The following is a 53105-nucleotide window of genomic DNA, read 5'->3' as shown; positions in this document are numbered from 1 at the left end:
CATCCGCCGAAAAAAAAAAAAAAAAATGAGCTCAAACAAATGCTGCAATCGAGGCTAGGAAGTCAGCCATGTATTAACATTTAGGAAATAATTTCAAAACTTGACAAAATCGATACAATATTCTTCTCCAAACTCCAAACTTTGATTATTCTCAAATTTGTGTAATTTTAATCATTACATATCATTACATTGAAATTTATACATATTGATACGATGAAACATATTATTTTATTACTATTATTTATTTTATCGCCTATCAATATCATTGCCCAAAAAGATAATTCTATTGAGTATGCCGATTTATTGATCAAAAAAGGCGTCGATGCGTTATATAAAAAAGATCACAGTCATTCTTTGGAAATTTTTGCGGAACTTAAAACATTGGCAGAAAAAAACAATTGGTATAATCAACAATTTATTGCCACCAACTGCATCGGGCTCAATTATTACGGAATGTCAGATTATAGCGAAGCACTGGACTATTATCTGGAAGCCTACACCATTGCGATGAAGCATCTCACAAAGGATAATGAAAAAACCGTTTTAAACAATATTGCACTCGTTTACTTTGAGCAGGGAAAATATAAAGAATCTGAAAAGCACCAAAAAAGAGCTTACGAGCTCGCTATAGATAATAAAGACAGTGTAGGAATTGCAATCTATGCCGATAATTTGGCTAATTTATACAACAAAACCAATCAGTTAGATAAAGCATTGGACTATATCAGAATTGCAAAACCGATAGCTTTAGCGACAAAAGAAAAACGAAGTGTGATAGATATTGCCATTAGCGAAGCACAAAATTATCTTCAGAGAAAAGATTTTGATAAAACATTAAGTATTCTACAACCCATAATCAATCAACTTAATACAAAAGATCAAAACGATAATAAAATTGCATCATTACTTGTTCTTTCCAAGGTATTTCAAGGTAAAGATGATTATCAAAAGGCACTTTCTTATGCCATTGAAGCCCAAAAAGCAAACGAAGATTATCCTAATAAGAAAAAAATTTACAATCAGTTTTCAGAATTATATTTTGAATCAAAAGATTATGAAAAAGCCTTTCTTTACAAAGATTCAATTATCATAGTTAAAGATTCACTGAATGCCATTAAAAACAAGGCAATGTATCAAAACAGCGAAATGAAGCTGAAACTTCAGGATTCTCAAAAGGAATTGGAAAGTGAAAAAAGATTGAAATTCTATATCGGAGCTTTCTGCATTTTAATTTTAGCATTATTGAGCTGGTTATTTAGAATTTTATACGTTAAAAATCGTCAGAAACGAACACTTGCCGAAAAGAACGAACAAATTATTGCGTTAGATCTTAAAAATAAGGAAAACGATAATCTTCTGCTGGAGCAACAAATAAAGGAAAAAGAAACCGAAGCCCTTTTGGAAAAGGAAAAATTAAAAAATGAACTCGAAAGCCGCAACCGAAAATTGGCAGCCAACGCCATTCATATCGCTCAGCGAAATGATAAAATTGAAGAGTATATATTAAAATTAAAAAGCGATCCTTTAGTTTTAAAAAATGATCAAATTTCTAAACAATTAGATCAGCTTAAAGAAATTTTAACCAAAGAAGACTCAACCGATGATTTTCTTACTCACTTTGAAAGAATCAACAGTAAATTCATCGAAAATCTAAAAGAAAAACATCCTGATCTTACCTTAAATGACATTCGCTTTATCTGCTACATTTATATGAATCTCTCCATAAAAGAAATTTCATCTATTTTTAATATCACTATTGAGGCTTGTAGAAAGAGAAAAGAACGAATTTCTAAACGAATGAACCTGTCGAACTCAAACGATCTATTCAACTACATATCAAATATTTAAATATAAATGTCACGTTTTTTCTGATTAAAGTCCTACTATTTACCGCTTGATTTTCTTCAAAATTTTTTATCAAAAAATATATTTGTGATGAACAAAAAAATTTAGATATGAAGAAATCAATATTAACTTTATTATTTCTGCTGTGTTTGCAGTTCTCATTCGCTCAAGTGAGCTTTGTGGGTAATCCGCAGTATGGGCAGATAAGAAATTTTGTTTACGACAAAAATATTCAAAACAAAGTATATGCTACCACGTATGTAGACAAACACATTTTGGTATCTACAGACAATGGTACAAGCTGGAATATTTTATACACCCTTCCCTATCCTGAATATGGCCCGAATATTAAGGAAATGAGACTCACCAACAACGGAACAGCCTTAAGTTTCATCGTATATTTCGGTCTTGGAAGTTCGCTGAATCAGGTTGCTGTTTTAGATTTAGAATCATTAAGTATCATCAAACAATTTTTCATGCCACCCAATGAAAATGTGCAGACAATTAAAAATTACACTTTATTCGACAATGGAACAATGAATATTGCAGCAATGCTTACCGGTGGAAATTATGACAAATATTTCTACACTACCAACGGAGGTTCTGCATGGTCGAAAGTATATGACGGCAGCAATTTCGAAGATGTTCAGTTGGCAGATGCGGCTATAGATCCTGTAAATTCTCAAACGCTTTATATCGCAAGAAATGGCGGTCCCGGAAATGTGGATGGCGGATTTTTAAAATCAACTGATGCAGGAGCCACTTGGACGGAATCTTTAAATGGTTTAATCCTCCAATCTTTAGCCGTTGATCCTGTAAATGAAGGAACTATTTATGCGGGTTCAGGAATTCTTTGGAGCTATCCGAATCAGCATCAGGCGGTTTATAAATCGATCGACGGCGGCGCAACTTGGGCAGAACAAACCGGAATTACCTGGACGACAACAGGAATGGGCATGAAAAACATTACGAAGATCAGTATAAATCCGTACAACCCGAATCACGTGATCGTAATGGCAGACCAGCGCGTGGCAGTTACAACCAATGGCGGAACAAGTTGGACAAGCACAGAATACAACGGGCTTGCAGATGGATCTTCTTATTTCTACGGAACGGATGCAGCTTTTAACCCAAACAATACCAATCAAATATTTTTAGGAGACAATCGCTACCCGAAACGTTCAAATGATGGAGGAAACACATTAACGATCCTTCAAACCCCCTTTTTTATAGGTATGGGAAGAATAAATGTGGTGAAAGACAATAATGTTGATAAGCTTATTTATGGAGTTCAATACGGATATACCGTGAAAAACCTTGAAACCAACCAGGAAACACCGATAAACATAATGCCATTAAGTGAAAGCCCAATAAGCGGAAAAATACCTTTAATGCTTGTAGATAAAAAACTTCCGGGAAGATCTTACAATTTCGATGCTTCTTTCATGGGAAATAATATTAAAGTTAGCAATGATTATGGGGGGACTTCAGAATCAATTTATTCTACTTTCGACAGCAATTTTACCACTGCGGAAACAGATCCTAATAATGCCAATATTGCTTGGTTGGCAACATTCGATGGGGTAAATGCTACTTTAATTAAATCAAATTTCACAAACATCAGCAGTCCTCAAAACGATATCATCACGCTACCTTATAATGAAGATTTTATTTATGGAATAAAAATTAATCAAAACAACTCCAACGAAATTTTGATTACTGTGGGAAATAAATTATTCAAAACCACCAATGGCGGAACTTCATGGACAGAAATTACAGCAGGATTACAAGATTTAACCCTACCGAATATTGCGCTAAACTTAGTTCAGAATCCATTAAATCTTAATCAATACACCATGGCGGCTTCCAACGGAATTTATACTTCAATGGATGCCGGAACAACCTGGACTAAAATTTACAGCGGAATGGTACATAAAGTAGAACATTCGGCCATAGAAAATGGGCAAATCATAGGAATAACCTCGTCTTATATGGATATTCTTCCAAAAGTAATTTACAGCAACAACAGTGGCGGTACATGGCAAGAAAAAAATGCTTCCACGTATTTTAACACCACAGTTTTGGACGGTGCAGCACGCTTCATAAATGCAAATACTGCGGAGGTTTATCTAACGACAAATTCATTAGGAATAATCAAAGATGTTATTAATTTTTCAACTTTAGGTACAGCAGAACCTGTCATTACAAAAGATGACATTACCGTATATCCCAATCCGACTACGGATGTGATTAACATTAAATCAGGGAAAAATAACTCTAAATTTAATGTAAGCATTTACAGCACAACGGGGCAATTGGTGGTAAGATCAGAAAATAATAAGGGAAGTATTAACATATCAGATCTTGCAAAGGGTGTTTATCTTGTGAAAATAGATCAGGAAAATGCACGTACAGTTGTTAAAAAAATTATTAAAAAGTAATTACTTTTCAGCATTTTTATTATCCTTTAAACTGTCTGTAACAGGGCAGTTTATTTAGACAATCATTGGTGTCTTTATGTATCATTTTAAAGCACTAACACCATAATATCTCTTTTAGAGAATATTTTTTTAATTCACAGTTTTCATATTAAAACCGCCTGCCCCAAGGCGGTTTTAGTTTTTTACTGAAGTAAATTTACATACACCAATCTGTATGTTCTAAACCTTCAAACTTCCTATATTCTGTGACATTTAAGTTCTCTTTAACATCTATTTACATTGAAATTAAGTATATTCGCCTTTTAATTATTTGAAGGAATGAAGAAGATCATCTCTACCCTATTTTTGTTCACAGCAACAGCTGTTTTTGCTCAGGAAGCGATTCATTTTGAGGAATTACCTTTTAAAGAACTGATTGCAAAAGCAAAAAAAGAAAACAAAATCGTGTTTATGGATGCTTATGCATCTTGGTGCGGGCCTTGTAAAATGATGGAGAGAAACGTTTTCACCCAAAAATCTGTCGGAGATTATTACAATGCCAATTTTGTAAATGCAAGATTCGACATGGAAAAAGGTGAAGGTAGAGAAATCGCAGCAAAATACGGAGTTCGTTCTTATCCAACCTATCTTTTCTTGAATGGTGATGGAGAGCTGGTTTCGCAGAATTACGGCTATATGGAAGAAAGTCCGTTTTTGGCCATGGCGCAGGATGTAAATTCTCCAAATAATAAAAAAGGTTCATTAAAAGAGCGTTTTGCAAAAGGTGAAAAAGATCCGGAATTTTTGATCAATATCATGAAACTGAATTCAACTTCGGATTATGATTTTGCTAAAAGTGCTTCCGAAAGATATTTTGAAAATAAAAAGAAAACAGAAGAATTATCAAAAGATGACATCGGATTTTTATTGTTTTTCTTAAAATCTGCTGAAGATAAAAATTATAAAACCTTTGTTGAAAAAAAGGCAGATATTATTAAACATCTTCCTGAAGAAACATACAATCAGTTTGATGCTCAGATTAAATTATCAAAAATTGTTGAGCAGTCGATCGATAATAAAACCCAAAGAGTAAACGAAGAGTTTTTCATGAAAAATGCTGAACCTTTGGTCGGGAAACATGATGCTGAGGTAAGACTTAATCAAACTAAATTAAGTTATTACGAGCAAAATGCCAACTATCCTGAATATGAAAAAGCAGCATTGGATTATTATAAAAACTCCGATTCTTTTGATACCAACGAATTATTAAAAACCGCATGGGTATTTTCTGACAACATAAAAAATGTAGCTTCCTTAAAAAAGGCTGCAGAATGGGCAGAAAAATCCGTTATGAGAGGTGAAACATCTGAAAATACATATATACTGGCAAAACTCTATTTTTTAACAGGTAATAAAGACATGGCGAAAACATACGCTGAAATGTCTAAAACTCTTGCAGTACAAGCCAATAAAGATTCGCATTTGGCTGAAGAGTTATTGAAACAAATAAAATAATCTATTAAAAAACACAGGGTTTGAGGTACAAATTTTTAGCAGCTTTCTTAACGGTATCTGCGTTAGGAACAATGAATGCTCAGGAAGCTGAGCAATCGGAAACGGGTGTATATGTAAAAGGAAATGCTTTACTGGCTCCCATTGGAATTGTAAACGTTGGTGTAGAACATCAGGTAAGCAAAAACATCACCGTGCAAGGTGATATTTTCATTTCTCCGTGGAAATCTTTTGCAGGAAAACATGCTCAGGCTTATTTATTAGGCTTCGACGGAAGATATTATTTCAGCAAAGCATTTGATAAATTTTATGTTGGAGCTAATATCACCGGAGGAGCTTTCAATATCCAAAAATGGAGCTACTGGAATGATAGTTATTTTGTTCATAAAAATGGCGAGGTAACTCCATATGTACAATCAGACCTTTACCAAAGAGGTTATACTTTTATTCTTGGTGTTGTAGGTGGTTATCAGTTTAAATGGAAAGAGAGATGGAATATCGACATCTATGCCGGTATTGGATCTATGCAAAGTTTTTACAAAGGATATGATAAAGTAAGTGGAGATCGTTACGACAATCTGGAAGACAGAATGGGACGTGAATGGGATCGTAGTGGCGAATTTTTGCCTTATCGCGGAGGCATTATGATCTCTTATAAATTAAGATAGAATGAAATTATTCGGAAGAAACCATATCATCATAAGCCTGATTACATTCGGGATTTTATTTTTAATGAATTATCTCGGAAATGATCAGCCTGATAAATTAGAAAGAGCCTTAATGACAGCTGGAGCAGGTGTGATTGGACTATCAATCGGACTTTTTATTTTGAATAAAGGAAAGAATGATAAAAATCCGCCTCAGAATTTTGATTGATATTTATATAAGTGAATAGTCAATTGTGAATTCGCTTACGCTCGTGAATTTTAAAAATTGACTTGCAAAGCAAAATTGACAATTGACCATTCACTTTTCTCTATTTTTCGTACACAATATATTTACTTCTGATTTTTTCAAATTTGTCTAAATCAGATTTCCAGGAAGATTTAATTTCCTGAAAAGATTTTCTGGCAACGATTTGTTTTCTCAACTCATCACTTCCCGCCAAGGTATCAAAAAATAAATTTTTTAAGAAAAAATCCTGCTGCGGATTTTTATAGTTTTTATAGGCTTTAATTACCCACTCCAGATTCAATTCTCTCAAATCTTTTTTATAATCAGAAAGATTTTCACCATAACATAATTTACCATTTAAAAATGGATCTTTGGCTCCAAAATTAGGCTTCGGAGTAAATTGATAAGGTAAATTTACCGTCCAAGGCGAACCGTAAATCTGGAAAGGCAAATCCGTTCCTCTTCCAACAGAAACCTGCGTTCCTTCAAAAAAACATAAACTTGGATATAGATTGATCGATTTATCATTCGGTAAATTCGGCGAAGGTTTATCTAAAATAGCATAACGCTGATTTTTGTGATAATTTTTCATCGGAATTAAAGTGTATTTTGTCTGAACTTTATTTTTCAGCCACTTTTCTCCGTTCACCATTTTTCCGTATTCTCCAATTGTCAATCCGTACACAACAGGAACTTCGTGCATTCCGACAAAGCTTGTCCATTTTTTCTTTAAAACAGGTCCGTCAATATAGCCGTCATGCGGGTTTGGTCTGTCTAAAACCATCACTTCAACATTATTTTCAGCTCCTGCTTCCATCAAATACGTTAATGTCGAAATATAAGTATAAAAGCGAACTCCAACATCCTGAATATCAAAAACTACAATATCAATTCCTTTCAACTGTTCAGGTTTTGGTTTTTTATTTGATCCGTAAAGAGAAACAATAGGAATTCCCGTTTTCACATCTACTCCATTCTTCACTTTTTCACCAGCATCAGCATCACCACGGAAACCATGTTCAGGCGCAAAGATAGATTTGATTTTAATCCCGTTTTTCACCAGAAAATCCACCACGTGGGTTCTGTCGCTCATTAATCCAGTTTGATTGGTGACAACACCGATTGTTTTCCCTTTAAGCAAAGGCAAATACACCTCAGGTTGATCGGCTCCCGTTTTAAATCCGGCTTTATCTTGAGTCTGAGAATAATATTGATTGAATACTCCTAAAAAAATTAGGCAAATAAGAAGTAAATTTTTAATTTTGAAATCTAAATTCATAAGCTTGAAATTTCCTTTATATTTCTCTAGAAAAATAGCGTTTTCCAAAGATAACAAAAATAACCTTTCGAGGGTGATCATCTTCATTGGCCGACTTTCAGTGGCTTTGGGAATCATTGTTTCTCTAATTACGGTGGCCACAGGTTTCGGTTCCAAGAAGGCCATTAAAGAGAGACTGGCAGATTTCAGTGGGCATATTACAGTACGCTCTACCCGATCAAATTCGTCTTACAATACCTCGGTTCTTGATAATCAGGGATTGAATATTCCTAAAATTAAAGAGCTTTCTGATGTTGAAAGCGTTCAGAAATATGCGACCGTTACAGGAATTATGCGTAATGAACATAACTTTTCAGGAATTATTTTTAAAGGAATAGGAAAAGATTTCGACAGCTTACGATTTAAAAAATTTCTAGTTTCAGGAAATACGCCTGTTGTTTCTGAAAAAGGATATAACAACGGCGTTACGATTTCTCAGAAAATAGCGAATGATCTACATTTAAAAGTAAAAGACAGCATTGTCACAGTTTTTTCAAAAGCTGATCAGAAGCCTATTTACAGAAAATTTGAAGTGTTAGGAATTTATAAAACCGACATTAAAATGATCGATGAGCAATTCGTGATTGGCGATATTAATCATGTAAGAAAAATCCAGGATATGAAGCCTGATGAGGTGGGCGGAATTGATATTTTTCTTAAAAATGTAAATGATATCGATAAAGATTTTCCTGATATCGAAAAACTGATCGGTTATAAGAATTATGCTGAAAAGGCAACTGAAAAGTTTCCTCAAATCACCGACTGGATCAGTATTTTTGATACGAATATCGCGTTGATTATCATTATTATGCTAATTGTTGTGGTCATCAATATTATCATGGTACTTTTGATTCTGATTATTGAAAGAACGAATTCTATTGGTTTATTAAAAACATTGGGCGCCAGCAATTCTCAGATCAGAGCAACTTTTATCAATTATACGCTTATCATTATGGTTCCCGGACTTTTATACGGAAATGCGATTGGTCTTGGATTAATCCTTATTCAGAAGTTTTTTGGTGTTATTAAATTAAATCCAGAAAACTATTACGTAAGTACGGTTCCTGTAGATTTAAATCCTGTTGCGATTATTTCGATCTCTGCTGGAATTTTGATCATTTCCGGACTGGCTTTGATTATTCCGAGCTATCTGATCAGTAAAATTTCTCCGGTGAAAGCGATTAAATATAATTAAAAGTCAATGGTGAGTGGTGAATTTGCTTCGCTTGTGAATTTTTTACCAAACAATATTTTCTTGTCATTATATTTTCATGAGATTACTTCATTCTCGATTCGGAATGACAAATTCTTATTTAGTAACCCAAATTCCTAGCCCCGATTGCAGTGAAAATCCCGCAATGGAGCGGCGGAGCGAAGCGGAGCCGCGCAATGAGGAATTGCAACGAAAAGCGGGAAATTGCTTCTAAAAAACTTAATTCTCAATTATGAATTTGTTAATTATTTTGTCTTTTTTCTGATACAACCTTAACATATCTTAACCGAATTTATCAGAACCCAATTGAGCTAACTCATTTGAAAACTGTATCTTTGTGAGGCTTATAAAACATTTATGAAATACGCAAAAAATATTCTTGAAACGATAGGAAATACACCATTGGTACAACTTAATAAAGTGTTGGGAGAGGATTTCCCGGCATTGGTTTTAGCAAAAGTGGAAACGTTTAATCCCGGAAATTCTGTGAAAGACAGAATGGCTCTGAAAATGATTGAAGATGCCGAAAAAGACGGAAGATTGAAGCCCGGTGGAACGATCATCGAGGGAACTTCCGGAAATACGGGAATGGGATTGGCGCTTGCTGCCATCATTAAAGGTTACAAATGTATTTTCGTAACCAATTCTAAACAATCAAAAGAAAAATGTGATATCCTTCGTGCCGTTGGAGCTGAGGTAATCGTTTGTCCGACAGACGTTAAACCTACAGATCCTCGTTCTTATTATTCTGTATCCAAAAGATTAGCGAGAGAAACGGAAAACGGATGGTACGTCAATCAATACGATAATTTGTCGAACAGAGCGGCTCATTATGAATCTACCGCTCCTGAAATCTGGGAACAAACGGAAGGAAAGCTTACGCATTTCGTTGTTGGAGCCGGAACGGGAGGTACTATTACAGGTTGCGGAACATTCTTCAAAGAGAAAAATGCTGATATTAAAGTAATCGGTGTTGATACATATGGTTCTATTTTAAAGGAAATTCACGAAACCGGCGAAATTAATTTAGGAAATGCTTACACCTACATTACAGAAGGTATTGGTGAAGATATTCTTCCTGAAAACTACGATATGTCTGTAATCGATCATTTCGAAAAAGTGACAGATAAAGACGGTGCTGTTTATGCTAGAAAGCTAGCAAAAGAGGAAGGAATTTTCTGTGGATATTCTGCTGGAAGTGCGATGGCTGCTTTAGTTCAGATGAAAGATCAGTTCACGAAAGATGATGTAATTGTGGTTTTACTACACGACCACGGTTCAAGATACGTTGGGAAAATCTACAACGATGAATGGATGAAGGAAATGGGTTGGCTAGACTAATCAGCTGTTTCTATAAAAATAAAACTCAGAGTGTTTTGCTCTGAGTTTTTTTATGCTATTCTGTAATATTTTTCTTCAAAACCTGCTTCAATAAGCTGTAATCTTTCTCACTCATCGATTTTCTCGGAAACATATAACTGTATTTTCCTTCAACGGTAATAAATTCGTTATTGCTGTCGAAATAATTAAAATCTTTCCATTCACTGGTTTCTTTTTCATTATCGATATTTACGGTGAAAAAATTATCATCGAATCTGATTTCGTAGACTTTGCAGTTTTCTAGTTTATTTAAATAATTCGTAACCTGTTTTTTCCATCTCGAAACTTTATTAATGCTTACCGAAAGGAAAACCGCACAAAGCAGAAACAGAAAACTTACAAAATATAAAATTCCGAATTTCTCCTTCGAAAAATCATCTTTGAAGAAAAACATAATCAGCAAAATCAGTCCGACAACAATTGTTGTAATCATTTTTCCTCTCGTCGTTGATGAAAAAAATAAACTTCCCTGATTTCCGCTAAAATAAATGTCTTCGAAATCTTTTCTTTTAGGTTTTAAAACAATCACCTTTTCTTCACTCATAATTATTAATTTCTGTCTGCAAAGCTAAATTAAAAATTTAGAATTTACATTTATATTCGGGAGAATTACGTACTACTTGAATCTCAATTTTTCCTTTGGGAATTTAAAAACTATATCATCTATCGGATTAGCATCCGATTCTGATATAAGTCGTCCTTTCAGGACTCCTCCGCCCATTAACTCTAAACCATCAACCATCAACAAAATTATCACCGATTGCCGAAAGCTTATTCATCAGTTCACGGTTTCTTTGTCGAAGATCATCCATTTTTTTCAACATTTCATGAATCACTTCCAATCCGGGAAGATTGATTTCCAAATCATAATGCCAATTTGCAAACCGTTCAAAATTGGGCAAATCTTCATACATCAGATAACGGATTTCATTTTCTGTCTGAATGGTAATTAACCCAGAATTCACCAGTTCATCAAAAAAAGTGATTTCGATATTGTATATTTTTACGAGTTCTTCTCGCGATATTCTTTCACTCATGGCTTAGGAATTTTTAAGTTGTTCAAAAAGTTCTTTCTGATTTTCAGTGAGATTCGTTGGTAATTTCACTTCATACGTCACAAACAAATCACCAAATTCACCCTCTTTTTTATATATAGGGAAACCTTTTCCTTTCAGTCGTACTGTATTTCCGTTTTGGGTTTCGGGTTTTACTTTCAGATTTACACTACCATCCAGGGTATTTACTTTTACATCTCCGCCTAATACCGCAGTGTATAAATCAATGGACACTTTTGTTTTCAAATCATTTCCCACTCTTTCAAAATTCGGATCAACTGCAATATTAAAAGTGATGTATAAATCTCCGTTCGGACCTCCATTTACACCAGGATTTCCATGACCTTTCAATTTGATTTGCTGTCCGTCATACACTCCTGCGGGAATCGTAATTCTAACCTTTTTACCATTGATTTCAAAAGTCTGGGGATGCGTTGTTGCGGCATCCTTTAAACTTAAATTCAATTCCGCATTGACATCTTGACCTTTAAATTTTCCCGAAGCACTTCCCCGCGAACTCCTTCCGAAGCCACTCCCTGCTCCACCGAACATACTTTGGAAAAAATCTGAAAAATCTTCTCCTTCCCCAAAATCAGCGCCAGAAAATCCGCCTCCGTAATTTCCACCCTGACTTTGTTGATATTGTCTTTGCTGCTGCTGAGCTTTTTCGTATTCTTCGCCACGCTTCCAGTTTTCGCCGTATTTATCGTATTTTGAACGATTTTCTGCGTTACTGAGTACTTCATTGGCTTCATTAAGCTCTTTGAATTTCCTTTCCGCTTCCTTATCATCGGGATTAAGGTCGGGATGCAATTTTCTTGCTAATTTTCGATATGCTTTTTTGATATCTTCCTGTGTTGCGCTTTTGTCTACGCCTAAAATTTTATAGTAATCTATATAAGCCATAGAGACGATGTTTACTCAAATTTAAGGATTTTATGAATAAAATTAATGTAACGTAATGTTAAAAATAAAGCTATCTTTGATTAAAAAGCACGCATGAAAGAAGTCTTAAAAAACTACTCAGGAATATTACTTTTATTATTAGGAATCACTGTTGGAAGCATCATTGGAATTGTTGCACCAAATCTTGTAGATTTCTTAAAACCTTTAGGAGATATTTTCCTGAATTTACTTTTCGTAAGCGTTGTTCCGTTGGTATTTTTCGCGGTTTCCAACTCTATTGCTTCACTGGAGCAACAATCGAAGTTTGGAAAAATCATGCTCACCATGGCTTTTACCTTTCTGTTTTTTATTGTCACCGCTGCAGTTTTTACCATTTTTGCAGTGTATTTATTTCCTGTTTCAGGTATTTCTGGGAGTAAGGAAATCGTTGATGCAACTACTGATAATGACAGTTGGGGCAACAGAATCGTAGGATTTTTTACCGTTGGAGAATTTACTCAGCTTTTCTCAAGACAAAATATGCTTGCTCTGTTAATTTTTTCTTTTATGACAGGATTTTCAGCCAGAAAAGCAGGAGAAAACGGACAGGCTTTCAGATCGTTTATTGCTTCAGGATATGAAGTGATGAAGGAATTACTTTTAATGATTATGAAAGTAGCGCCTATTGGTTTAGGTGCTTATTTTGCGTATCAGGTAGCTACTTTGGGACCTCAGCTTTTCGGATTTTATGCTAAACCTTTAGGACTTTATTATATTGCGGGAATTATCTATTTCTTAGTATTTTTTTCATTGTACGCTTTTATGGCAAAAGGCTCACACGGAGTTAAAAGCTTTTGGAAAAATGCTATCTTTCCTACGCTGACGGCATTGAGTACCTGCAGCAGTTTTGCGACCATGCCCGCCAATTTACAGGCTGCTTCAAAAATTAGGATTCCCAGTCAGATCTCGAATATTGTGATTCCGATTGGAACGACTTTGCATAAAAATGGTTCGTCGATGTCTTCCATTATTAAAATATATGTTGCTTTTTTAATTATCGGAAGAGATTTTTTTGATCCTATGAACTTACTATTGGCACTAGGAATTACCGTTTTCGTCAGCATCGTTGCAGGTGGAATTCCAAATGGCGGATATATTGGGGAAATGTTGATGATTTCGGTTTATAAATTGCCACAGGAAGCCATTCCTGCCGTGATGATTATAGGAACCTTAGTAGATCCTTTGGCAACGGTTTTAAATGCTGTTGGGCAATTGATAGCTTCGATGTTTGTGAGTCGGTTTGTGAAGGTTTAATTTGCTTAAACACAAATTGTACAAATATTTTTCACTAATGATTTTTATAACGCAAACATCTGCGTCATCTGCTAAATCTGCGTAAGATTTTCGCCGTCGATTTTCCGAATTAATATTTTTATCTCGCAGATTTTGCTGATTGAGCAGATTTCTTTTACTATCAATTATTCGCTACGTTTTACAGGTTCTAAATTTTCAAGCTCTTCGGGCGTAAAAAGTCTATAAATGACTTTAAATGTTTTTCCTAATGGCGTTTCCAAAGAAAATCCACCCGGTCCAAAACCGTCTACAACATCCAATGTAAAGTGTGAATATTTCCAGTATTCGAAAAGATCGCGGTCTATCCAAAATTCGTGATTGTTGATGGTACCGATCATCGCATCATTCATTCTTGGGTAGAATCCACCTTTTTCGAAACATTGAGGCTGCGTTCCTTCACAGCAACCTCCCGCTTGATAGAACATGAGATCTCCATATTTTTTTTCTAACTCCCAAATAACTTCTAAGGCTTTTTCGGTAGCTGAGAGTCTTGCTATTTTGGTTTGCATAATTACTTCTTTTTTATTAGTGTTCTTTTGTCTTGAAACAAAAGAACCAAAAATTCAAGACTTGGAAACTCCGGCTAAAAATTTAAATTTAATCCTAAAATTTCCAAAACTGCGCGAATTGAATATTTGTTCTTTGATTCAATATTTCTGTCGCGCTTTGAACAGTGGAAATTTTTTAACGGATTAAGTTTAAATTTTCTTAACGCCTTCATTTCCTAGGTCGTTTTTCCTTTTATAAAGTTAAAAAAGTTCGGCGAAATAAATCTCGCCGAACCTCATAACATTCAATATAATTTAATTTGATCCGGCAATATCCAGAACAATTCTACCGTCAATCTGTCCTGCTTTCATTTTATCGAAAACATCGTTAATATCTTCTAATTTAGCTGAGGTTACTGTTGCTTTCACCAAACCTTCATTCGCAAAATCCAATGCTTCCTGAAGATCTTTTCGGGTTCCAACAATAGAACCTCTTACCGTAATTCTTTTCAGGACTGTTTCAAAAATCGGAAGTTCGAATGATCCCGGCGGAAGTCCGTTTAATGCAATGGTTCCTTTTCTCCTTAACACATCAATTCCCTGTTTGAAGGCAATTGGAGAAACTGCTGTGATTAGGGCGCCGTGCATTCCGCCAACTTCTTTATGCAGATACTCCCCAGGGTCTGTGTTTTTTGCATTGACTACCAAATCCGCTCCTAATTTTTTTGCTAAATCTAACTTATCATCTGCTACATCAATTGCAGCAACATGCATTCCCATTGCTTTTGCATATTGAACAGCAACGTGACCTAATCCACCGATTCCTGAAATGGCAACCCATTCTCCAGGTTTTGTTTCAGTTTCTTTTAGTCCTTTGTAAACCGTTACTCCAGCGCAAAGAATTGGGGCAATTTCTAAAAAATTGACATCCGATTTTAAATGTCCTACATATCTTGAATCTGCGATCACATATTCTGCGAAACCGCCATCTACACTGTATCCACCATTCTTTTGAGCTTCACAAAGCGTTTCCCAACCTGTGATACAATAATCGCAGCATCCGCAGGCAGAATATAACCACGGAACTCCCACCGCATCGCCTTCTTTCACCTGAGCTTCTGGACCGCAGGCTACTACAATTCCTACCCCTTCATGTCCGGGAATTAAAGGCATTTTGGGTTTTGCAGGCCAGTCGCCGTCAACAGCATGTAAATCTGTGTGACAAACTCCACAGGCAATTACTTTTACCAATACTTCATATCTTCCAGGTACTTTTACAGGAACTTCTTCTATTTTTAAAGGTTGTCCGTAGCCTTGAACGACTGCGGCTTTCATTGTTTTTGGAATCATATTTTGATTTTTTTGAGTTAGTTTTTAGTTTTGGTTTTATATCTTTTGAATAGTTTTTTAACGCAAAGGACACAAAGACTTTTTTTGCCTGTTAGACTTCACATTTTTAAGTTCGCAAAGGCGTTTCACTTAGCTAAGACGACAAAGATTTTTCCTACGTTTTTTTAGCCTTGTCACGGCTTATAAAGGCGTATCATTCCCTACTTACCCGAAAAATTTCGGATAAGGGCGACTTTTGTTTGCGTGAGGGATAGGAAGGGTCTCGTTTGAAAAACGAGAGTGTGGAGCGAAGCGGAGCACCGAAACGAAGTGGAGCCCTGGATAGCCCGACCGTTTTTCCCCGTTGCCGAGACGGGGAAAACGGGCACGCCCTAATATTTAAATTAAAAGAAACCTAGTTTGTTTTTGTTGTATGAAATCAACATATTTTTAGTCTGACGGTAGTGATCCAGCATCATCTTGTGGTTTTCACGACCGATTCCCGACTGTTTGTACCCTCCAAAAGGTGCTCCTGCAGGGTAAGAATGGTACTGGTTGACCCAAACTCTTCCCGCCTGAATGTGACGAGGAATATTGTATAACTGATGTGCATCTCTCGTCCAAACACCTGCTCCCAAACCGTAAATTGTATCGTTTGCGATTTTTAAAGCCTCTTCTTCATCTTTAAATGTGGTAAATGCCAACACAGGTCCGAAAATCTCTTCTTGGAAAATTCTCATTCGGTTGTTTCCTTTGAAAATGGTTGGCTGAATATAATATCCGTTTTCCAGACCTTCTCCAACATTGTTAACATCTCCTCCTACAAGCACTTCTGCGCCTTCTTCTTTCCCTAATTTGATGTAAGAAAGAATTTTATCTTTTTGAATCTGAGATGCCTGAGCTCCCATCATCACCGTTTTATCTAAAGGATTTCCTACTTTAATGGCTTTTACTCTCTCTACCACTTTGGCAATAAATGCATCTGCAATGTCCTCCTGAACCAATAATCTTGACGGACAGGTACAGATTTCACCCTGATTTAAAGCGAAAAGTACTGCGCCTTCAATAGCTTTGTCCAAAAACTCGTCATCTGCATCCATTACTGAACTGAAGAAAACGTTTGGAGATTTTCCTCCCAATTCTAATGTTACCGGAATAATATTTTCTGTCGCGTACTGCATCACCAAACGACCTGTTGCAGTAGAACCGGTGAATGCCGCCTTATTAACTTTCGGATTGGTAACCAACGCTCTTCCTAATTCTGCCCCGAAACCGTTAACAATATTCACAACTCCCGGAGGAAGTAAATCACCAATTAATTCCATTAAAACCATGATGGAAATCGGAGTGCTTTCTGCCGGCTTTAAAACGACGCAGTTTCCTGCAGCCAAAGCCGGAGCCAGTTTCCAAACTGCCATTAAGATTGGGAAATTCCAAGGAATAATCTGAGCGATAACACCTAGCGGTTCGTGAACGATAAGCGAAACGGTATCTTTATCTAGTTCATTGTGTGAACCTTCTTCAGATCTGATGACCGAAGCAAAATATCTGAAATGATCGACAGCCAAAGGAATATCTGCTGCTAATGTTTCTCTTACCGCTTTTCCGTTATCAATAGTTTCAACTGTTGCTATGTACTCTAAATTCTGCTCGATTCTGTCGGCAATTTTATTTAAAATAATACTTCTTTCCGTTGCTGAAGTATCTTTCCAGGTTTGGAATGCTTTTTCAGCTGCATTTACTGCCAATTCCAAATCTTCTTTTGATGAGTGAGCTGCCTGCGTAAAATTTCTTCCGTCCACAGGCGAAACTACATCGAAATATTGCCCGTTTACCGGGGCTGTAAATTGTCCGTTAATATAATTATCATATCTGTTTTTGAATTCAGGCCACTTTAAAGTAGTCGCTGATTCTTGTTCTGTAAGTGTGCTCATATACGTATGTTTTAATTTTTTATCTGTTACCAAATTACACTTACCTGTGATATTAGAATAGCAAAATCGTACAAAAAAATATCAAAATAGTACATATCCGGAATTTTATAATTTCATTAACAAAATACTAAGCGCAGAAATTTCTATATTTGAGTAGAGACGTAATCATAAATGTTTAGAAATGAATGATAATAAGATTTTATTGAATACACCTGAATTAAAGCGGGAAAACCAGCTCATTCATTTGGTTGAAAATCAGACGAAATTCAATCTGAATAATTGTGAATTCAGCATTTATGAGACGCATAAGGCTGCTTTTGATGTAAAACTGCATTTTGAAACGATTGCATTTACCGCAATGCTTCGTGGTAAAAAATACATGAAACTGGATAAAACCAACTATTTCGACTATTTTCCGGGAGAAAGTGTACTAGTTTCACCTGGAGAAACGATGATTATTGATTTTCCTGAAGCAGATGAAACCCCGTCTCAATGTATTTCTTTAAGTCTGAATCCCGAATTTATTGAAGATTCTTTAAATCATTTAAATTACAATCTTCCAAAAATCGACGAAACTTCACATTGGAATATCGATCTTGATGAATATTTTCTTTTTAACAATCAATCTTTAGCTTCCGCCACCAACAATATTATGCGAATTGCCATGGATGATAATTCTCAAAAAGATATTATGGCAGATTTTGCATTGAAGGAACTTTTAATTCGATTGATGCAAACTCAGGCACGAAGTATGGTAGAGAAAAATATTGTAAAAAATAAATCACGAATCGGATTTGTGGTAGATTATATTAAGAAAAATCTTCATCAGAAACTATCAATCGAAAGTATTGCTAAGTTGGCATATGTAAGCAAGTCAAACTTCTTTAAAATGTTCAAAGATGAGCTGGGAACGTCACCCAATGAATTCATTTTACAGGAAAGAATCAATCGTGCAAAGGAATTACTGGCAAGTCAGAATAGCATTAAAGAAACTGCTTACCAGACAGGATTTTCTGATGTAAATTATTTTACGAGAGTGTTTAAACAGTTTGCAGGTGTTACTCCGAAAAGTTATCAGAATAAAGCTATTTCTATTAAATAAAACGTTCAAAATTCCAGCATTGTTTTTGCAGAATAATACATCATTAAAAACAATATGATGAAACTATTTATTATTCTTACTTTTTCATTTTTCTTTGCATCAAATTTTGTGGATGCACAAACTACCAATAAGAATTTCATTTTATCAAAAGATGCAGAACAAATTGATCTTTGGCGAGGAAATATGCCTGATAAAGGCGGCTCAAAAAATGGAGAAATTATTAATGATAAAGGTTCCGTAACGAATGTTTCAACACCAAGATTGATTGTTCACCAACCTAAAAATCCTAACGGAACCGCTATTTTAGTCATTAGTGGTGGTGGATATGCTCATATTGAACTCGGTAAAGAAAGTAACCCTACCGCAAATTGGCTGCAATCGGAAGGTATTACCGCATTTGAACTGATTTACCGTTTACCACAAGAAGGCTGGAAAACCAACAATGTTCCTTTTGAAGACGCACAGCGAGCCATGAGATTGATTCGAAGTATGGCAAATAAATATGGATTTGATCAAAATAAAGTTGGTATTCTAGGATTTTCTGCCGGAGGACATTTAGCAGGAATCACCTCTACTTTATTCGATAAAAAATTCTACAAACCTATGGATGCTATTGATTCTTTATCATCAAAACCGAATTTTGTTGGGCTGATTTATCCCGTTATTTCAATGCTTCCGCCAAATAATAAAACGCATTCTTACAAAAGTATTTTAGGAAACAATCCCACAACGGTGCAACAAACAAATTTTTCTGTGGAAAAACAGGTTACTACAGATACAGCTCCAACTTTTCTAGCTCAAGCTTTTGATGATCCTATTTCGCCCGTGGACAATAGTTTTTTGATGGAAGATGCTTTAAGAAAAGCTAAAGTTCCTGTTGAAATGCATATTTTTCAAAACGGAGGCCATGGCTGGGGGTTAGGAAAACAAGGAAGTCCTGTTTCTTCTTGGCCGAATTTATTTAAAAACTGGGCTCAAAGTAATGGATTCTGGAAAAAATAAAACAAAAAACCGAAACTATATTTAGCTTCGGTTTATATTTTAGAGATTACTTACATTTTATTTGAAATTGAAATATTTGAGATTTTTCGACTTCACTTCGTTTCGCTCAAAATGACAACTTCGTAAATTTTAAGTAGTAAATCTTAACCTTTAAAATCGTAATATCTTGCTCCTTTCAAAACAGGATTTTCTAATTCTACAGATGCCAATCCGAAACCTGTATAATTTTCATTAACAGAAGTTTCCAGTTGTTTTCTGTGCAGTTTTTCATAGGTTTCAAAATTGATAGCCGTTCTGTTTTTTAAGCCTTCAAAAAGATCCCATTTTGCCACCACATTTTTCCAGTTATCTGAAACTTTTCCCGCAAAAACTTTAGACTTAGAACCACTTCCATAGCCTAAAAATCCAATTTCCTGACCTGCTAATTCTTCGTTGTCATTAAAAGAAGTCTGCAATGCAGAAAGCAAAGCCATAAAAATAGAAGCCGTGTACATATTTCCGATTTCTGAAGAAGCTCGTTGAGATTTTTCAATTTTATCATTAATAAACTGAATATAATCCTCTGATTTTGCCACTGCTTTTTGCTCTTCAGGAGTTTCGTAAGATAAGCCGTTTTCTAAACTGTAAATTTCTGTGAAAACTCTTTTTCCGTGGAAAGCATAAGGAAGATGGAAAATAAGATACTTCCAAGCTTCATAAGGTTTATTTTTTCCCGCAATTTCTTTGTAATGAGTATAAGCTTCGCGAATTCTATCCTGATAACATTGATTAGAATATTGCCCGTTAAAAACAGGTTCGTCTGTAAAAACTTCAATTTTTTCAGGGAAGTTTTCAGGAGCGTTCGTTAAATCTTCTTTTTTGAAATGACGTCTTGGCTTGAAAAAATCAAAAACACTTTCTGTAGCAACACCCCAATTGTTATCAATCTCAATAAGATCTGGTTTTGAAGACACCAAAACTGCCACTGCACCACCACCTTGAGTATATTCTCCTGAAGACGCCAGCTCATATTTAGCATAATCACTCGCAATGACGATCGCCTTTTTATCAGGATTTACCCTTACAAAATCCAAAGAATTGTGAAGCGCATCTACCGCGCCAATACAAGCGAAAGTAAGATCTACCACGTCGCAGTTCTTGAAAGCTCTTTCACCAAATTCTGCTTCCAACACCTTTTCAACCATTTGCATCACGTAAGAAGCCGTTGGTTTTGCAGCATCTAAAGCACTTTCAGTTCCCAGATAAATTCTTGATATTTCTTTTGGATTAATATTATAATCTCTGATTAGCTTCAACAAAGCTTCCGCTGCAAATGTAGCTGCATCTTCATGCACATCGGGAAATCCCATTTTATGTAATCCTAATCCTTTTTCCAGTTTTGCAGGTTCTATTCCTCTTTTTTCTGCTAAATCTTTTATTTCCAAATATAAAGTAGGCACAAAGTAGCTTGCTGCCTCTATTCCGAACGCCATATAGTTAATTTTTATACGAATTTAAAAAATGTAAACGTTTAATCATGTATGTTTATTACCAAATTTTTAGAAATTTAGTCTTAATTCTATTTAATCAAAAAAATTTTATTATTAAAACCTTTTTATTTAAATTATTAACAATCTAAGGGGCAAAGATGTATTTTTTAATCTTTAATGATTTTAAAATTTTCTGTTTCTTCTTCTATTTTAGCAGAGATGATATACAGTCCGCTTTTCAAAGCCGAAACATCAATACTCCCACTGAGAGAATTACTCTTTTGCTCTTTCACTTTTATTCCATTCAAATCATAAATAAAAATTTCATCAATCTTTTCCCTACCTGTATAATTTAGTTCATTTTTAACCGGATTTGGATAGAAATTAATCTTTGATTTTGAATGATTTGTAATTTCGCTTGTACTTAAAACATCGTTGCTAATCGTAACTTGATCAACCAATGTAGAATATCCCTGACTATTTTCACATTCAATGGCAACCTGATAAATATTAGGCGGCATTCCGATATTGGCGAAAAAATACCATGAACTGAACGGTGGCTGGAACCCCATCAACAAAGTCCAAGAATCTGTAGCAGACATTCTGTAGTAAATCCTTACCCAATTGGCATTTCCATTCAATTGTGGATTAACGAGATAAAAACTAAGCTTTGGAGAAGTGAGTGAGGCGGTGTTAAAAGGTGGACTTACCAATTTTGTTTTGTCGGAACTGGAAGAATTGGCCGGGAAATTAGCGAATTTTGTTCCGGAAAAAGCGGTAATTCCTGTGCTTCCCGTTGTGGCAGAGGATGCGAAAGTCCAATCTACTGAGTTGGCTTCATGAATTTGTGTCCAGCTGGACCTTGTGGGAGAATCGTCTTCAAAAGTTTCCGTCCAAGGAAAATTGAAAATCTGAGCGTCTAAAACGAAAGGTGAAAAAGCTAATACTGCAGGTAAAAAAAGCCGTTTACCCAAATTCATCGCAAATAAATTTGTTTTCATAGTTATTAAATAATATTAATTCTATAACAAATTTATAATTATTAAATTAAATACGTAATATTTTTTTAAATAAATTAAACATAATTTAATAAACATCGTTTAACCATAAAAAAATAACCACTATCAGAAATAGTGGTTATCATATTTTTATGTATTGCTTTAAAACTATTTAAAATCTGCAATCGCTTTATTAATTGCATCAATTTGCTTATTAATGCTAGCTGCATTTTGAGGATTTTGTTTTAAAAGTTCCATTTTTTTATTCAAACCGTCTTTTAAAATCTGGCTTATCATTATTTTAACCTGCGGATTATCACCCATCTGGCCTTTAGACTGAACCAAAATTTTTGTAATCGCTTCAGTCGCTTTTAAATTATCAGAAGACATAATCCAGTTGTATCCTTCTTCAGAAGCTTTTCCTAATTCCGGGTTTTGGAATTTGATAAAAGGATAAAATGCCGCAAACTGAGCGATATTCGCCATCTGTGAAGTCACTTTATTTTTAACGACAATCGGCAACATTTTTTCAATTAAAGCATCTGAAGCTCCTTCCAGATCCATTTTATCGCCTAAAGTTGCTGCCTTTGAAGGATCAATTGCTAAGATAGCTCCGACAGAATTTCCTTTTACCGCATTTGAAACTGCGTTTACTCCTTTTTCAAAAAGCGGAATGTATTTTTTATCTTTTGTCTTCGCCAAAGCAGCAATAGCCGCCGCCTGAGCTAAGGTTTTAGGATCATTGGAAGCAATTTTTTCCACCTCTGAACCTAATGCTTTGAACTGTTCAGGATTTGATAAATCCATTAATTCCAATGCTTTAATTCTCACTCTGAAATAAGGATCTTTTAATGCCGCAGCCAATAATTTTGTCGCAGCCGGACTTTTTCCAACCTGATCTTTAATTCCGTTCAATGCATTATATCTGCTTTTAAATTCCTTAGAACCTGTAAACTGCATTAAATATTGCTCAGGAGTTTTTGTATTTGTAACTTCTGCAACCAATACTCCGTCTGCATTAATATTCACCAAATCTGCATTTTTAGAAACATCAAAATTGAAGGTATTCGCGCTTTCTGCTTTTACCCATACATTATATCTTTTAGGTTTACCATTATCGTAAACATCGATTGCCAAAGGAAATTCGAATGGCAGTTCCTGACTTTGATTAATCGTAACTGCGATTTGTTTTTTCACCGGCTCAAAAGTATAAGAATAAGTAATCTTTGGATTTCCGCTTCCGAAATACCATTGATTAAAAAACCAATTCAGGTCTTTTCCTGAAACTTTCTCGAAAGATAATCTTAACTGATGTGCTTCTGCATTCTGGAACTCATTGGTCTTTAAATAATCCTGCATTCCGGCAAAGAAGGCATCATCACCCAAGTAATTTCTCAACATATGAAGAATTCCTCCACCTTTTTGGTACGTTACTAAATCAAAAACATCTTCACGGGAATCGTATCCAAATCTCACCAAATTTTTCTTGAAATCCGACGGATTATGAAGATACATATTCACATCGGTCATCTGATGATAATCTGCCTGATCTTTTCCGTATTTATATTCGTTCCAAAGGTATTCTGAATAGTTGGCAAAAGATTCGTTTACCGTCAGATTGCTCCAGCTTTCTGCCGTTACCAAATCCCCAAACCAATGGTGGAATAATTCGTGAGCAATAGTATCTTCCCACTTATTTTCATCGATCAATTGTCCAGGTTTCTGTAAAATATCGCTTCCGTGAAGCGTTGCCGTGGTATTTTCCATTGCGCCACTTACATAGTCTCTTCCGGAAATCTGTGCATATTTAGCCCAAGGATAATCGTAGCCCATTTTTTTAGAGAAAAACTCGATCATTTCGGGAGTATTTCCGTAGATCTGTTTTGCATAAGGCTCATATTCTTTCTCGATATAATAATCCACCGGAATATTTCTCCATTTATCTTTTACGATGGCATATTCTCCAACACCCATAAAGAAAAGGTAGGTTGAATGTCTTTTATCCATTACCCAATGATCGGTTCTCAATCCGTTCGATTCTTTTTGAGAATCTTTCATAATACCATTCGAAAGAGTAACGTATTTATCAGGAACCGTCATGTAGATTTCCTGAGTCGTCTTTTGATTTGGCTTGTCGATCGTTGGAAACCATGCAGAAGAAGATTCTGTTTCTCCCTGTGTCCAGATCTGAGTTGGCATATCCGGATCTTTTCCCTGAGCATTAATGAAATACAAACCTTTAGCATCATTAATAGCGGCACTTCCCTGCTGTTTCACCTCGTTCGGACGGGAAGTATATTTGATATAAACCGTATAATCCTGATTTTTCTGATAGGTCTTATCTAAAGTAATTTTTAAAACATCATCCTTATAATCGTATTTCAAAGGAGATTTTTTACCATTGCTATCCAAAGCAACCTCGTGAATCAGCATTCCCTTTGCATCCAGCGTTAATTCATTGGTTGGATAAAAATAAGGTGAAGCCGTTAACCATTCTTCCCCATTCATTTGTTCCTTCTGATAATCGAAATTTACTTTCAGCTTGGTATGCTTCAGTTCCGTTACTTTTGTGTGTGTGGCTCTGTATACCTTTTCTCTGCCTGAAGTTTCGGTTTGTGCCGAGATCGTTGCAGAAAAGAAAATTCCGCCCAAAATAGCAATCGATAAAATGGCTTTTTTCATATTTATTTATTAAATATATTTAGAATTATTTTTTTGTTAAGATATCAAAAATATCGTTTACCAACGTTTCATAGTCTCCTTTTTTGAACTGTTCTTTCGTTTTAGCAAATGCTTTTTTCAATTCGCTTTCAGGATTTTCTTCGTCGATAATTTCTATGGAATCAATACCTTTTATCTGAAGTAATATTTCCTTTAGTTTATCAGCATCAATATTTTCTTCGATAGTAATTTTAAGTGATTTCATAATAAATAAGTAGGGTTTATGACTTGAAAGTTACAAAAAAAGTGAAGTTTTTAGGCTTCACTTTATATTTTTTAATTCAAAATTATTAGATCGCAACAGGTGCTTTAATTCCCGGATGCGGATTATAATTTTCCAGCGTAAAATCTTCAAAATTGAAATCAAAAATATTTTTAACTTCTGGATTCAGTTTCATTGCCGGAAGAGGTCGAGTTTCTCTTAACAATTGTCTATTTACCTGTTCAAAATGGTTGTTGTAAATATGAACATCGCCAAAACTATGAACATAATCTCCCACTTCCAAATCACAAACCTGAGCTACCATCATCAATAACAACGCATAGCTTGCAATGTTAAACGGAACGCCCAAGAAAACATCTGCACTTCTTTGATATAATTGAAGCGACAATTTTCCATCCGCAACATAAAACTGAAATAAAGCATGACAAGGCGCTAATGCCATATTCGGAATTTCAGCAACATTCCATGCAGAAACGATCAATCTTCGAGAATCCGGATTTTTTTTAATTTGATCGATAACATCTGTGATCTGGTCTACAATTTTCCCGTCTGCTCCGTTCCAACTTCTCCATTGAGCTCCATAAACAGGTCCTAAATCTCCATTTTCATCTGCCCATTCGTCCCAAATTGAAACACCGTTATCTTTTAAATATTTAATATTGGTATCTCCTTTCAGAAACCAAAGTAATTCATAAATAATAGATTTCAAATGCACTTTTTTAGTCGTCACCAAAGGGAAACCTTTCGACAGATCATATCTCAGCTGGTATCCGAAAACACTTCTTGTTCCCGTTCCCGTTCTATCCGTTTTATCTGTTCCGTTATCTAAAATATGTTGTAAAAGGTCTAAGTAATTTTGCATTTTGAAAAGCGATTTTTGTAGGTTCAAATTTAAAGATTCTAAATCAAAAAAGCATCCATTTTCATGAATGCTTTTAATATTATAAAATTATAATTTCTATTAAACTGCCGTATAGCCACCGTCTACAAGGTAATAACCGCCTGTCATGAAAGAAGATTTTTCAGAACTTAAAAATAATACCAACTCTGCTACTTCTTCAGATTTTCCTAATCTTCCGATTGGGTGTTTTGCAATCAGCGCTTCCTTCATATCTCCACTTGCGCTTTCCAATAGCGGAGTATCAATATAACCCGGACCAACGGCATTACAACGAATACCTTTTTGACCGTATTCTGCGCCAATATTTTTAGTAAGTCCTACCACCGCGTGTTTTGCAGTGGTGTAGGCAGAAGACATAGGTGCGGCCACTGTTCCGTGGATGGAAGCAATATTTACAATTACTCCACCATCGTTTTGCTCCATTTGCTCGATGGCATATTTACAACCATAGAAAACTCCATCTAAATTTACACTCAATACTTTTCTCCAACTGTCGAGACTATAATCTCCCGTAAGAACTGCTTCGCCACCAATTCCTGCATTATTACAGATAATATCTAATTTGCCATAAATTTTTGCCGTTTCTTTTACCAAATTTTCCACTTCAGTCGGGCTTGAAGTATCTGCTTTTATAAAAGAAGCTTCCCCTCCATTTGCTTTGATTTGGTCTACAGCCTGATTTCCATGTTCTTCATTAATGTCTGAAACAACCACTTTTGCGCCTTCTTTAGCGTAACTTACAGCAACAGCTAAACCAATCCCAGAACCTCCTCCTGTAACGATAGCTACTTTATTATCTAAAATTCCCATATTGATAAAATTTTATAAGATTTATTATTAAATATTTACCTCTAATTTACGAATTTAAAGCGTCATTGTTTCTATATAAAGCAATAAATTTTTCTTAAATTATAGACTTGAAATGTTAAATAATTAAAGTAACGAAACGCTCACTTCCTTAGAGTTTCCTTCAACAGATTTTAATCTGCCAAATTTCTCTTTTTCAATAATATGATCGTTCCAATAATCTAATTTTACAGATCCAAATTTTACTAATTTTTTAAACTTACTACGATCAATTATATCTTTTAAACCATAATCTATTGAAATATTTCCAATCGATTTTAATTTACCAAATCGGCTGTTATCAATAATATCTTTCGGGTAATAATCGATTGTGATATTTGCGATTGACCTCACTTTTCCCGCCTTTTCCGGATCAAAATGTACGGAATCCCAGTAATCAACTTTCAAATCTCCAATACTCTTAATCTTACCATATTTTGGATCATCTGCTCTGAGAGCATCCCAATAATCAACTTTTACACCGCCAAGACTTTTTATTTTACCTGCTCTGTGTTTATTAAAAACATCCTGATCATAATAATCTGTGGTACCATTAGAATTATCAGAATAAAATCTCTGTACTTCGCCTTCCCCGCTTAAAACAACGGTTACATTATTTATCGTTAAATCTACCGTTTCGATAGTATATGTGGAATTGGAAATAACAGCTTTAATCTGAGCATTCAGAAGAAAGTTGAACAATATAAAGCCTATTAAAAGTAGTTTTCTAATTTTCATGAAAAGAGTTTTACCAAATATTCTCAATTTTTTGAGGAACATTATTAATGGTAAATGTTTCTCCCATTTTCTTGCCAAACATCGCTTTCACCAAAGGAGATTCTGCAGAAACTGTCATTATTTTTTTGCCTTCCACAATAATTTCACCCAAAGAAGCAGAAATATAAAATAAACCTTTATCGGTTTTCACCAAAGCTCCATTCTGAACTTTCAGACAAGCTTCTGATGTCATTTTCTGAACTACATTTTGTTGATTTAACGTTTCATTCAGTTGCCTTTGAAGATTATTGATTTCCTGCTGAAGCATTTCGCGACCGGTTTCATATTTATCCCCCATCGAACTTTTTGTATCATTATTGGAAGCTCTCGTTTCAGCAATAAGATTTTCGAAATTCTGAATTTTATCTGATATTTTTGATTTTATGATATTTAATATGTCTTCTTTATTCATTTCTGTTTGCTTTGTTTTAAATGTAAAAGCGGACAAAAGTCCGCTTTCAAATTGATATTTTATAAAAATAAAAAATTTTTGTCAATATTTATTTTTCAAAAACGGCATAATCGCCAGGTTTGAAATTAAAATCTTTACCGTTATCAAAATTTCTGTTTACCTTTTCAAATACATTTCTGAAAGTTCCTGAAACATTTTCGTCTTCAATTTTGAAATTGATAGGTTCTTTCGACATATTTAAAACTACCAACACCTCATCTTTACCATTTTTTCTGAGATAGGCTAAAATTTTATCATTCGCGGAAGTGTTTAACAAATATGTTCCGACATTGTTATCTCCACCTCTCAATGCAGGATTGGAGGCTTTCAAATTTAATAATGTTCTATAAAAATCTGCATTTTGATAGGTATTCGTCCATTTGATAACATCTTTTTCGAAAAATTCCAGACGTTTCATGTTTGGTAATTCCTGCCCGGAATACAATAACGGAACTCCATTCCATGTTGCAGAAAAAACAGCCATTGGCTTTGTGGTCACTCCATATTTTTCATATTCGGTTCCGTTCCAAGAATTTTCGTCGTGGTTGGAAGTAAACCAAGCTCTCATTGAGCTGTCGCCAATGTTCGAATATTGTATCAATAAGTCTTTTAACCCTTGAAGCGGTTTATTTTTTTTGTAATAATCTGCCGACTTGTGCATCCATTTCCAGGAATAACTTGCATCGAAAACTTTTCCGTATTCCGGGCTTTCAATTTCATCAAATTCGCCTAACCAAAAAAGAGGCTTTATTTTTTCAACTTCCGGACGAGCCTGTTCCCAAAAATCAACTTCAACCCACGAAGCCAAGTCACAACGGAAACCATCGATATTGGTTTCTTTTACCCAGTATTTCATGGCATCGATCATGGCAAGACGCATTTCCTGATTTTTGTAATCCAGTTCGATAATATCATCCATTCCTGAAGCTTTATGGAAACTTCCATCGGCATCTTTTAGGTAAAATTCTGGATGTGTTTTTGTCCAGATATGATCCCAGCCTGTATGATTCGCCACCCAGTCGATGATAACTTTGAATCCCAATCTGTGGGCTTCGTTCACCATGTGTTTGAAATCGTCTAAAGTTCCGAATTCCGGGTTGATGGAGGTATAATCTGCCGCGGCGTAAGGGCTTCCCATGCTACCTTTTTTATTTTCCTGAGCAATCGGCGTGATCGGCATAAACCAAAGGGTTTTTACGCCCATTGATTTCAGTCTTGGCATCTCTTTTTCAAATGCTCTGAAGGTTCCTTCCTGTGTATATTGTCTTACGTTTACTTCGTAAATATTTGTGTTGTGTTTCCAGTCTTTAGGTAAATCCGTCATGTTTTTTCTTGCGTTTTGTGTGGTACAGGAAACAATTCCCAGACCAATTACAGCTAATAAAATTAATTTTTTCATTAATTCATTTTTAACAAAAATAGGGATTGTGATTGAAAGAAGTGAATCTCTTACACCTGAATTTTGAATTTCTAGCATAAGTTTTTTTGTTGAACTAAAATTTTATGATTATTTCCAAAAATGAAAAAACGGCTACTTCCCTAGCCCAGATTAAGCGGCATGTTTGAGCTCTTTTTTGCTTCAGTTTCGGCGCGGCAGCTTCGCTGCCGCGCCGAAACTGAAGCAAAAAAAGCGAGTAGCGAAAGCTGGAAATAGCTCCTAAAAAAAATCATAAAAATAAAAGCGAACCAAAGTCCGCTTTATATATTTAAACTAATTTCTACAATCTAGTTTTTGCTTGAATTAAGGGTTTGTAGAAAAAATAGAACCATTGGCAATTAAAGCTCTTCTGTTCATTTTCAAAATATCTCTTACCCATTCTGCAAAATCTTCAGGTTGAAGAACTTTATCAGGATTTCCATCTGTTAAACCTCCTTGAATCGACATATCCGAAGCAATGGTGCTTGGCGTTAACGTAATTACTCTAATATTTTGTTTTCTCCATTCTGCCATCATAGACTGAGATAAAGAAACGACTGCTGCTTTTGACGCTGCATACGCAGACATATTCGGTCCGCCTTTCAAACCTGCTGTAGAAGACACGTTTACAATATCACCTTCACCTTTTGCTTTCATGAAAGGATGAACGGCTTTAGCTGCATAATATACTCCAAAAAGATTAGTTTTAATTACCTGCTCCCAAGTTTCAGAAGGCATATCTTCGATAGAACCGAAATCACCGATTCCTGCATTATTGATTAAAATATCTACACCTCCCAACGTTTCTGCCAATGCGTTGATACCAGCCGTTACCTGAATTTCGTTATCCATAGAAAAAACTGCATAAGCTGCATTTACACCCAATTTCTGGATTTCATCAACCGTCATTTTAAGGTTTTCCTCGTTTCTTCCAGTAATGCCAATATTTACTCCTTCATTTGCCAATGCTAAAGCAACTGCTTTACCAAGCCCTCTTCCACCACCTGTAATGATGGCATTTTTTCCGTTTATATTCATATTGATAGTATTTTATTCGTGGTTCAAATTTACGAAAGGGATTTTAAAGCAACGAAAACGGATAAATGAAAAAGCCTATAATCATTATTAAATTTAATTTTAAATCAAAAAATGCTTCGACTTTGCTCAGCATGACATTGTTAATAATAAATCATATTCAAAATAATAAAAACCGACTTCATCTGAAGTCGGCTCTATTGAAAGTATAGTAAAAAAAATGAAAACTAAGGAATAAGAATTGAGTTTTGAACCTCAAAATCCTCCGCCGCTGAGAACTGATTGCCGTACATATCCGTCGCTCTTACCTCAACTTTGTGTTTTCCTAGTGTTAATTTATTTCCAAATCCTCCTTCCCAGATGTGCTTAGACATTTCAGGGTTGGAAGGTCTTCTGCCCGGGAACAGATTTTGTGTAGAATCCCATTTGAATACAGACAGAGCAAAATTCGGGTCAATGGTTTCATTATAATCCATTGCTTCCCATTTTCCGCCATCTATCCTGTATTCTACTTTGTCTTTTTTGCTTCCCATAAAGAAATTCGCCAACACTTTAGCCGAAGTTTTTGATGGGTAAGGAATTACTTTCGGAACATACAATTTGATCTGATAACCTTCCGGTTTCCCGGCTGTTTTGTAAGAAACTTTATACTGATTATCATTAAAACTGATGAAAGAATATCCTTTCGCTGTTCCGTCTCTCATGGTAGAAGTCGGCAATCCTGCTTCGTCTGAAGTTCCAGACCACCAGTCGCCACAAGTAGTTCCTACATTATATTCATGAAGATCTTTCGCCCCATTCCAACCTGCTTTTTTTCCGTAAAAAATCTGCTGTTGAATATGTGTGTGAGCTGATAACAACAATGCATTCGGAAACGGACTTAAAAAATCGAACAATTTCTGACGATCTGCATTTCTGAAATTATCTTCATTCGTATGCTCCAACGGAATGTGGAAAGAAACCACGATCAGTTTATTTTTATCAACCAATTTCAAATCGTTTTCGATAAACTGCAACTGATCTTCACGGAAACCGCCCCAATACCCTTTTCCGTCTCTCGGATCGGGATACAAAATATCATCTAAAACAATGAAGTGAACATTTCCATAATTAAAAGAATAATTGGCAGGGCCGAAAGTCGCTTCAAAAGTTTCATCAGACAGATAATCTTCTTTAGCATCATAATTCATGTCGTGATTTCCCATCACATTATACCAAGGCAACCCGATTTCTTTCATCACATCGGCATAAGGTTTTTGCAAGCTTAAATTATCTCCCACCAAATCACCCAGCGTAATTCCGAAAACTGTATTTTTCTTCGTCGTTTTCACTTCATTCACAATCGCTCTTCTGAAATAATCCAGTTGCTTTTCCGTGTAAGGCTGCGGATCTCCGAAAACCAGAATATCGAAGTTTTTATTTTCATTTTGTTTGTTTAAAGCAAAATTCACTTCTTTCGGAAGCTCACCCGTTGGCGCCGTTCCTTTATATTTAAAATCTGCCGGAGAACCTTTTGGCTTATACTGATAATAATATTGAGGCAAATTATTTCCGTTCAATGCCACCTGATAACCTGAAGGCTTGATCACAAAAACCGTCTGCCCATCTTGGATCGGTAAGCTGTATCTTCCATTTTTATCAGTTAAAACCACTTGCGCACCGTTGGAAACGGCTACGCCTTCAATTCCTTTTTCGCGGTTTTCTTTTTTCTGATTTTTATTAAGATCTTCAAAAACATACCCCGAAACTGAAGCCTGAGAAAAAGCCATCGCTGAAATCAATAAGCTTGGCATTAAAAATTTTATATTCATGTTGATTTTTTAAATAATTAAGATTAAAGGGTTTAGAAATTCAGTATTACTGATTCCACCACATTTTTGTGTTGATGTTGTCGCCGCCCATATTTTGAGAAGCCGTGACATAATTATCATAATTCTGGACTTTTGTTACCGTAGGATAAGGCATTCTCTGAGGCATTTTAGCATCATTCATCAAGCCTCCGTTATTCGGCAACACAGGGAAACCTGTTCTTCTCTGCTCGTACCATTGCTGATGATCTACAAAGAAAAGCGCCACATATTTCTGAAGCATAATTCTTTCCAGCGTATTATTGTAAGCTACTTTAGGATTTGTGAAATAGTTTGCCGGAAATGTAGCTCCCCATTGCTCTACAGTTGCTTTTACTCCATTTTCGTAGAAAGTTTGTGCGCTTCCTGTAATAATTCCTTTATAAGCCAATTCCGCAAGAATAAACTGAAGTTCAGCATACGGCATCACCAAAATTTTTAATGGTGCTTTTGCTAAATTCTGATTTAAATTAGATGGCTGATAATCAAAACTTGTTCCCAAAGCATATCCGGAAGGCGCGCCTTTGTAACCAATATTTGCATTTCCGGGAATTGATTTTGCCTGTGTAAAGAACAAACTCAATCTAGGATCATTATTATCAACCAAAGTCTGAGTAAAGAAACCTCCCGAAGCCCTGTAAGCCGTAAAATCCTGAGGTCTTGCAATCGGTGGCAATAACGGGGCAACTCCTGAAATATCCAACGTTGCTCCATCCGCATTATTCTGAAAAATCGGGTGACCAGTAGGATCGTTTACAATTTCATTAATTCTTTCATTCACATTAACCTCTCCATTTTTCTTTAAAATTCTTGTTAGCAATCTTAATGAAAGAGAATTACAGAATTTTTTCCACTTTACAATTCCTGCGGTGCTGGCGTTTGCCTGAAAGAAAATATCGCTTTCACTTAACGTTTTTGTGGTGTCGAAAAGGGTGTTTGCTTCTTTCAAATCATCCAAAAGAAACAGATAAATATCTTTTTGCTTATCATATTTCGGCCTCATGATTCCTTCTTCAAGACGCAGAGCTTCAGTCATCGGAACATCACCAAATGCATCGGTAAGATTGGCCATGATCCAGGCATTCAAAACCTTTGAAATAGCCAGATAATTGTTATTATTTTCTTTTTTTGCGGCTTCATTCAGTTCTTTTACTTGTTTAAGCCATTTATAACTCGTATTCCAGTATCCGTTTCCTGTACTTTCCGTAAGGTAATAACGGCTTACCGTAGCCCCTTCATTAGGAAAAGGAAGCGCCACCTGCATAATATCAAAAGTGAAATCATCTGCCCTGTTGTATCCGTAAGATCCCATTTCATACTGAATCGGAACCAAAAAACTTCCCACAGAAGGTTCTTTTATTTTGCTGGTATCTGTGTTGATCTCTTCAAAGCTTCGTTCACAAGAATTAAAGCTGAAAACTGAAAGCGCAATAATGGTTGATAAAAATATTTTTTTCATGATGATCTTAGAATTTTAAATTAACTTGAAAACCGACAGTTCTTGCCGATGGCAGCTGACCAATTTCAGCACCCGGCGTAATCGTAGAATCGTTAAGCGCGGCAACTTCCGGGTCGAACATTGGAAATTTCGTCCACATCCAAAGGTTTTTACCGAAAACGGCTAACGTAAGCTCCGTTAATTTCAAAGGAGCGATCACATCTTTTGAGAATGAATACGCAATTCTCGCATCTCTCAGCTTGATGAAGGAAGTATCAAAAGTATTGGTTTCTATATTTGCTCTTCTGTAATAATCAGCGTAATAAGCTGATAAACCTACCGCTTTGGTATTCGGGCTATAAGTTCCGTCTGCATTTTGAATCACACCTTCTCCCACGATCATTCCGTTTGGATTATCTCTTCCCATTAACGTATGCTCAAGCTTACCTTGCTCCGACATTTTGTGATGGGTTTGAGAATATGCCATTCCACCATATTGCCCATCGAAAGAGAAACTGATCTGCCAGTTTTTAATTTTAAAATCATTCTGGAAACCGGCTCTCCATTTCGGGAAAGCATTTCCTACTTTTTCTACTCTGTCGGGTCTTGCAGGAAGACCTGTTGTTTGATCATACACGACATCTCCGTTGGCATTTCTTACTAATTTAAATCCATATAAATCTCCTAAAGAGCCGCCAACACTCGCATTGTAATACAATACACCTGCAACTGTAGAAATTGTATAGTAACTTTCACCCGCAAATTCTTCAGGTAAGGTTAAAATTTTGTTTCGGTTTAAATTCCAGTTTGCTGAAATATTCCAGCTGAAATTTTTTGTTTTGAAAGGCATCGCATTCAAAGTCATTTCAATCCCACGATTTCTTACTTTTCCAGCATTAATAATTCTGTTGGAATATCCGGATTCCAATAACGTAGGAATTGTAATAATTTGATTATCGGTATCATTCTGATAAAGCGTTACATTATAACTCAATCTGTTTTTCAACACAGAAAAATCCATCCCGGCTTCAATATTCGTATTATCTTCCGGCTTCAATAAAGGGTTTGGATAAGTTCCCGGTGTTAAAACCGAACCAACAAAATCGCTTGGTGTATAATATTTATCTAGCTGATAAGGAAGCCCCGCAACTCCTACTTTTGCCCAAGAAGCTCTTAATTTCCAATAATTAAAAGTCGGACTTGATAGTTTGAATATATCTGAAAGAATAAAACTCGTGCTTACCGACGGATAAAAGAATGATCTGTACTGAACGGGAAGTGTGCTGCTCCAGTCATTTCTTCCGGTTACATCCAAGAATACTACATTATCATAATTTGCACTCACCAAACCATATATTGAATTGGTCTGTTGATCGTTTGGCCTCGGAACTTTTGTGATTAAAGAGATCGCATTATTCAAACTGTAATCTCCCACAACTTTCAATCCTTCTGCGCGGTAATCATTCATCATGTATTCATTGTAACGAATACTTGCTCCGGCGTTGGCTGTAATATTAAATTTGTTGAAATCTTTTTTATAGGTGAATAACAAATCATTATTAAACTCATTATTCCTTATATATTGTTCTCTGTAAAACCCTTTCAGGTAATTCGCAGAGCTGTAAGGTCTTTTTGTTGTTCTTTCCTCATCCAGCATTTCGATTCCTGATCTTAACATCAAACTGAAGTTTTTGCTAAAATCATACGTTGCAGAAATATTTCCCGTGATCATTTTTTTCTGAACACCATTCAGCATTTGATAAGCAATTAAATAAGGATTATCAATAAAACTACTGAACGGGTGAATCTGGTCTACCTGATCCTGCCCTGGTTTCCAAAGAGGTTTATACCAATTTAAATCCACATTCGGATTCTGGAAGATCATGAAATAGGAAATCGACTGATTATTGTATCCCGTCGCAGGAAGATTATCACTTTTCGTATTGGCGTAATTGAACTTTGTGGAAACTCTAAACTTATCCGTCACTTTATGATCCAATGAAAATGCCACATTAAAACGGTCAAATCCCGTATTTGGCATCATCCATTTATTGTCTAAATAAGTAAGGGAAGCTCTGAAACTCGTTTTATCGGTACTACTTTCCACAGAAACGTTGTTGGAAGAGGTAACACCCGTTTCCCAAAAACCTTTAATATTATCCGTATAAGGTCTCCACAATTGCCTTGTTGCACTTTGACCTAAAAGATTGGGATCATACTGAAAATAATACTGTCCGTTGAATTTCGGACCGAAAGCACTACTTGTTCCTCCCGTACTTACGCCATCCGCAGAAGCTCCGTAAGAATAGAAAAATTCTCCGGCAGAATTTTTGGCTAAAGTTCCCTGACCATATTCATACTGATAATCCGGCCATTTTAATACAGAATCGTAGCTTAATGAAGAGTTGAAGGAAACGCGAAGTCTTCCGTTTTTACCCTTTCCTGATTTTGTGGTTACCATAAGCGCTCCGTTTGCCGCTCTTGATCCGTACAATGCAGCTGCAGAAGCTCCTTTTAGTACCGTTACCGATTCAATATCATCGGGGTTGATGCTGTTAAGACCATTTCCCAAGTCAATAGGAAGATCTCCTCCAGTTCCTGCGCCGTACGCTGCAGTTCCCGTTCCTGTGGTTGAATTACTTAAAGGAACGCCATCTACAACGATAAGCGCGTAGTTTCCGTCTAGGCTAAAGGATTTTTCTCCTCTTAAAGTAATTCTTGAAGAGCTTAATGGTCCAGCTCCTGCCGTTTGAATTTTTAATCCAGCTACACGACCTTCAAGACCCTGCGCCCAGTTGTTGTTCTGAATGTTTTCAAAAATCTCAGAATCTACTTTTTCAGCAACGTAACCAAGGGATTTATCTTGCCTTTTAATTCCCAAAGCTGTTACCACCACCTCATCGATGTTTTTAATAGTGTCTCTTTTAGCTTTCTGCTGAGCCGCCAGATTGACGCTGACTAATCCTAACAGCGACAAAACCAGCAACTTTTGTGTCTCTTTACGCATATCCAATTTGTTTGCGCAAAATTAAAACGACATTACAGTTATGGTTTTAACATCGTTTTAACATTTATTAAAGAATTATTAAACGACATATTAATTTATTATTAATCAAATTACATACATATTTGGTTAACAATAGATTAAAATAATTAAGCATTTTTAATACAAATGGTTAACATTATTTATCTAACTTTATCCTCCGGCTCTTGTTAAATACCACATTTACAGGTTAAATAAATATATTTCAAATGGTTAACACTTAACCTATCTAAAATTAGAGCGTTTTTTAATCATTTTGATGAAATTCAATTAATTTAAAACCTATTTTCTTTTGTGTTAAGACAAAAGAAACAAAAAGTCAAGACTTGGAAACTGAATGCTAAAAATTAAAATTCAATCCTAAAATTCCCAAAACTTGCGCGAATTCAAAGTTTTTTCTTCCATTCTAAATTTGTCTCGCGCATCGAACAGTGGGAATTTTTTAACGGATTACTATTTAATTTTCTTAACGCTTCATTTTCCAAAGTCATTTTAATTTTAAGAAAAGAAAAAAGTTTGCCTCAAAAAGAGACAAACTTTAAAAGAATAATATAAAAGACGTATTTGTTATTTACCTTTTAATTGATCAGGAATATTTGTAGTAACAAATGCTATCCCTTGTTTTTTCAGTTCTTCATAAACTGCAGTATCATTTACCGTCCATGCATTTGTGATTAAACCAAGCGCTTTAGCATCAGTAATCCAAGTCGGATTTTTCTGGAAAACGCTGTAGTGATAATCTAAACCATCCAATCCTTCATTTTTAATCTGCTCAGGAGACAATTCACCATTTAAATATTGTACCTTATATTTAGGCTCTACTTTTTTAATTTCTTTACAAACATTCAAACTGAAAGAAATAAACTGAGTTTGTGCATCCAGCTTCATATCTTTCACCATTTTAATGGTTTTCTGAACGATTTCGTTTTCCAGCTCTTTTGTTTTAGCTGGCTTTATTTCGATGATTAATTGTAAAGCCGCATCTTTTTTTCCTTGCTTTAAATAATCTTTCAGCGTAGGAAATTTTTCTCCGTTCGACAATTTATCTTTTTCCAACGTTTTGAAAGTTTCATCAGAAATTTCCAATTTTCCGTGGTGCTCATCATGGTTAATTACCAAAACTCCATCCTTCGTCATTCTCACATCAAATTCAGATCCGTAGATTCCTAATTTCTGAGCATTTTCTAACGACTTGATCGAGTTTTCCGTGGTCGCGGGCTGCGATTGGAAATAGCCTCTGTGCGCGATAATCTGGGTTTGTGCCTTCATTGCAACTGTACTTAAAACTGCTAACCCTAAGATAAAATTTTTCATAATATAAATTAGATATTTAAATTAAAAGTCTTTCAACTTTCAGATAAAGGTAATTAAATTAATGGGAATGGCGAATTTTGCTCTGTTAACGAGATATCAATTGTGAATTTCGCTTCGCGAGTCAATGGTCAATTTTGCTGTATAGTTTTAAAATTCACTATTAACCATTCATTATTGACTTCCAAAATCCATCATTCACCTACTTTTAGAAAGAATATTTCGCTCCGATTTGAATTTGATAAGGATTTCCTGACAATGGTTCCAAACCATTCGTATTTCTTACATATTCAAATTGTTTTGTTGCCGAGTTGAATTTAGTAGCTCTGTAAAGCGCCATATTTCCGTACGATTTATTCACGCCCCATTCTTTATTCAACAAATTCGCCACGTTGAAAATATCTACAGAAAGTTCAAATGCTCCGATTTTATCAAACTTGATCTTCTTCGCCACACGCACATCCCAAACTCCGTAGAATCCGTTTTTACCGCCGTTTCTTTCCGCAATATTATTGTTGTATTTTGTGATATAATCTTTTAGTGCTTTACCCACTTCAGGATCATCAACCAAAGACTGCGTAAGATTCGGGAAAATGTAAGCCAAATCATTAGAATCTACGAAATCTCCGTTAATATTTCCACCTGCCATTAAAGAAAAACGCGTTCCACCAATTCCTGAATATCTTAAACCTAACGTGAACCCTGCAATTGTAGGCGAGTTACCATAAAGAACCACTTTATTTCGGAACTGACTGTCAGAATAAGTCATTCTCAAGTTTCTAGGATCACTTTCCACCGGCGTAAATAAAGTTGCTGAGTTTGCCACGTTTCCGTTGTAAGACGTGTTATCTCTGATGTCTGACCAAGTATAACTTGCCGTAATTTCACCATCTCTCCAATAACGGTAACTTGCATCTGCTACAAACGAAAACTGATTTACCTTTCCATCACTTACCAATTCCAATACTCTTCCAAAATTTTTGTTGATTCTTCCATCTTTCCAGTTTAGAGTAACTGTGTTGTTGGGATTATTGGTAATTGCAGTTTCTGGAACATAAACCCCTCTTCCATCTTCATTATCAAGCGTGATAAAAGGTGTCGTAACCATGTTTCTGTCATAATAGAAATAATTGTTTCTACCTAAAGCCACATATCCGGCAATTCCCGCTCTGAATCTTTCATTAAAGAAATGCGTGTAAGAGAAATTCGCTTTGTACACAATCGGAATTTTAGCATCTTTTCCTGTATAATTAATGGTTGGAAGCTGATACTGTGATAAAGAAGGAACGGTGCTATAATCGTTTCTATAATTGATAAAATCTGGTGTAAGACCAATTTGCGAAGGATTTACATCTACGGTTGCCAAATGTTTCCCATCAAACACCAAATTATTGATAATCATATAATTGTTGATATCTGAAGAGAAAATACCTGCTCCGAATTTCAGGAAGTCTTTGTTTTCTTCATTTACATTCCATTCAAACTGGAATCTTGGCTGAATCACGAAAGATTTAATCTTATAATCTGTTCGGATTCCCATCTCATCAAATAATTTCTGGTTGAATTCAGCTTTCGGATACCCTCCATAATCCAATCTCAAGCCTCCCATGAAATCAAGACCTTTTGCAATTTTAGTCTGAAACTGTCCGTATACCCCGATATTCCAAATAGCTGATTTTACAGAAGGATCATCCATTAAAGGAACTTCTCTGTAATATCTGTTGGAAACCAGATTATTGAAAGCATCCATCCCCTGATAATGGAATCTACCGTTCACCTCACTTCCATAAACCGATCTTGCTTGTGTATACATTAAGTCGGCTCCGAAAGTGTATTTCACTTTATCCGTATTGTAATATAAGTTATCTACAATCTGGAAAACATGATTTCTAAAGCTTTCCTGCCCGAAACGGTGACCTCCAATCTGAATGCTGGTGGTTTTGGTACTTCCGTCATAGATTTTTGAGGCAACTCCCTCTACGATAGCTCTTGGAACCGGATGACCTAACTCATCATTCTGATAACTATCCTGAAAAGTATATAAATATTGTCCTTTTAATTCGTTGGTTATATTTGGTTTAAGATTAGACCTCAACGTTAGTAATAAACTATTATCTAAGTTTTTATCACTTGCATACGATTCAAAGAAATTGATGGCGGTGTTATCTCCCAAACCATTCTTGTTTAAATCGTAAGTAAAGTTGTTTCTTAACGTCAATAAATGTTTCTCATTAATCTGCCAATCTAAACGTAAAAATCCAGCATCGGAGTTTCTTACTCTGTCAAAAGTTCCGAACTGCGGCGTGTTTCCAACCCCATATTTCGCTCTTGCGATATCTAAAAACGGGTTCAGCGTTTGAGTCGTTACATTAAATCTTGCTTCATCTTCATTTGATCTTACATCCGCAATGATCAATGGCTTTGAATCCAGCTGATGATCCCAAGCCGCGAAGAAGTGCAATTTATTTTTAATAATAGGCCCTCCCAAAGAGAAACCAAACTGAGAAGTAGAGAAATCATTCTGTCTCTTATTTCCACGAATATCATACGGACTCGAAAGCCAGTTGGTTCTTAAATATTCCCAAGCACTTCCTGAAAACTTATTCGTTCCCGATTTTGTTACTGCACTCACCGTACCACCACCGCTTCTTCCCAGTGTAACATCGTATTGGTTGGTCGTAATTTTAAATTCACGAACCGCTTCAATAGAAATTGAAAAAGGAGCACCACTCCTACTGGTTGTAGAACCTGCAGAAGTCGGGTTTTTCGCGGTCATCCCATCAATAGTAAAGTTGGTGGAAGATCCTAGCTGACCCGATAAATTTCCGCCTTTTCCACTTAACGGAGAAAGCTCTGTAAGGTTGTTGAAATTTCTTCCGTTTACCGGTAAAATTCCGATATTTTTAGCTGTGATTGCCGTTGCAGCACCTAAATTCCCGATCTTATTTTTAAGATTTCCGGTAATAATTACTTCTTCAATTTTCTTCTCCTTGCTGTCACCCAAATTAAGGTTTACCGTTACCTGATCTCCAAAGTTTACATTATAACCTTCTTTTTTTTCATCCTTCACAATCACCGAATAAGGCCCTCCCAAGGGAATTTCTTTGAAAATATATTCCCCTTTGGAATTGGTTTCCGTTTCTGTTTTGAATCCCGTAGATTCATTCACAATCGTAACTTTCACCTTTTCCTGAGCCATACTTCCGGCAGCAGTTACTTTTCCTACAATCGAAGCCTGTGTTGTCTGTGCATACGCCAGTGTTCCAAAGCTTAAAAATAATAATCCTAATACAATCTTTACTTTTCTCATGTCTTCAAATTAGCTGAGTGCAAAGGTATCAAGACTTTTACCCGTTCCCTTTTAAGTGAATTTTAACATTTTTTAAACAATTTTAAAACTTTATGTTAACGTAGTCTAAACATGAAATTTATCCCATAGATACTCAGTTTATTAGAATATGTTACACATTTTTAATTTTATCATAATATTTAATTCTCATATTTTTTAAATGGAATTAGTTTAGTTATTTTTGCTCAAAAGATAGAATTACAATGCCTGAAAACATTCAACAAAAAATAGAAGAACTTCGCAAAGAGCTTCATCAGCATAATGAAAGTTATTACCTTCTGGATACGCCTACCATCACAGATTATGACTTCGATATGCTACTCGAAGAACTTCGTGATCTGGAAGCAAAACATCCCGAATTTTATGATGAAAACTCTCCTACCGTACGTGTTGGCGGTGGAATTACAAAAGTTTTCCCGACCGTTCAGCATAAGTTCAGAATGTATTCTTTGGATAATTCTTATGATTTTGATGATCTTGAAGACTGGGAAAAAAGAATTATTAAAACCATCGATGAGCCTGTAGAATTTGTTGCAGAATTGAAATATGACGGTGCTTCGATCTCTATTTTATATGAAAACGGGAAATTAGTTCAGGCGGTAACGCGTGGTGACGGTTTTCAGGGAGATGAAATTACGGGAAATGTTCGAACCATTTCTGATATTCCGTTGAAATTGAAGGGTGATTTTCCTGAACATTTCTTTATGCGTGGTGAAATTTATTTAACCAGAAAAAATTTCGATAAAATCAATAAGCTGCGTGAAGAAGAAGGTTTAGACCCATTTATGAATCCTCGAAATACCGCAAGCGGAAGTTTGAAAATGCAGGACAGCGGCGAGGTGAGAAAACGCGGACTGTCTTCGGTTTTGTATCAGTTTATTTCAGAATATATTCCGGCGGAATCTCATTGGGAATTGCTTCAAAAGGCACAAGGCTGGGGTTTTAAAACGTCTCAACAGGCAAAATTGTGTTCTACTTTGGATGAGGTGAAAGAATTCATTAATTTCTGGGATGTTGAAAGACATAATTTACCTTTTGAAATTGATGGTATTGTCTTGAAAGTCAATTCATTAAAACAACAGAGACAGCTTGGATATACGGCAAAATCTCCACGTTGGGCAATGGCTTATAAATTTAAAGCAGAAAAAGTAGAGACCGAACTACAGAGCGTTTCTTACCAAGTTGGAAGAACGGGAGCGATTACTCCGGTTGCCAATCTGAAGCCGGTTTTATTAGCCGGAACGATTGTAAAAAGGGCGTCTTTGCATAATGAAGATATCATTAAAAAGCTTGATTTGCATGAAAATGATTTCGTATACGTAGAAAAAGGTGGCGAAATTATCCCTAAAATCGTTGGCGTAAACACAGAAAAAAGAACTGACGAAAGCAAAGAAATAGAATACATCAAAAACTGTCCGGAATGTGGAACAGAATTGGTAAAAATTGAAGATCAGGCGATTCATTTCTGTCCGAACGACTTGCATTGTCCGCCACAGGTTGTGGGAAGAATGATTCATTATGTTTCCAGAAAAGCTTTAAATATTGATAATTTAGGAAGCGAAACCATCGAACAGCTTTACAGAGAAAGACTGATTGAAAATCCTGCCGATTTTTATGCTTTAACCAAAGAACAAATTCTTCCGTTGGAAAGAATGGCGGAAAAATCAGCCCAGAATATTATTTCGGGAATTGAAAAATCAAAAGAAATTGCTTTCGAAAAAGTATTGTATGGAATTGGCATCAAACATGTTGGAGAAACGGTTGCTAAGAAATTAGTTAAAAACTTTTCGACCATTGATGAACTGAAAAATGCAACCGTAGAAGAACTTTGTCAGGTTGAAGATATCGGAACCAAGATCGCGGTAAGCATCGTTGATTTCTTTGCCAATTCTGAAAATATCCTGATGATCGAAAGACTAAAATCTTACGGCGTTCAGCTGGAAAAAGGAGAAAGTACGAACGAAGTTTTATCGAATGTTCTGGAAGGAAAAACGTTCCTTTTCACCGGAAAATTATCTTTATTCACAAGAGAAGCAGCGGAAGAAATGGTGGAAAAACACGGCGGAAAAAATATTTCGGCGGTTTCTAAAAACCTAAACTTCTTGGTTGTTGGCGAAAAAGCAGGAAGCAAACTGAAGAAAGCGCAAGACATTGGAACAATTGAAATTCTAGATGAACAGCAGTTTTTGGATCTTGTTGAGAAGCAATAAAATTTAATTGATATAAAAACTTTTAATTGAGCCGTTGAGATTATTTCTTAATGGCTTATTTTTTAGATTTAGAAATAAATTTTCAGAAAAAACTGCAACCTTTTCATTTTTATTCATCTTATAAAAAAGTGTAAACAAAAACAATAAAAAACTAATTATATGAAAAAAATCTATCTATTCTCTTTCATATTAATGCTTTCGGTATTGCATGCGCAAATTATTAATATTCCGGATGCCAATTTGAAAGCAAAATTATTAAGCAATGGTGCAACCTATAATTCCGCTGGAAACATCATTAATGTCGACACTAATAACGATGGAGAAATTCAGTTAACAGAAGCGCAATTGGTGAATAAAATTGTCATTAATATGAACAATTCGATCACTAATTTTAATGGTCTTGAAAACTTTCCGGTACTTAAAGAATTACAGATAATAAATCCAAATCTCCCAAATTCCACAACGACTTTCAGTAATTATCCTGCGCTGCAAAAATTTAAAATTTCCGGAGGAACAATGGGAAATATAGGTATAGAAAACATAAATTCTTTATTAACGATTGAGATTTTAGCATGGTCGAGCTCTTTAAACATACAAAACACATCGGTTCAGGAAATTAGCTATGAAGGAAATCTGAATTTATTAAACATAACATCTTCTCCTGATGTAAAGAAATTCAAACTGGGCAATACACAGATTTCTTCTTTAAATCTGACAAATTTACCTATTTTAGAGGATGTAAACATTACACAAAATAGCTCGCTTTCACACATTAATTTTACCGGAAGTACTGCATTAAAAAAAATTGTTGTAGCCAATAATCATCTTAGTACTCTTACAATTCCCAATCCTTCTATCGTCAATCATTTGGATATTACAGGAAATATTTTTCAATCTTTTGATCCTACTATTTATCCTTCCATTTTGAACTTTTTTGCGAGTGGAAACCAATTAACGAGTTTAAATTTCAGTTCGAACCCTTTGCTTTATCAATTATTTATTTCTGAAAATCAACTTTCTACACTAACGTTCAACAATAATGCAGGTTTACAATATATATATGCAGGCAACAATCAATTGCAGAATATTGATTTCACACAGATTCCTTTCGTAAAAAATATTCAGATCCATAACAATCTGTTCAACACCATTGATTTTACTAAAAATTTCTCACTGCTTACATTTGATTGTTCCAACAACCCGAATTTACAGGTGCTTCTCATGAAAAACGGAATCGACAACTACAGTGGAATGGGTTCTTACGGATTTGCAAATACTCCACAATTGAAATATATCTGTATCGATCCTGAAGAAATTTATATGCTAAATGCTCTTTTATATCAATATAATCAAACAAACGTTGTGGTAAATACATATTGTACTTTTACGCCAGGTGGCATTTCTTATTTAACTGAAGGAGTAACAAGATATGATGCTGACGGAAACGGATGTGATAATGGTGATGCTTTAAAACCATTTCAGAAATTTAACATTCTAAATAATACTGGATGGGGTACAGCAATATCTGATGCTACTGGGGCTTATAAGATGTATCTTTCTCCAGGAACAAATGTGGTGTCTCCATTGTTAGAAAATCCTTCTTATTTTATAGTTTCACCATCCTCCGTGAACATTAATTTTCCAAATCAGGCAGCTCCTTTCATTCAAAATTTCTGCTTAACCGCGAATGGAACCCACAATGATTTAGAAACAGTAATTATTCCTGTTACAATTGCCCGTCCTGGATTTGAATCTAAATATAAAATCATTTATAAAAATAAAGGAACAACAACACAGTCAGGAAATTTATCATTTAACTATAATGATAACGTGGTAAATTATCTAAGCGCGACAAATGCTCCAACTTCACAATCATCAGGATTATTAAACTGGAATTTCACCAATCTTCTTCCATTTGAAACCAGAGAAATTACGGTAACTGTAACATTGAATACACCTACGCAAACTCCAGCTTTAAACGGAGGAGATATTCTTCATTATACCGCACAAATAAACGGAGCGACAGATGATACGCTTTTGGATAATACATTTACTTTAAACCAAATGGTTGTCAATTCTTTTGATCCGAATGATAAAACGTGTCTGGAAGGAACTTCAATTACACAAGCAAAAGTAGGAGATTACGTTCATTATTTAATCAGATTTGAAAATACAGGCACTGCGAATGCACAAAATATTGTGGTAAAAGATGATATTGATATTAATAAATATGATTTATCGAGTTTAGTCGCCTTGAATGGAAGCCATAGTTTTGTAACAAGATTAAATGGAAATTCTATAGAATTTATATTCGAAAATATTCAGCTTCCTTTTGATGATGCCAATAATGACGGCTATGTTTCATTTAAAATCAAAACAAAATCTACATTGAATATTGGTGATAGTTTTAGTAATTCAGCTAAAATTTATTTTGATTACAATCACCCAATTATTACCAATACATACACTACTACGGTTCAAAATGTGTTGGCTACTTCTGAAATTAGTAAAAACAATGATACTTTTACTATTTATCCGAATCCTGTAAAAGATATTCTACATTTTAAATCTAAAACAGAAATTGTAAAAGCAGAAATTTATGATGCTACAGGAAGAATTATTACTTCTGCAAATGTGAAAGAAAATTCAATTAATATTTCTGAGCTTTCTAAAGGAAATTATATTATTAAAGCTTTCACAAAAGATAAAACATTCACTCAAAAGTTGATCAAGAATTAATTTTAATTCAAAATTTCATATCAAAGACTGTCTTTTTAGGCAGTCTTTTTTATTGAAAAATAAAATTTTCAACTTGATTACAAATTCACCATACCTTTAAATACATTTCAAAAATTCATCAAGAATTATTTTAAATAAAAACTAAATATTAATTTTCATTAACAATACAAATTTATTTGTATATTTATCAAACCAAATCACCAAACCATGAAAAATATTTACCTCTTTGTGCTATTTCTCGCACAATTTACCATCAACGCTCAAATTGTTAACATCCCAGATCCCTATTTTAAGGCAAAATTGCTTTCAGCAACTCCCACCAACCAGATCGCCAGAGACATCAACGGAAATTATGTTGTAATAGATACGAATAATGATGGCGAAATTCAGGTTTCGGAAGCATTGGCAATAGAAGATCTTTCGATTTATAATAATTATTATCAGGCTCCGGTTTCCACCTATCAGATACAGTCAGTAGAAGGAGTGAAAGCATTTGCCAACCTTAAATTTCTTACCTTATCGAGCTTTGCCAATTTAACTTCAATCGATGTAAGTGGTTTGAATAAGTTGGTTTTAGTGTCTTTTGATGACAATCCTAAAATGACTTCGGTAAATTTTACCGGCTGTCCTATTTTGGAAACGATTTATGTAAAAAATTCAAAACTGACACATTTAGATGTTTCCAACTTACCTAAGCTTAATATTCTTGACTGTTCTGGAGGAGATATTCAAACCATTAATTACACAGGAAGCTCTACATTGAAAATGTTTTCATGTAATAATAATGAAATTTCCAGCATAAATTTTGCCCCGATCCCTAATTTAATAAGCCTTAATATTTCACAAAATAACCTGGCAAATTTAGATATAAGCACTCTTCCACTTCTTGAAAAGCTGACATGCTCATTCAATCAACTTACGACTATTAATTTTCAGAATAATCCGAAAATCACTTATCTTGAAGCCAGTAACAATCTTTTTACAACGTTGAATTTAAGTTCTATTCCGTTATTGAATTATCTGAGAATAGCCAACAATCAAATTACCTCCATTAATTTGGCGCAGGTTCCATTATTACAGACTTTAATGATGAATAACAATCAACTTACAACGTTTGATATTACTCAAAATTATCATATCCAATCTATGATTATTTCGGATAATAATCTTCAGAGCATGTTTCTGAAAAATGGAAGAAATAATGTTCCAAGTTTCAATAACAACCCAAATATCAGCTACATATGTGCAGACGAAGGAGAAATTCCTTTTGTATTAAATGCCAATACGGCATACGGCTATAATAATGTTACAATAAACACCTATTGTTCATTTACACCGGGAGGAACCTATTATACCATTCAGGGAAATACAAAATATGATGAAAATAATAACGGTTGCGATCCTAATGATTTGAGCAAAGCTTTCCAAAAGTTCTCGGTTGTTGGAAGTGGAGGCATAGGAAATATTATTGCTGATGCTTCCGGAAATTACACCGTACCGGTAAGTTCTGGCTATCACACGATAACGCCGATTGTGGAAAATCCAGCTTATTTTTCGATTTCTCCAACGTCTTTGAGTGCTAATTTTCCGGCACAGGCAAGTCCGTTGACTCAAAATTTCTGTTTAACGGCCAACGGAACTCACAACGATCTAGAAGTGGTGATTATTCCCACCGTAGCTGCCGTTCCCGGATTTTTTGCTAAATATAAAATCGTTTATAAAAATAAAGGAACTACAACGCAATCGGGAAATTTAACGTTTTCGTATAATGATAATCTTTCAGATTTTGTTGAATCTTCCGTTGTTCCTAATTCACAATCTTCAGGTCTTTTAAGCTGGAATTTCACCAACCTTCAACCTTTTGAAACGAAAGAAATAATTGTGAAACTGGAAATTAACACACCGACAGATACTCCTCCGGTAAACGATGGCGATATTCTTCATTACACAGCCCAAGTCAGCGGCGCAACAGACGATACGCCTTTAGACAATACATTTATACTCAACCAAACGGTTGTAAATTCTATGGATCCTAATGATAAAACTTGTCTGGAAGGCGCTTCTATTTCACAAACTCAGGTGGGAGATTACGTTCATTATCTGATCAGATTTGAAAATACAGGAAGTGCTAACGCTCAAAATATTGTGGTAAAAGATGTAATTGACGGTTCTAAATTTGATATCAATACATTAATTCCTTTAAGCAGCAGTCACAATTTTGTTACAAAAATCACGTCTCCAAATGTGGCAGAATTTATTTTCCAGGGCATTCAGCTTCCTTTTGATGATGATAATAATGACGGATATATTTCATTTAAAATTAAAACAAGATCCATCTTAACGAACGGCGACAGTTTTAGTAATACTGCTAATATTTATTTCGATTATAATTATCCGATTATTACAAATACGTACACGACTACGGTTGAAAGTAAATTATTAAGTACATCAGAAATTAAAAACAACCAAAATATCATCACTATTTATCCAAATCCGGTAAATGATATTTTATATATTAAATCTAAAGCTGAAATTCTTAAAGCTGAAATATTTGATGCCGCGGGAAGAATTTTACAGACAGCATCACCAAAACAAAATTCAATACATGTTTCTGAACTTTCTAAAGGAAGCTACATCATAAAAATGACTTCTAAAGAGAATGTAACCACTCAGAAATTCATAAAAAATTAGTTTTTTTTAATATCCTTTCTTGAAGGCTGTCTTTTCGAAGACAGTCTTCTTTTATTAAAGGATTTATCGTAATTTTATTCTAAAGTATGTTTACATTTTAATCATGGAATTTTTAAAAGACCACTACGTCATCCAAAATGAATTATTGCTGATATTTTTTTCAGTAATTCTGGGCTTATTTATCGGTGCGGAAAGAGAATATCGCAACAAATCGGCAGGTTTGAGAACTTTTATTTTGGTATGCTTCGGTTCGTGTCTTTTTACCATTCTTTCCATCAAAATTGGCATTCAGAATCCGGATCGTTTGGCTGCAAACATTATTACAGGAATCGGTTTTTTAGGTGCCGGAGTTATTTTTAAAGGTGATAATAAAATCGACGGAATTACCACAGCCACCACCATTTGGGCAACCGCATCAATCGGAATGGCAGTCGGTTCGGGATATGTTTATCTTTCCCTTCTCGGAACGGTATTGGTTTTATTAATTTTAAGTTCGCTTACGTATTTGCAGAATTATATCGATAATCATCATAAAATCCGTGAATATAAAATAGCTGTGGAAAACTCGCAATACATCGAGCATTGTGAGAAACTATTCAAGGAACATCACTTGAAAATGTTAATGATGAGACAGCAATATACACAGGGAAATCTAGCGACAACTTGGCGGTTAACAGGCAAGAATTCTCACCACGAAACGCTGATTAGAGCTTTAATGGCAGACGATAAAATCATTGCCTATCAATTTTAGGCAAAAAAATAAAGGCTTTCGCCTTTATCGTTATTTCTTTGTGAAAACATATAACTTTTTATTGGGCCCGTCAATTGGCTGGCCACTCATATCAAGCTGTGTCACATTATTCTCTCCTACTTTATATTTGTAGCTGGCTGTTTTTCCTTTTAAAGTAACCACGCGCCCGGCAGCATCCCAGTCAAAAGTTCCTTTGTCATCACTTTTCGTTTTTCTTTCCAGATATTCTTCTGAAATGGCGAACGTTTTGTCTTTATTTAAGGTTAAAACAGTTTTAATTCCCGGACAGTCGGCACAAGGCACCACTGCTTCATAAGTTCCGTACCAATCCAGTGAATTTTCAGAATTATGAGATGTTTTCAAAGTATCCACAGACACCGTATCCGTAGGAGTTTGAATAGCCATAGGATCTGTTTTCGGATTTATTTCAGGATTTTTGTCTTTTTGTGTACAGGAAACCATCAAAACAATGGCCGCAGTTCCTAATATTTTTGGTGCGTTCATAATTCAAGAATTTAAATATATTAATATCAAGTGTGATTTTAAAGTAACAAAAATTAAGCCGATGGTAAGTTTTTAAGTTTAATATTCAGAGTCTTAGGTTTAAAGCTTTTGGATGTAAATATTCTTGACTACAAAGATTTTATAAAAGCCTTTTTAAGTTTATTGGAAAAACACAAAGGCACAAGGAAAAAATCAAAGATTTTCTTTTGTAATGCTGATGATCAATTTTATCGTTAATAAAATCATTGCGCCTTAATGCGTACTACTAGCTAAATAACTTTTCCCCTTTGCGAAAAACCAACCTGGAATCCATTTTGATTAATTCTCAATCTGTTTTTAAATAAATAAACGAATATTTTTAGCTTAAACTAAATCCTAAATTTGAAAATTTCACACTAAAAACCTTAAACCAAAAACTTTAAACCCCGAACTCGTATTTTCTTCGTAAATTGGGGCAAAATTTTGATTATGACAAAAAAGATACTTTTATCTGTATTTCTTTTGCCGGCTACAATGGCTTTTGCGCAACAATACGGAGGAATGTGGATTCCTACAGAGCTGAATGAAAAGGAAATGAAGGATTTGGGAATGAAAATCTCTGCTAAAGACATCTTCAATACTCAAAAAGCGAGCATAAAAGATGCTGTGGTACAATTCAACGGAGGCTGTACTGCGGAGATCATTTCGCCAAAAGGGCTATTATTAACGAATCACCACTGCGGATATGGACAGATTCAGGCACATTCTACGGTTCAGAACGACCTTTTATCAAACGGTTTCTGGGCTAAAAATATGACCGGAGAACTTCCGAATCCAGGAGTAACAGTAGATTTCATTGTAGATATCAAAGAAGTATCCAATCAAATTTTAGAAGGAACAGACAACCTTGTGGAGCCTGAGCTGGCAAAACAAATTGCTAAAAATATTGAGATTTATAAAAACTCTCAGAAAACAGAACAATTTCAATCAATTTCTGTAAAACCAATGTATTACGGAAATAAATATTATGCTTTCACCATCGAAACGTTCAAAGATATTCGTTTGGTAGGTGCACCGCCGCAAAGCATCGGAAAATTCGGTTCAGACACAGACAACTGGGTTTGGCCAAGACATACGGGAGATTTCTCGATGTTCAGAATTTATGCCGATAAAAACAACAAACCAGCGGAATATTCAAAAGACAATGTTCCTTATGTTCCGAAGCATTATCTTCCGGTTTCCATCAAGGATAAAACAGAAAACGATTTCACTTTCGTCTTCGGATTTCCGGGAAGAACAACGGAATATCTTCCTGCAATCGCTGTTGAAAAGATCATGACAGAAATTGATCCTGCGAGAATTGCAGTGAGAGATGTTGCCTTGAAAACATTGGACGAAAAAATGCGTGCTGACGATGCCACACGTATTAAATACGCTTCAAAATATGCTTCCGTAGCCAATTACTGGAAAAAATGGATCGGTGAAGTGGAAGGTTTGAAAAAATCAAACGCCGTTCAGAAAAAAGTGATGTATGAAGGTTCTTTGGTGGCTAAAAATCACGAGATCAAATCTACTTTAGATCAAATCAACAAATTATATAACGATCAGGCTCCGTATGCTTTAAACAATGCATATTACACGGAAGTGATCAGAAATGCAGAGACTTTAAAGGTTGCAGGTGATTATTATAATTACGTTACCGCGGTTGAAGCAGGCAGAATGGATGAAAAGGAATTGGCAAAAGTAAAAAGCAAATTATCTTCATTCTACAAAGATTACAGCGCAGAGCTGGATTCTAAGGTAACAGCTAAACTACTAGCACTTTACGCCAACAAAACGGCTCCTCAGTTTTTACCTGCAGGGTTTGAAAAACTGAAAAACGAAACTCAGAACATCACAACGATCGAAGAGTCTTCTAAAAACTCGATCATTACAGGAAGAACAGCGGTAAACGGAGCTTCTTTATCAACCGATATCGACAAAGCATTCTCTAATCAGGATAAATTGATCAAAACATTGAAAAAAGATCCTATTTATCAACTTTATACAGCGATGAGAGATACTTATATGAAAACGGCAGATCCGCAATTCGCGTCTCTTCAGACTAAGATTGATGCTTTGCAAAAAACATATATGGCACAACAAATGTCGACGGATAAAGACAGAAAATTCTTCCCTGATGCCAACTCTACGCTTCGTGTAACCTACGGAAAAGTGAAAGGTTCTTCTCCTAGAGATGCCGTTTCTTACGATTATCAGACGCATTTGGCGGGTGTTATCGAGAAGTATGTTCCCGGAGATTATGAGTTTGATGTTCCAAAAAAATTGATTGATCTTTACAACAAAAAAGATTACGGAAATTATAAGGATAAATCTGGAGATGTACCTGTAGGATTCACGGCTACCAACCATACAACAGGCGGAAACTCAGGAAGTCCGGCTTTGGATGCTAACGGAAATTTGGTAGGATTGAACTTCGACAGACAATGGGAAGGAACGATGAGCGACATTAATTATGATCCTCGTTTCAGCCGAAATATCATGGTAGATACCAAATATATTCTTTTCATCATCGATAAATTTGCCGATTCTAAATGGCTGATTGATGAAATGAAAGTGGTGAAGTAATTTTTTAACGATAAATTATAGAATCTATTTAAATTTTTTAATGAGTT

38 protein-coding genes are annotated in these 53105 nt (G+C 35.2%); 15 read left to right on the top strand and 23 right to left on the bottom strand.

The genetic code is table 11. The features are described from left to right. Positions 1-213: 213 nt before the first annotated feature. The 5 genes from OXQ85_RS12885 to OXQ85_RS12865 all read left to right on the top strand — a co-directional run bounded on the left by OXQ85_RS12885 (position 214) and on the right by OXQ85_RS12865 (position 6653). Positions 214-1848 (top strand): tetratricopeptide repeat protein, encoded by a 1635-nt coding sequence (locus OXQ85_RS12885; RefSeq protein WP_267405082.1) that lies wholly within the window; start codon positions 214-216, stop codon positions 1846-1848. Between the two features lie 107 nt (positions 1849-1955). Further along, positions 1956-4286, top strand: coding sequence for a T9SS type A sorting domain-containing protein (locus tag OXQ85_RS12880; protein ID WP_267405081.1), 2331 nt, complete (start codon positions 1956-1958; stop codon positions 4284-4286). Positions 4287-4604: 318 nt separating this feature from the next. Continuing rightward, a complete protein-coding gene (locus OXQ85_RS12875) occupies positions 4605-5780 on the top strand; it encodes a thioredoxin fold domain-containing protein (protein ID WP_267405080.1) in 1176 nt (391 codons plus the stop codon). Positions 5781-5800: 20 nt separating this feature from the next. Further along, a complete protein-coding gene (locus tag OXQ85_RS12870; RefSeq protein ID WP_267405079.1) occupies positions 5801-6445 on the top strand; it encodes a DUF3575 domain-containing protein in 645 nt (214 codons plus the stop codon). Position 6446: 1 nt separating this feature from the next. Further along, positions 6447-6653, top strand: a complete 207-nt coding sequence (locus OXQ85_RS12865; protein WP_267405078.1) for a hypothetical protein — start codon at positions 6447-6449, stop codon at positions 6651-6653. 100 nt (positions 6654-6753) lie between these two features. Here OXQ85_RS12865 and OXQ85_RS12860 read toward each other — a convergent pair whose 3' ends face one another. Further along, complete coding sequence (locus OXQ85_RS12860) at positions 6754-7950, bottom strand: DUF1343 domain-containing protein (RefSeq protein ID WP_267405077.1); 1197 nt, start codon at positions 7948-7950, stop codon at positions 6754-6756. A 4-nt stretch (positions 7951-7954) separates the two neighbouring features. On the opposite strand from OXQ85_RS12860, the gene OXQ85_RS12855 reads away from it, so the two are divergent. After that, positions 7955-9184: an FtsX-like permease family protein gene (locus tag OXQ85_RS12855; RefSeq protein ID WP_267405076.1), complete on the top strand. Its 1230-nt coding sequence runs from the start codon at positions 7955-7957 to the stop codon at positions 9182-9184. Between the two features lie 375 nt (positions 9185-9559). Next, positions 9560-10543 (top strand): pyridoxal-phosphate dependent enzyme, encoded by a 984-nt coding sequence (locus tag OXQ85_RS12850; RefSeq protein WP_267405075.1) that lies wholly within the window; start codon positions 9560-9562, stop codon positions 10541-10543. A gap of 55 nt (positions 10544-10598) precedes the next feature. On the opposite strand, the gene OXQ85_RS12845 is transcribed toward OXQ85_RS12850, so the two are convergent. The 3 genes from OXQ85_RS12845 to OXQ85_RS12835 form a co-directional block, all read right to left on the bottom strand. Beyond that, positions 10599-11126, bottom strand: a complete 528-nt coding sequence (locus OXQ85_RS12845; RefSeq protein ID WP_267405074.1) for a hypothetical protein — start codon at positions 11124-11126, stop codon at positions 10599-10601. Between the two features lie 190 nt (positions 11127-11316). After that, positions 11317-11619, bottom strand: coding sequence for a chaperone modulator CbpM (locus OXQ85_RS12840; protein ID WP_267405073.1), 303 nt, complete (start codon positions 11617-11619; stop codon positions 11317-11319). Positions 11620-11622: 3 nt separating this feature from the next. Beyond that, positions 11623-12543 (bottom strand): J domain-containing protein, encoded by a 921-nt coding sequence (locus tag OXQ85_RS12835; protein ID WP_267405072.1) that lies wholly within the window; start codon positions 12541-12543, stop codon positions 11623-11625. A 93-nt stretch (positions 12544-12636) separates the two neighbouring features. Here OXQ85_RS12835 and OXQ85_RS12830 point away from each other — a divergent pair, with 93 nt between their 5' ends. Then, complete coding sequence (locus OXQ85_RS12830; protein WP_267405071.1) at positions 12637-13836, top strand: dicarboxylate/amino acid:cation symporter; 1200 nt, start codon at positions 12637-12639, stop codon at positions 13834-13836. Between the two features lie 164 nt (positions 13837-14000). Here OXQ85_RS12830 and OXQ85_RS12825 read toward each other — a convergent pair whose 3' ends face one another. The 3 genes from OXQ85_RS12825 to OXQ85_RS12815 all read right to left on the bottom strand — a co-directional run bounded on the left by OXQ85_RS12825 (position 14001) and on the right by OXQ85_RS12815 (position 17626). Beyond that, on the bottom strand, positions 14001-14384 hold the full coding sequence (locus OXQ85_RS12825; RefSeq protein WP_076392244.1) for a DUF779 domain-containing protein: 384 nt from the start codon (positions 14382-14384) through the stop codon (positions 14001-14003). Positions 14385-14678: 294 nt separating this feature from the next. After that, positions 14679-15713: an alcohol dehydrogenase AdhP gene (gene adhP, locus OXQ85_RS12820; RefSeq protein WP_267405070.1), complete on the bottom strand. Its 1035-nt coding sequence runs from the start codon at positions 15711-15713 to the stop codon at positions 14679-14681. Between the two features lie 383 nt (positions 15714-16096). Continuing rightward, positions 16097-17626: an aldehyde dehydrogenase family protein gene (locus OXQ85_RS12815; protein ID WP_267405069.1), complete on the bottom strand. Its 1530-nt coding sequence runs from the start codon at positions 17624-17626 to the stop codon at positions 16097-16099. A gap of 181 nt (positions 17627-17807) precedes the next feature. On the opposite strand from OXQ85_RS12815, the gene OXQ85_RS12810 reads away from it, so the two are divergent. Together OXQ85_RS12810 and OXQ85_RS12805 are read left to right on the top strand one after the other, a co-directional pair. Further along, on the top strand, positions 17808-18728 hold the full coding sequence (locus OXQ85_RS12810) for a helix-turn-helix domain-containing protein (RefSeq protein WP_267405068.1): 921 nt from the start codon (positions 17808-17810) through the stop codon (positions 18726-18728). Between the two features lie 54 nt (positions 18729-18782). Beyond that, complete coding sequence (locus OXQ85_RS12805) at positions 18783-19730, top strand: alpha/beta hydrolase (RefSeq protein ID WP_267405067.1); 948 nt, start codon at positions 18783-18785, stop codon at positions 19728-19730. A 143-nt stretch (positions 19731-19873) separates the two neighbouring features. Here the strand turns inward: OXQ85_RS12805 and OXQ85_RS12800 are convergent, their stop codons facing one another. The 15 genes from OXQ85_RS12800 to OXQ85_RS12730 form a co-directional block, all read right to left on the bottom strand. Beyond that, the gene (locus tag OXQ85_RS12800; RefSeq protein WP_267405066.1) at positions 19874-21202 is read right to left on the bottom strand and encodes a hydroxymethylglutaryl-CoA synthase; all 1329 of its coding nucleotides are present in this window, start codon (positions 21200-21202) and stop codon (positions 19874-19876) included. 164 nt (positions 21203-21366) lie between these two features. Next, the gene (locus tag OXQ85_RS12795; RefSeq protein ID WP_267405065.1) at positions 21367-22200 is read right to left on the bottom strand and encodes a T9SS type A sorting domain-containing protein; all 834 of its coding nucleotides are present in this window, start codon (positions 22198-22200) and stop codon (positions 21367-21369) included. A gap of 165 nt (positions 22201-22365) precedes the next feature. Next, a complete protein-coding gene (locus tag OXQ85_RS12790; protein WP_267405064.1) occupies positions 22366-24879 on the bottom strand; it encodes a M1 family metallopeptidase in 2514 nt (837 codons plus the stop codon). 25 nt (positions 24880-24904) lie between these two features. Continuing rightward, positions 24905-25123 (bottom strand): hypothetical protein, encoded by a 219-nt coding sequence (locus OXQ85_RS12785; protein WP_267405063.1) that lies wholly within the window; start codon positions 25121-25123, stop codon positions 24905-24907. A gap of 85 nt (positions 25124-25208) precedes the next feature. Beyond that, positions 25209-26003: a thymidylate synthase gene (locus OXQ85_RS12780; RefSeq protein WP_267405062.1), complete on the bottom strand. Its 795-nt coding sequence runs from the start codon at positions 26001-26003 to the stop codon at positions 25209-25211. A gap of 99 nt (positions 26004-26102) precedes the next feature. Beyond that, the gene (locus OXQ85_RS12775; RefSeq protein WP_267405061.1) at positions 26103-26852 is read right to left on the bottom strand and encodes a glucose 1-dehydrogenase; all 750 of its coding nucleotides are present in this window, start codon (positions 26850-26852) and stop codon (positions 26103-26105) included. Between the two features lie 123 nt (positions 26853-26975). After that, positions 26976-27626 (bottom strand): hypothetical protein, encoded by a 651-nt coding sequence (locus OXQ85_RS12770; protein ID WP_267405060.1) that lies wholly within the window; start codon positions 27624-27626, stop codon positions 26976-26978. A 10-nt stretch (positions 27627-27636) separates the two neighbouring features. Continuing rightward, on the bottom strand, positions 27637-28077 hold the full coding sequence (locus OXQ85_RS12765; RefSeq protein WP_267405059.1) for a hypothetical protein: 441 nt from the start codon (positions 28075-28077) through the stop codon (positions 27637-27639). A gap of 88 nt (positions 28078-28165) precedes the next feature. After that, positions 28166-29515, bottom strand: coding sequence for an alpha-amylase family glycosyl hydrolase (locus OXQ85_RS12760; protein WP_267405058.1), 1350 nt, complete (start codon positions 29513-29515; stop codon positions 28166-28168). A 342-nt stretch (positions 29516-29857) separates the two neighbouring features. Then, a complete protein-coding gene (locus tag OXQ85_RS12755) occupies positions 29858-30571 on the bottom strand; it encodes a 3-ketoacyl-ACP reductase (protein WP_267405057.1) in 714 nt (237 codons plus the stop codon). Between the two features lie 224 nt (positions 30572-30795). Next, positions 30796-32379, bottom strand: a complete 1584-nt coding sequence (locus OXQ85_RS12750; protein ID WP_267405056.1) for a calcineurin-like phosphoesterase family protein — start codon at positions 32377-32379, stop codon at positions 30796-30798. 46 nt (positions 32380-32425) lie between these two features. Beyond that, complete coding sequence (locus OXQ85_RS12745; RefSeq protein ID WP_267405055.1) at positions 32426-33874, bottom strand: SusD/RagB family nutrient-binding outer membrane lipoprotein; 1449 nt, start codon at positions 33872-33874, stop codon at positions 32426-32428. A 7-nt stretch (positions 33875-33881) separates the two neighbouring features. After that, on the bottom strand, positions 33882-36860 hold the full coding sequence (locus OXQ85_RS12740; RefSeq protein ID WP_267405054.1) for a SusC/RagA family TonB-linked outer membrane protein: 2979 nt from the start codon (positions 36858-36860) through the stop codon (positions 33882-33884). Between the two features lie 603 nt (positions 36861-37463). Continuing rightward, positions 37464-38210 carry a glycerophosphodiester phosphodiesterase family protein gene (locus OXQ85_RS12735; protein WP_267405053.1) on the bottom strand — a complete coding sequence of 249 codons (747 nt, stop codon included), beginning with the start codon at positions 38208-38210 and terminating at the stop codon, positions 37464-37466. Positions 38211-38415: 205 nt separating this feature from the next. Continuing rightward, positions 38416-41517: a carboxypeptidase regulatory-like domain-containing protein gene (locus OXQ85_RS12730; RefSeq protein ID WP_267405052.1), complete on the bottom strand. Its 3102-nt coding sequence runs from the start codon at positions 41515-41517 to the stop codon at positions 38416-38418. Between the two features lie 242 nt (positions 41518-41759). On the opposite strand from OXQ85_RS12730, the gene ligA reads away from it, so the two are divergent. The 4 genes from ligA to OXQ85_RS12710 all read left to right on the top strand — a co-directional run bounded on the left by ligA (position 41760) and on the right by OXQ85_RS12710 (position 49947). Beyond that, on the top strand, positions 41760-43766 hold the full coding sequence (gene ligA / locus OXQ85_RS12725) for an NAD-dependent DNA ligase LigA (RefSeq protein WP_267405051.1): 2007 nt from the start codon (positions 41760-41762) through the stop codon (positions 43764-43766). Positions 43767-43925: 159 nt separating this feature from the next. After that, on the top strand, positions 43926-46505 hold the full coding sequence (locus OXQ85_RS12720; RefSeq protein WP_267405050.1) for a T9SS type A sorting domain-containing protein: 2580 nt from the start codon (positions 43926-43928) through the stop codon (positions 46503-46505). Between the two features lie 207 nt (positions 46506-46712). After that, entirely contained in the window at positions 46713-49196 is a 2484-nt protein-coding gene (locus OXQ85_RS12715) for a T9SS type A sorting domain-containing protein (protein ID WP_267405049.1), read from the top strand. Positions 49197-49299: 103 nt separating this feature from the next. After that, positions 49300-49947 (top strand): MgtC/SapB family protein, encoded by a 648-nt coding sequence (locus tag OXQ85_RS12710; protein WP_267405048.1) that lies wholly within the window; start codon positions 49300-49302, stop codon positions 49945-49947. Positions 49948-49977: 30 nt separating this feature from the next. Here the strand turns inward: OXQ85_RS12710 and OXQ85_RS12705 are convergent, their stop codons facing one another. Continuing rightward, a complete protein-coding gene (locus OXQ85_RS12705; RefSeq protein WP_267405047.1) occupies positions 49978-50451 on the bottom strand; it encodes a copper resistance protein NlpE in 474 nt (157 codons plus the stop codon). A gap of 468 nt (positions 50452-50919) precedes the next feature. Between OXQ85_RS12705 and OXQ85_RS12700 the strand changes: the two genes are divergently transcribed. Then, positions 50920-53058 carry a S46 family peptidase gene (locus OXQ85_RS12700; RefSeq protein WP_267405046.1) on the top strand — a complete coding sequence of 713 codons (2139 nt, stop codon included), beginning with the start codon at positions 50920-50922 and terminating at the stop codon, positions 53056-53058. Positions 53059-53105 lie beyond the last annotated feature (47 nt).

This window comes from Chryseobacterium sp. GM_Chr_2, from assembly GCF_026540445.1.
Lineage (GTDB): Bacteria > Bacteroidota > Bacteroidia > Flavobacteriales > Weeksellaceae > Chryseobacterium.
This window is presented reverse-complemented; position numbering and strand designations above follow the sequence as displayed.

Excerpts from the sequence above, each read along its gene's own strand:
- OXQ85_RS12780 (WP_267405062.1), bottom strand. The coding sequence starts at position 26,003 with ATGCAAAATTACTTAGACCTTTTACAACATATTTTAGATAACGGAACA.
- OXQ85_RS12715 (WP_267405049.1), top strand. The coding sequence starts at position 46,713 with ATGAAAAATATTTACCTCTTTGTGCTATTTCTCGCACAATTTACCATC.
- OXQ85_RS12825 (WP_076392244.1), bottom strand. The coding sequence starts at position 14,384 with ATGCAAACCAAAATAGCAAGACTCTCAGCTACCGAAAAAGCCTTAGAA.
- OXQ85_RS12790 (WP_267405064.1), bottom strand. The coding sequence starts at position 24,879 with ATGAAAAAAGCCATTTTATCGATTGCTATTTTGGGCGGAATTTTCTTT.
- OXQ85_RS12810 (WP_267405068.1), top strand. The coding sequence starts at position 17,808 with ATGAATGATAATAAGATTTTATTGAATACACCTGAATTAAAGCGGGAA.
- OXQ85_RS12720 (WP_267405050.1), top strand. The coding sequence starts at position 43,926 with ATGAAAAAAATCTATCTATTCTCTTTCATATTAATGCTTTCGGTATTG.
- OXQ85_RS12880 (WP_267405081.1), top strand. The coding sequence starts at position 1,956 with ATGAAGAAATCAATATTAACTTTATTATTTCTGCTGTGTTTGCAGTTC.
- OXQ85_RS12745 (WP_267405055.1), bottom strand. The coding sequence starts at position 33,874 with ATGAAAAAAATATTTTTATCAACCATTATTGCGCTTTCAGTTTTCAGC.
- OXQ85_RS12805 (WP_267405067.1), top strand. The coding sequence starts at position 18,783 with ATGATGAAACTATTTATTATTCTTACTTTTTCATTTTTCTTTGCATCA.
- OXQ85_RS12850 (WP_267405075.1), top strand. The coding sequence starts at position 9,560 with ATGAAATACGCAAAAAATATTCTTGAAACGATAGGAAATACACCATTG.
- OXQ85_RS12735 (WP_267405053.1), bottom strand. The coding sequence starts at position 38,210 with ATGAAAAATTTTATCTTAGGGTTAGCAGTTTTAAGTACAGTTGCAATG.
- OXQ85_RS12795 (WP_267405065.1), bottom strand. The coding sequence starts at position 22,200 with ATGAAAACAAATTTATTTGCGATGAATTTGGGTAAACGGCTTTTTTTA.
- OXQ85_RS12700 (WP_267405046.1), top strand. The coding sequence starts at position 50,920 with ATGACAAAAAAGATACTTTTATCTGTATTTCTTTTGCCGGCTACAATG.
- OXQ85_RS12760 (WP_267405058.1), bottom strand. The coding sequence starts at position 29,515 with ATGAAAAAATTAATTTTATTAGCTGTAATTGGTCTGGGAATTGTTTCC.
- OXQ85_RS12750 (WP_267405056.1), bottom strand. The coding sequence starts at position 32,379 with ATGAATATAAAATTTTTAATGCCAAGCTTATTGATTTCAGCGATGGCT.
- OXQ85_RS12775 (WP_267405061.1), bottom strand. The coding sequence starts at position 26,852 with ATGGGAATTTTAGATAATAAAGTAGCTATCGTTACAGGAGGAGGTTCT.
- OXQ85_RS12885 (WP_267405082.1), top strand. The coding sequence starts at position 214 with ATGAAACATATTATTTTATTACTATTATTTATTTTATCGCCTATCAAT.
- OXQ85_RS12860 (WP_267405077.1), bottom strand. The coding sequence starts at position 7,950 with ATGAATTTAGATTTCAAAATTAAAAATTTACTTCTTATTTGCCTAATT.
- OXQ85_RS12845 (WP_267405074.1), bottom strand. The coding sequence starts at position 11,126 with ATGAGTGAAGAAAAGGTGATTGTTTTAAAACCTAAAAGAAAAGATTTC.
- OXQ85_RS12830 (WP_267405071.1), top strand. The coding sequence starts at position 12,637 with ATGAAAGAAGTCTTAAAAAACTACTCAGGAATATTACTTTTATTATTA.
- adhP (WP_267405070.1), bottom strand. The coding sequence starts at position 15,713 with ATGATTCCAAAAACAATGAAAGCCGCAGTCGTTCAAGGCTACGGACAA.
- OXQ85_RS12740 (WP_267405054.1), bottom strand. The coding sequence starts at position 36,860 with ATGCGTAAAGAGACACAAAAGTTGCTGGTTTTGTCGCTGTTAGGATTA.
- OXQ85_RS12770 (WP_267405060.1), bottom strand. The coding sequence starts at position 27,626 with ATGAAAATTAGAAAACTACTTTTAATAGGCTTTATATTGTTCAACTTT.
- OXQ85_RS12755 (WP_267405057.1), bottom strand. The coding sequence starts at position 30,571 with ATGAATATAAACGGAAAAAATGCCATCATTACAGGTGGTGGAAGAGGG.
- ligA (WP_267405051.1), top strand. The coding sequence starts at position 41,760 with ATGCCTGAAAACATTCAACAAAAAATAGAAGAACTTCGCAAAGAGCTT.
- OXQ85_RS12705 (WP_267405047.1), bottom strand. The coding sequence starts at position 50,451 with ATGAACGCACCAAAAATATTAGGAACTGCGGCCATTGTTTTGATGGTT.
- OXQ85_RS12710 (WP_267405048.1), top strand. The coding sequence starts at position 49,300 with ATGGAATTTTTAAAAGACCACTACGTCATCCAAAATGAATTATTGCTG.
- OXQ85_RS12785 (WP_267405063.1), bottom strand. The coding sequence starts at position 25,123 with ATGAAATCACTTAAAATTACTATCGAAGAAAATATTGATGCTGATAAA.
- OXQ85_RS12840 (WP_267405073.1), bottom strand. The coding sequence starts at position 11,619 with ATGAGTGAAAGAATATCGCGAGAAGAACTCGTAAAAATATACAATATC.
- OXQ85_RS12875 (WP_267405080.1), top strand. The coding sequence starts at position 4,605 with ATGAAGAAGATCATCTCTACCCTATTTTTGTTCACAGCAACAGCTGTT.
- OXQ85_RS12865 (WP_267405078.1), top strand. The coding sequence starts at position 6,447 with ATGAAATTATTCGGAAGAAACCATATCATCATAAGCCTGATTACATTC.
- OXQ85_RS12815 (WP_267405069.1), bottom strand. The coding sequence starts at position 17,626 with ATGAGCACACTTACAGAACAAGAATCAGCGACTACTTTAAAGTGGCCT.
- OXQ85_RS12730 (WP_267405052.1), bottom strand. The coding sequence starts at position 41,517 with ATGAGAAAAGTAAAGATTGTATTAGGATTATTATTTTTAAGCTTTGGA.
- OXQ85_RS12800 (WP_267405066.1), bottom strand. The coding sequence starts at position 21,202 with ATGGCGTTCGGAATAGAGGCAGCAAGCTACTTTGTGCCTACTTTATAT.
- OXQ85_RS12835 (WP_267405072.1), bottom strand. The coding sequence starts at position 12,543 with ATGGCTTATATAGATTACTATAAAATTTTAGGCGTAGACAAAAGCGCA.
- OXQ85_RS12765 (WP_267405059.1), bottom strand. The coding sequence starts at position 28,077 with ATGAATAAAGAAGACATATTAAATATCATAAAATCAAAAATATCAGAT.